This window comes from Fibrella forsythiae (assembly GCF_017353175.1).
Classification (GTDB): Bacteria; Bacteroidota; Bacteroidia; order Cytophagales; family Spirosomataceae; genus Fibrella; species Fibrella forsythiae.
Genome location: NZ_JAFMYW010000006.1, coordinates 1 through 57,671, shown reverse-complemented (window position 1 = coordinate 57,671; position 57,671 = coordinate 1). Strand labels below are relative to the sequence as shown.

Below are 57,671 nucleotides of genomic sequence, written 5' to 3'. Positions count from 1 at the left end.
TCAACAAGATACCTAGTTTTGAGCCTGTTAGTAACGCTCTGTTGCAGGCGAGGCAGCGACAGCAAACCGTATTCGCTAACTTCAAGCCCGACAATGGGATTAAGCTATATGTTAAACTAAGCAACAAATTGCAAGGTGATCTCCGCTTTCAACAAGCTTATGCTGTATTTCAGCGCGATATAGATAGGCTTGAAGACGCGCTTCATGTACACCGTCGCTATTTCAGGCGACATTCCCAGGAGTGACGCTTAGCTCTGCGGGGTCCACTTATCTCGGACAGGAAACTGTCCGGCTAGCCTTAGCGGCACCCAACGAAGCAGAGGGTGTAAAGGTTGTCACGTACCTGCGTTTTGGCTTATTTTGTGTTCACCATCAGCCTTTGCAGGCGTTGGGTGATTCAATCATGCAAGTGGGCTTTTCACGTTTCATTCGATAGGATAACCATTTGATAGTGAGCGTTCCTTGTGGGTTTGCCACGTACCTGTTGACAAGTCAGTCACCGCTGGACGGAACGAATAAAAAGCGTCTTTAGCGACAGGGCAAAGTTGATATTTACGAATAATAGTTTTCTATAACTGATGAATTTAATGACCATTCCTTACCTAAGTTACGAAACTGGATTACCACAATCTGGACAACACATATTAGGGCAACTTCGCGGAGAGAATGTCATTGTTTATCAAGCTTTCAACCCTCAAATTGTTGACTATGCCATTGCTAATCAAGAATTTGGCGGCCCGGCTTACTCTTTTTCGAGGATGTCATGGATAAAGCCAAATTTTCTTTGGATGATGTACAGGGCAGGTTGGGCAAGAAAAGATAATCAACAGAAGATTTTAGCGATTGAGATTAGCTTAGAGAATTTTGTAACCCTGTTGGAAAAAGCTGTTTATTCTTCTTTCCAGCCAGATGTTTACTCCACCAGAGAGAATTGGGAAAATAGTTTAGCAAATTCTGAAGTCAGGTTGCAATGGGACCCAGACCATAGTCCGACAGGAAGTAAGTTAGAAAGACGAGCCATTCAATTAGGCTTAAAAGGCCGGACGTTAAAGTTATTTGCCACTAAATGGATTGTGTCAGTTGAGGATATTACCGACTTCGTCATTGAACAGGGGCGTCTCGTTGAAAATAGAGACATGGATAAGTTGACTGTTATAAAAGAACAAGTGATTCCAATTTCAAACCCCAATTTGATTTCAAAACTAAAGCTTCATATTTAGCTGTACGGGGTCCACTTACCTCGGACAGGGATCACTCGGCGAGTTCAACGCGGCAACCCAACAGGCAGAGGGTGTAAAGGTTGTCACGTACTTGGGTTTTCGCCTATCTCTCATTCACCATCAGCCCTCTGAGGCGTTGGGTGACCCGTCTAAGCCGGTGGGCGTTTTACGTTTCGGGCGACAACATAAACTTGTGAGAGTCAACGTTTTTTTGCTCGTTCTTCACGTTTCGGCTGACAATGTAAGCATGTGTAACAGAACTCTTTTTCGTGGCGTGGGTAGGTCACTTCTGACAAGCCAAACCCTGCCGATGGTAACATTGGTTTAGCGGCTAAATCTGACAGAGCAATTTTTGACAATTTGAGATTATTTAAACTTAGATACACAAGTGGACATTGTTGAGCAAGTAGCTAAAACATTTGCAGAAGAAGCTCCGATAGCATTAGAGGGTTACAATTGGGTGAAAGCTATGTTACATGGCTATTATACGCCAACAGGCTACGGAATGGGGTTAGTATTTATTAATCCTGAAGGCATTAGAGATAGTGCGTGGTATGATGTTGAATTCTGCGGAGAACCCTATAGAGAAACCAAAGAATTAAATTCTAAATCTGAATTAAATAATCTTGTATTTGAATATTTCAAACACTGTAGAAAGGAAGGCAATCACTGGAATGAAGTAACCTTTACTCTTGATCGTCAAGGTTTTGTTGAGCATGAATTTTACATGAATGTTCAAAGAGATTTTGAACGCAAAATTGATTTGGTAAAAACTGCTGTATCAGGTATTGCCGAATTAGTATATGAGCAGTTAGCAGAAAAAAGATATGCTTCTGAAAAGTGGGAAAATGCAACTGCGAAGTTAGTTGTTAAAGATGGCAATGTAACTGTCTCATATACACGAACATCAAATGGCAAAACCAATAAATACAAATTACCCGCGTCCGTATTCTGTAGTCAAAAAATGTGGCTTCGATACCATGAAATGACTAACAACGGAGAATTAAAGGGTCATTTTCCTCCTTGGAATACTATTTTGATGCAATTGCCCTACCAAGAAATAGAGTTTGATGAAGAGGATTGTGCTTGCTATATTGTCGAATAACAGAATATAAATTTTGGCACTGTATAGGCAGGTTACGTCGGACAGGCAGCACTTGGGTACGCGACGTTGAAATGCCCAACGAACCGGGGGGGTAAAGGTGTGGCGGGCTTGTGTGGGTTTGGCTATCTTGCTGCCATCAGCCCCCGGTGGCGTTGGGTGACCCATTCATGCAAGTGGTTGTTTCACGTACCGGGCGACAGGATAACTAGTTGTAAATGAACGTTCTTTTGCTGTTGTTTCGCGTTTCGCGCGACAGGTTAATCTCCGTTCGACAGCGCGTTTTGGCTGGTCTGCCACGTACCTGGCGACAGATCAAAGTTTGTTGATAAAGTAAACGCCTAGCTAGTTGAGTTCTCAATGAGAAATCTGGTCAGCTACATAGCTCTCTTAATGGCCTTGACAAGTTGGTCTTGTACTGCTTTTGATCAAGCTTACTATGAAAAAGCAAGCGGAATTAAACTACCAGTTGAGACAGAGGTAATCGAATCTTTTGACAATGGCGAGTATTTGACGGTTACATCCTTAAAATTCGACAGTCTTTCGTTAGCGGGTTTGATTAAAAAGTACAATTTCGAGAAGGGAAATCAAGCCTCTTTTCCAGCCTTTATTGGACTTAATTACTTGAAAGAGGTTAAACCTGATCTGGCACAAGAGCGGAACTTGTATGTAAAATCTGCTTCAAAAGGAGGTAATTCTTGGCTTTATATTATTGACCTGGAGCAGCATATTCTGTGGGCGCAAATCCAATATCCTGATTGGAGCGGTGCTTGAAAATTGCTCTCCGGGGTCCACTTACCTTGGACAGGGAACTGCCCGGCTAGCCTGACCGGCACCCAACGAAGCAGAGGGTGTAAAGGTTGTCACGTACCTGCGTTTTAGCTTATCTTTCGTTCACCATCAACCCTCTGAGGCGTTTGGTGACCCGTCTATGCAAGTGTGTATTTTGCGTTTCGTGCGACAGGTCAACTAACTGATAGTGAGCGTTTTTTGTAGGTTTGCCACGTGCCTTTTGACAAGTCAAAGCCCATTAGACAGAACGTTCGACAGGTCTATTACGTGTTGGGCGACAGGATAATTACTCGATAAAGTAAACGCCTAACTAGTTGAGTTCTCAATGAGAAATCTGGTCAGCTATATAGCTCTCTTAATGGCCTTGACAAGTTGGTCTTGTACTTCTTTTGATCAAGCGTACTATGAAAAAGCTAGCGGAGTAAAACTACCAGTTGAGACAGAGGTAATCGAGTCTTTCGACAATGGCGAATATTTGACGGTTACATCCTTAAAATCAGACAGTATTTCGTTAGCGGGTTTGATTAAAAAGTACAATTTTGAGAAGAGGAGTCAAGCATCTCTTCCAGCCTTTACCGGACTTAATTACTTGAAAGAGGTTAAGCCCGATCTGATACGGGAGCGGAACTTGTATGTAAAATCTGCGTCAAAAGGAGGTAATTCTTGGCTTTATATTATCGACTTGAAGCAGCACATTCTGTGGGCGCAAATCCAATATCCTGATTGGGGCGGCACTTGAAAATGGCGCTGCGGGGTCCACTCACGTTGGACAGGTATCACTCGGAGCGTGCAACGCGGCAGCCCAACGCAGACAAGGGTGCAAAGGTCAAGGGCACGTCTCTTGCGGTGAGTATAGCAACTCCCATCAGCCCTTGTGGTTGTTGGGTAATGGTCCATAAAGTGTCTACATTTCCGGGTTGCGGGCGACAGGTTGCAGGCCGCAGAGGTTGAGTTTTTTGCTCGTTCGGCGGGTTTCGGTTGACACGAGAAACGCCCCGGTTGGGTAGGTTTGACAAGTGAGGCCGGGTTGCGTGCGACAATTTAAGACGACTGTGTAAATGTTGGTCTTTATTCTTACTTGGATTCGAGTTTTGAACGGTTCAGCTTACGAAGTCATTATAACGAACAAACGCACAATACTTTTTACACAAATTCATTATGACCCGCGTGTTTCCCAAACCTCTGAGGAGCTTCAACAAAAGAATTGACAATATTTTACACGAGATAGATATCTCTTTTACCAATTATGATAATGAAGTCATTGATATAGAAGGTATCGTTTCGCATGAAAGCCAAGCAGGATTTCCAACCCCAGTAAGCCATCATACATTTAAGTTAATTAGCTGGAAAAAAATTGGGACAAATGATGTGGTAGAGAGTAGTCTTTACATCATGCGGCCTATAAATGGTAGCGTTGATTTTAATGAAGTACAACCTTTATCAATTCTCAAACTCAAAGTTTATCTTAATGATTTACAGAATAGAGCTATTTGTCTTTCTGGTGAGATAATTGATCCTGAAATATCTGAATTCAAACATAATGTAGATCTACTGAAACTGCCAAGCCCTGGAATCAAGCCTTTTGACTTTTCTCAAAATGAGTTTTTTCCAGTAGGTTCATCACTTACGGTAGATGAAATAAATAAATTTGAGCAAAAAATTGGCTTCTCGTTGCCAGAAGAGTACGTTAAATTCTTACTAAAATTTAATGGATGCACACTTAAACATTCAACTTTAGTACTAACTATGCCTGACATTCTAACCCCTCATCCTTATGGGTATAAGTCAGACACACTTATAAGTGAATTTTACTCTTTGAGTGCTTTAGAAAGTTCTTTTATAAACAGAGAGGACCTAAAAGGTGCTTTGGACGAATGGATAGAGATATTGGACGACAAAGAATTTATTTTCCCTGATGATGTAATTGATATAGCCGAAGCACATTTTAATATTTTGTATGCGTTCAAAGGCCACAACATGGGACGAACCTACTACTATCATCATGAAAACTTGCTCAAGTTGAGTGATAGTTTAGAAGATTTGTTAGCAATAGTTTCAAAGACTTATTCTATAAATTATGAAGAATATCAAGAGGTGGAAGCAAAATTAAAGTACGCTATCGTGGAAGGTAATTTCGATAATTTCAGAATTATAATGGAAGAGTTTAATGGCTATGAACTACTTTTTTATTCAGGTCACTGGTTGCGAGAACACGTCCGCCGTCTATTAGTAGTAAATGCGGCAGCAGGTGAGGAACCTATCCCAAATTATGATAAGTTCGTCACTTATTTGGAAGAGCGTAATTTAATATCTTTTGAAGCAGCCGAGAAATGGATTAAACAATATGATTAGTTAGTATTTTGCTTCGCGTGGGCGGCATGTCGGGCGACAGGTTGCTTTCCCCCGAAGGCAGGGCATTCAGCCCAACGGGGGCAGGGGTGTAAAGGTACGTTACGCTCCCCATCGACCCCTGCAGGCGTTGGGCGATTCGATCATGTAAGTGGTGTGGGCGGGTTCAGGTCGACAATTTAACAGATTGACAATGAGCGTCCTTTGTGGATTTGCCACGTACCTGCCGACAGGCTAGTGTCCGGCTGACAGCACGTTTTTACTGGCGTATCACGTCTGGTTGGACAGGGCGATCAACTGTAGACAGCACGTCGACAAATGCGTTTTGGCCGATACAGGAACGTACCTGAGCGACACCGTTCGACAGTCTTGGGTTATTGCGTTTTGATTTAATCAACGAATTCGCCTAAGTTGTGGATTATAAAACTAAAACCACCTTACGACAAGATTAGACATGAGTGATCGGCTCCCTAATAACCTATCCGATAAAATCAGGCAGCTTGCTTACTACCAAATTGTTGGTGGTATATGCGGTATAGGGCTAGTGATTTGGTTGGTAGCTCAAACAAAAAGCGTATCTGGCCTTTCTCTTTTAATTTTTATTTTGGCAGTGAGTCTGTACTTGTTCTCTATTCACTGTGGGCGGTTGTTACTGAAGAATAAACTTGATCTTGGGCTCGACTTATCAACTTACAACCAAGCAATACAAGTACTCAATTTTGCCCTATTCGGGTTTGCTTTTAAATATGCCTCAGGTTTATACATCGGAGTCGAAATAGATTACACAGATGATTTTAAATTTGACGTTGGCTTGTCACTATCAGCCTTGCAAATAAATGTCAATGCAGATAAGCAAATTATTCAGATTGGATTTAATGTACTGGCAGTTTATCTGATTTACCACATCGGTAAAATCAGAGAAGAGGTAGCGAAATACAGACGCCTAAAAATTCTTAATCTAACGCATAATGACTGACCGAAGGCCATCAATAAAAAGCGCTGCATGGTCCGCTTACCTCGGACAGGAAACACGCGATTAGGCTAATGCGGCAGCCCAACCAAACAAGGGTGAAAAGGTCAAAGGCGTGTATCTTGCCGTAAGTAAAGCGTCTCCCATCATCCCTTGTGGTTGTTGGATGGCCCGTCCAAGTCAGTGGGCGTTTCACGTTACCGTCGACAGGATAATAGATTGATAGTGAGTGTTATGGTATTGCTGTTAGCTGAATTAATAAAGGTTGTAGAATTGGCATGACACTGTTTACCCTATGAACGACAAGGTTAAAACAAATCTCAGCAACGTGGTGGTGTTTCTGATCATGTCAGGAGCGATGTGGATTTTTTATGAGCTGATGGTTCTGTTGATAGGCAGTGATAGTGATTAGTTCAGCTGTAGGATACCTGTGACAGGTTAATTCCCGTTTGACAGAACGCTTTGGCTGGGGTGTCGCATCTGGTTGGACAGGTCAATCCACCGTGGTCAGAACGCTGACAAGGCGTTTCGGCCGACATGAGAATGTACCTGTGAGTGAACGTTTGTCGACTTCGGCTTGTCTGATGCGGCTCGGCTAACAAAGCAACTAACATGGTATGATCCGTATTTTATAAAGTATATGATTCTCGCTGATAATATGGAGGCTCTTTCTATAGTCCCCTACCTCTTTTGGGCATTTGTAGGGTTGGTGGCAGTTATTTGTGTCGGAAGCTTCATGGCCTTTCGCCGGTCTGAGTATTACAAAAACCAGTTTCCACAAGAGCATCCAGTAGTGAAAGTAATCATCATACTCATGGGGGGCGCTCTAACAATTGGCGGTCCCTGTTTACTTTTTATACGGCTGTTTTTCTCAATCAAATAACAATCAATTGCTTGCGGGGTCCACTCGCGGTTGACAGGACACTACCCGTCGCGCCCCGGCATCACCCAACAAGGGCAAGGTTGTAAAGGTGTAACGTACCTGAGTATGCTCTATCTTGTGGTGCACCATCAGCCCTTGTTGGCGTTGGGTGATCCGTCCAAGTCAGTGGGCATTTCACGTAATAGGCGACAGGATAGCGAATTGATAGTGAATTTATCGGTGTACGTGTCCTTGCCGACAGACTAATCACTTTTATACAGAACGCGGTGGAGGCACTTCGGCCAACAGTGACCTTACCACAACGCTTACACATTGTACATGGAAACTGAGGAGCCGCTGGATTACCTTTTTTATGAGGGAGAGATCCTATTCGCTCCCCTGCAAAAAGAAGTAGTTATTTCCATTGGTCTAGTCGAGGAGCTTGCTTCTGAACATATTGCTTTCTTTAGTTCGGTTGAAGAGCGATACGACTCCTGGAAGCCAGAGGCTAAGCGGCTTTTTGTCGAGTACCGCCAAGTATGGGAGCCAGAATACGAAGTGCCGGATTTTGATGAGGAGTTCGAGCTTGAAGCTCTAGTGATTCCACCCACTGCTGATCCAACTGAAGAATGGTCAATGACTTTTACTTGCTAGTCAGATGCAGATCATGGGTATGTACTAGAGATGCAAAACTGGCAACCGGTATGCGCTTACGTTGATGGGTAACGTACTGGATACTTCTCTTTTGCGGGTTCCACTCGCGGTGGACGGGAAACTGTCCGTCGTGCGACGTTTTCACCCAACAAAGGCAAAGTTGAAAAGGTCGAACGTACCTGATTTTGCTCTATCTTGTGGTGCACCATCAGCCCTTTGGGGCGTTGGGTGAACCGTCCATGCAAATGGATATTCCACGTCACCGGTGACAAGCTAACGAATTGATAGTGATCATTTTTTGTAGGTTAGTCACGTAACTGTTGACAAGTTGATATCTAGTGGGCAGGGTTTTGGTCGACACGTATATCAATTATGATCTCTACAATTACCGGGGACAGATACAGCTATTTTTCTCTTTGTAAATCATGCGGTCAGATCGATACTACTACCTCAATATTTACCACGACGAACAACTTAGCGTTGATTTCGATACTCAGCAACTGACTGATTTTATTAAGTCTTTGTCTCAATTCGAGCAAAAGGAAAAGTTTTCTTTTACGAATAGTAAGCAGTTCACGGTATTTACTAACATTACCCTTTTGTTTGCTAACCAGATTCATAGTTGGTCATCGCTTGACAGCGGTACGCGTACGAACTTAGTCTCAATCGTCTGTGCTAAAGATCCTACTGTAGATTTTCAGATTGTTCAAAACGTCCTGGTACAAATTGCAACGTACCTGAACTGGCAATGGGTTGATGAACAAACTGATGACGAAATTGAGAATTTCGTTCTATGGAAGCCTAGAGATAGGGCTTAGCGTTGCTGTGGCGTGTTACCTCTGACAGGGGACTCTTGGAACGTTTAACGCGGCAGCCCAACGCAGGCAAGGTTGTAAAGGTATAACGTACCTGATTGTGGCTTATCTTGTAGTGCACCATCAGCCTTTGCATGCGTTGATTGATTCAGCCCACAAATTAGCTTGCAAGGCGGGGTCGTGGGCAACAGGTTGCAGGCCGCAGAGGGTAAATCTTTGCTCGTTCGGCGGGTTGCGGCTGATAAGTCATGTCGCCTTGAGTTATAACTTTTGGAACTTAATAACTATGCAAATACTCATTCGCACCCTGTTCTTATTAACACTATTATTGAATTCATTTAGGCTGTTTGCTCAGAACGGCCCGCCAACTGTCGAGCAGGTGCGCGGTTATATGGATGAAGATTATCGACAAACGAAAGTTCCGTTGAGCGAGGTGTATAAAACCGAAGCCCGCAAAATAGCCGTCGGTGCTGATTCTGTAACAATTCAGATCTATTACCCTACCGGCAGACGCAACTTACCCATTCTGTATAATGTGCATGGAGGTGCTTTTATCTGGTCGCCAGGGCCGGATATGAACATCTCACGCATTTTATGCAATCGTACACAATCTATTGTTGTCTCTGTTGATTACCGGCTGGCCCCTGAACATCCATTTCCAACATCCATCAACGACGCCTATGCGGTTTGGAACTGGATCACGGCAAATGCCCAACGGCTAGGGGGCGACCCAAATCGTGTAAGTCTGGTTGGCGACAGTGCGGGTGGCTTATTTATTGCTGCCTTACAGGTTAAACGACAGCAGGAGGGGAAACCGGCGCGTCCGCTGGCGATGGTATTCGTCAATCCGGGCATTGATTTACGAGAGGGGGCACCTGGCGGTGGGGAGTATCGTTTAGTTAGTAACATGTATTTAGGCGGGGCCGCCCCCAATAGCCCATTAGCGTCGCCTATTTTGGCTGATAACTTTGGTGACTATCCGCCTAGTTTAGTCATTATCTCAGAGAAGGATGCCATCCGCCAACACGGTATTTTACTGGCCGACAAGCTCAAAGCGGCTGGTAGGGCATGTCAATTGGTTGATCTGCCAGGTCTGGATCACTTGGGACCTATTTGGACAGCCGCCAATCCTAAGGCCCAATCCGCCATTGACGCGACGGTGAATTTTCTCAATACGGCTAATACTAAAAGGGGTAAATAGAAACTTGATTTCAGCGGATTTCTGCATTTTGTGCGCTCTGTGTGGGTAGGTTTCCGGCGATAAGCAGCACGTCCTATGTCAAAGCGAACAGCCCAACTGTACATCTGTGTAAATGTCGCGCTACGCGCTCATCACCACATGGGATCGTTGGGTGAACCTTTCATATGAGTGTGCGTTTTACGTCACCGGCGACAGGGTAACGGATTGATAGTGACCGTATTTTTGGTTTGCCACGTACTTGGCGACAGGCTAAAGTCTTATGGCCAGAACGTTGACAAGGGCGTTTTCTCGTATGATAGGCTATTCAACTTAAGATTGCCACATCTAGCCAGACCATGACAACAAAGTACTTTATAGATGATTGGATTGGCACACAAGATCGAGCCAATGACCTGTATGAGATAAGTATCAAATTTGACGAAAACGGTTTTTTTACTATGCAGGTTGGTAGTATTGAAGCTAAGGGCAACTGGCGTTATGACTCAATTGATAAAATTCTCACCCTATTTCCGCCTGATCAGAAGTTTACCATCACGCCGGTTAACAACAATCATTTTGTCATGTCAAGCTTTAATAGGGGCCCTTCCTGCTTTTTTATTCGCAAAACCCCAAAAGCAGATTGAGCCGATACGAAAGATGATCTATTGCCATAGATTTGACGTGTTTCAGCCTATTTCGGCTTCAGTGGATTGTAGGTTTGTGATTAGCGTTGCGGGGTCCACTTATCTGGGACAGGGATCACTTGGAGTCTACAACGCCGCAACCCAACAAAGGTAAGGGTGAAAAGGTCGAGGGAGCGTATCTTGCTGTGAGTAAAGCGACTCCCATGAGCCCTTCGTGGCATTGGGTGACCCGTTCATGCGAGTGGCGTGGGCACGTACCGGTCGACAGGTCAATGTCCATTGAAGATCGCGCTTTTTCTGACGTTTCCTCTGTCCTGTGACAGGTCAAAGTCTGCTAGATCGCACGTGGGCAAATGCGTTTGGGTAGACAAGTCATACCTTTTTATGCATAAACCCTATCAACAACTAAGAGGCCACTCTGAAGACTTTAAAGTACGTTATCGTTTTTACAGTCAGGAAGAAGGCGGTCGTTACAGCTTACCTCATCAAGGCATTCGTACCGATTTCTGGTACGAGTGTGCTGACCACGAGATGACGGGCGTTTTCATGATTTGTCCTGAATTTGAGGATGAGTACGGCGATTTACTTCTAGAAGGGGAAGTATTGCCAGAGGGCATTGCTCGGATGTGGATTTCAAATCCTAGAATGCGAGCTTACCATCGTTCGCGAATTCAACTGGGTACAATTGGTTATTTCAAAGAGGCTACTCGTAGTACAGGCGTTTGTGAAGTAATCGAGCTAGTTGGACTGATGCAAAATCCGATAAAGTAGGTGAGTGCCTTTATAAACATGGCAGTATAACATATTTGGCTCGCGTCGTGTAACTGCCTCGGCTTGACCTGCGTCGGCCTCTCTCGGCTTATTCGGTAGTGTGCGTTGTTGGTCAGTGCTGCGGGGTCCACTTACCTGGGACAGGAAACTGGTCGATAGTTCAAGGCGGCACCCAACACGAACGAAGGTGTAAAGGTTGTCACGTACCTGCGTTCTAGCTTATCTTTCGTTCACCATCAGCCCTTTGTGGCGTTGGGTGTTTCGTTCATGCAAGTGGGCATTCCACGTTACCGGCAACAGAATAACGAATCTTTCGTTGGTGTTTCACGGCCCAGTCGACAGGTCAGTGTCTGTTCGACAATACGTTTTGGTTGGTGTGCAACGTACCTAGCGACTTGATCCTATGGTTACTTAGCTGTCAGCAGCCCCGTATGGGAAGGTCATCGTTGTTCGTTAGCGCTCATCAACCCGTCAACTACCCGATGTGGCTATTTGTCAGCGACAGCGTATCAGTTGCTGCCTTTAATGAGTTTGCCGCAACCGTGTACATCCCCGGCAGAACGGAACGGCTTCTCTCATCTAGTAAGGGCCCTGTTTACAACAACCGAAGAGTCAGAAAACTAGACCCCGGTCGGGGGCGGCTTTGTCGTTGAGGTATACGTCATCGAGTGCGGGAACAGTCGAGTGTGATGCTGATGCCCCGTGCGGTGCCTTGCGTGGTATCTTGCCTCAAGTTGCCGTCGAGTTGCCGGGTGAGGAGAGTCACTAACTGCGTGCCGAAGCCAGTCCCCGGCGACGTGATGTTGGTTTTGCCCACACCGTTATCGGCCACGACGAGCCGGAGGTGGTCTGCGCTGAAGTCAGTTAATTCGATACGTACCCAGCCCGACTGCTGATTGGGAAAGGCGTATTTGAGTGCATTGCTCACCTACTCGTTGACGATTAACCCTAACGACAGTGCTATATCGACATCGATAGCCAATTCAGGCATGCTGATGCAAAATGCCCATGCTCTGCACCCGGTTTTGGCTGGCGCGTAGCATATCCTGCAGGTGGATGCTTTTGAGTTGAGGCGTTGCCGTTTGCTGAGCCTGCGCAGAGGCCGACAGGCCGAGGCTAACCAGTATCCAACGTGCAGACAGCGAAATCAGGAGATGTTTCATGAGTTTGACTGGTTGGTTTGACTGTTTTAAGAGCGATTCCCCGGCAGTATGGACTAGGCTTAGAAGCCGATTCTGAGCCGCGAGCCGGTTGGGTACGTTAGAAGGCCGCGAGGCCGTAACGTACCTGTTTCAGGACGTGATACCCAAATGGATTGATCACAAATAGCTTAGCCACCACTGCTCTTTGTGCGATGTCTTGTAGGCATCAAACCAGCGACACAGAGGGTACAACGACGCGACAACGGCTATCCAGATGAGGTAAACCACCAAGATTGTAGCCTCCCTCGCCGGGTAGCACAAATCGCACCGGTATGGTTTGCAGCACTTTATCGGCCTCTGTCATGGTGTGGCCAGCGGCAAAAAAGACTAGCATGCGCAGGGTATGCAAGACAAACCAATGGATTGTGTAATAAAAAAAGGCCGTTCGTCCGTAGTACGCCATTAGCGCGGTTGTTTACATTCTCCAGTAACGCCAGTCCCAGTAGTCCCGGCCCCACCGTAATACACATATATAGAAGCGATGGCGGGTATTTATGTACTTTCAGGAACGAGAACAACGTGGTGAGGCCGTCTTTCTGGACGCTTCAGGGGAAGGGATCGCCGTATGTATTCAGCCAACGCAGGCCCACGAATAGCCCAATGGCTCCGACACCGAGATAAACCAGCCACTGTTGACGCTTCCTGGCCGAAACCGCTGGCTCAAACAACCGGCCCAGGCAGTAGCCCAGCATCATGAGCCCCAGCCAGGGAAGAAACGGGTACAGTACCACAATGACCCGACCAGGCGCGTAATCAAACACACGGTGACTGCTACCATGACACAGCGCCCACCAAAAAACCGATGTAAATCCCGGCGCCTGTTCCACCGCATCCAGCAGATTATGGCCTAAAACGATCGCTAGACCAATGCTGAGTATGGTCCGGAACGGCAGCTACGTCAGCCCGGCCATGAACACCATGCTGATGCCCATCGACCAGAAAACGGCCAGTGTGATGGGATTAAACAGGGTAAACGTGTCCGCCGGCGCAATCAGGAGGACCTCGGCTACAATGAGCCATAGGCCCCGTTTCAGCAGGAACAGACTCAACTCCCTGTGCGATTTTCGTAAACTTTGAAGGTAGATGGACGTACCCGATAGAAAGGCAAACGTAGGGGCGCAGAAGTGGGTAATTCAGCGGCGTAGCAATTTTTTATTTGCTGTCCCAGATCACCTTTGGCAGTCAGGTTTCCTTTCTCGTCCATACTGACCGCACCCGATATTTTCAGTTCATTTCATCCTCCACGACGAGCAGTCTTACGGGCGACTCATCGGGGATGGATAGCTGAAACGGCATGGCTTGGTATATAGGGAACGAATGAGTTCGTCAATATAGCTTCATCTGCACAACTATACTCGTACCCACTTCTGCGTCAACGTAAGTAGCATTGGCGCTTAAATCAGAGGCAATCTGCTCATCTCACTCTAGCACCGCTATCCCTTTTGCGGTTATGGGCTTAGAATTGAACCAATCTTCCAGTATACCGAACTCCACCAAGCAGCCCTCCCTAGGGCCTACTTGACGCGGCTTCTTCAACATGAGATTTGATCGGAACACCTTGCTTAAGGAAGTGTCATGGTAGGGAAACCGAAAACCGTCTGGGTGCTAACCCTCCGTTGGGAATGTCACGGCATTTTATTACTGGCTGTTTCGGTTTATTGAAACCCAATCGTCGAATGCGTATGGCTGGAAACTCGTTGCTGATCCATGCCGACCAAATTTGCTGATGGCTGGTGTAAAGTTGGGTGTTCACAGCTTGTACCGGCTGCGTTCGGAGAGGTTGCTGGCAGCAACAGGCAAGTTTCTTGCTTGTTCACCGGGGTTTCGTTTGCCTCGTGTTCTCCATTAGCGCTCAAACATGTGCTACGAGAGTTGGAGTTGGATCTCGCCGCTTAGAGTTTCGCCGGGGCTTAGAATGGTCAATCCTTCCCCATTATTGAACGCATTTACGTTGGCGGTTTGCGGTTCAATGGCAATACTGTCGCGGCGGGAGGGAGTATAAACAACGATGTACCCCAGCGAGTCGCTCTGGGTAATGGCTAACGAGACACCTTCCGATGGCCATTGAAGCACTGTTTTGGCTTGCTTCTGCCCATCAACTTCGCTGAACGCTGCTACCCATGGCGTATCCAGTTCAACGTTGTTCAGACTAAACGTACCCAGCCGGTCGTCGCCAACCGGTTGCCTGCCATTGGCAATCATATGCTCGTCAAGCGTAATCACGGATTTAATCGGCATTGTAAGCGTCAGGTCGTCGGTGGGCGCGTTGTTAAGCGTGAAATAAGGGTGCCAGCCAAAAGCAGCCGGGCTGCGCGTGGTTCCCGTATTCAGGGCTTCGAACGCCAACGTGAGCCCCTGAGCCGAGAGAACATAAGTGACGGTGAGCGAAAACGGGAACGGATAGCCAGGTACGTCGCCGGCGTAATCATAAACGATAGCCAACAGCGCATGACTGGGGGTAGTTTCCTGCCGGACCACCCGAAATGGTTTCCCATGAACAAAGCCATGAAGGGCATTATTGCGCATTGTTTCATTCATAGGCAGGGCATATGCTAACCCTTCGAACCGATAAATACCCTGAAACACCCGGCTGGGGAAGGGGTATAGCAATGCGCTGGCATAGGTTTCATCGGCAAGCAACGCCTGAGCCGATCCGGGACTGTTGATCAGCGTGTATCGGATGTCGCCTTTACGGAGTACCAATTGTCGCAGAATTCCGCCAAACTCAGGTAAGATGGTGGCCCATTCGCCGGTTTCTTTATTGATAAGGACGTAATCAGTTAATGGTTTAGTGCCTTCAATAGGGCCAAGTGGGCGGGTATCAATTGTGAACATGCTGGTGATTTTTGAGCAAAAGCTGCTTACAAAAGCCGTAAAGTAAGTAGGTTGTTTACAAAACTTACCGCAGCCGCATCGGTAATGACCCGCTTCAGGCGGGTTTTAACGCTTCTGTACAAAAGAAAATTAGATAGGCCATAACCTGCAGAACATCGGCTTCGGCTAAAATGCAATGTGGCAACCAGCCTGCTGGTTGCCACATTGTTGGTTGGTTATCCCATACGTTGTTTACTCGATCCACTTCAGCACTATGCCCCCAAGTGGTGGTAGTGTGACCGGTAGCGTATAGGACTGACCATGCATGGGCGTCTCTTCTGTCTGGACCGGTGCCGGGTTGAGCAGGCCACTGCCGTAAAAATCAGCCTTGTCGGAGTTGAATATTTCGCCGTAGAAACCGTTCAACGGAACGCCCATCCGATAGCCCGGACGCGGAACGGGCGTCATATTCAGGGCAACGATTAGGGTTTCCTCCGGTTTTTCGCCGCGCCGCAGGTACGTCACCACACTGTTTTCGTGGTCGGTCGTGTCAATCCATTGAAAACCGTCGGGGCTGAAGCTACGCTCATACATGGCGGGTTCGGTGCGGTAGAGCTGGTTCAGGGCTTTTACGCATTCCGCCATGCCTTTGTGAGGGGCATGTTCGAGCAGGTGCCAGTCGAGGCTCTGTTCGAAATTCCACTCCGACGTTTGACCGAATTCGCCACCCATGAACAGTAGTTTTGTACCGAAGTGGGTGAACATGTAAGTGTATAACAAACGTAGATTGGCGAACCGTTGCCACTCATCGCCCGGCATTTTGCTCACGAGCGAGTGTTTGCCATACACAACCTCATCATGCGACAGAGGCAGCACGTAATTTTCTGAAAAGCCGTAAATCGTACTGAAGGTCAGTTCGTTCTGATGGTATTTCCGGTTGATCGGCTCCCGCTCGAAATAACGGAGGGTATCGTTCATCCAGCCCATCATCCACTTCATGCCAAAACCCAGGCCACCCGTGTAGATAGGTCGTGAGACACCCGGAAAAGCCGTTGATTCTTCGGCCACCATCTGAATGTCCGGGAATTCCCGATACACGGCTTCGTTTATCTCTTTGAAGAGCGAAATCGCATCCAGGTTCTCGCGGCCGCCAAATACGTTGGGCTCCCATTCGCCCGCATTCCTCGAGTAATCGAGATAGAGCATTGAGGCTACGGCATCGACCCGCAAACCGTCGGCGTGGCAGCGATCCAGCCAGAACATGGCGTTACTCAATAAGAATGAACGTACCTCAGGGCGGCCATAGTTGAAGATATACGATTTCCAGTCGGGGTGATAGCCTTTACGTGGGTCCGGATGCTCATACAGGTGGGTGCCGTCGAACTCATACAGACCATGGGCGTCGCCAGGAAAGTGAGCCGGCACCCAGTCGAGGATAACGCCAATGCCTGCCTGGTGCAGCCGCTCAACCAGGCGCATGAAATCCTGCGGATGACCAAACCGGCTACTGGGTGCGTAATATCCCGTCACCTGATAGCCCCACGAAGGCGCGTAGGGATATTGCATCACAGGCATGAACTCCACGTGGGTGAAGCCCATCTCCTGAATATAAGGAACCAGCGTATCGGCAATCTCACCGTAGGTCAGTTCCCGCTCGGGGTTCGATGGGTCGCGTTTCCAGGAGGCCATGTGTACCTCATACGTAGAAACTGGCTTGTTAAGGCCATTTTTCTCGGCTCTGGTCGACATCCACTCGTGGTCGTTCCATTCGTAATAGGTGTCCCACACGCGCGAAGCCGTAAGGGGTGGCACTTCCCAGAGGTGCGCGTATGGATCGCCTTTCTCCAGTTCGCGGCCACCTTCGTGTACAATAAAGTACTTGTACGTTTCGCCGTTGCCAATGTTTGGAATGAAGGTTTCCCAAATACCTGACGAATCCCAGCGAACGTTCATGGCGGCGCTTCCCTTATCCCAGCCGTTGAAGTTGCCGATTACCGACACATACTTGGCAGAAGGTGCCCAAACGGCAAAGTACGTACCCACTACACCGTTGTGTGTCACTACGTGCGAGCCGAATTTTTCGTACAGACGGGCGTGTTTGCCTTCCCGGAACAGGTGAATATCGAGGTCAGTAAATCGTGAATAAGGGCCAGCCGGTGTGTCAATAGCTTGTTCAACCGGGGGCAATTCAGGAAGGGTAGGGGTACTGTCCGCCACTGCGGTAGTTTTGCGCTTGGCCATAGGTTGATTAATGTGCTTAGAAAAGGAACTGTAAAGGGGCTTGAAAGTTAGTAAAAACCAACGCAAAAGGCTCATTACCTAATTCGCTGTGTGGAGCAAACTACGTAATGAGCCTTTCAGACTCAAGTGGTCAGGTACTTAAGCCTGCGCTTTTTTCATGCAGCACGATGGCCCACCTGATCCTTTCTCACACTTTTTCTCGCAATTCTCTGCTTTAGCTTTCTTCGCTTTCTTTTCATTGGTAACGCCGCCGGCAAAAGCAGCTGATGAAAGTGTAGCAGCCAGGGCCAGGCCCATCAGTATGTTTTTCATGGTAGTAACTAGGTTTGTTTCAGCCAACAGGCTACAAATTCTGGACCAAACTGAATGCGTGCCATTGGCAAAAGGTTGCCTGTTTGTCGTGTGTTACTGACCTGGCTGAGTACGAGTCTGCAACGCGTTGGTAGGTATCAATTAGCTTTCCAGTACCAATGACCACGTAATGTCGGCAGTGGGGCGTAGCTGCGCGGTAGCCGAGCAGTATTTATCCATCGACAGATCGATGGCGCGCCGAACTTTGGCTTCATCGAGCGGACCTTTCAGTTGATATTCGATGTGAATCGCTTTGAACGGAGCCGGTGTAGCCCCCGCTTCCCGCTGACCACGTACCTGGATCCTGAAATCATCGATGACCTGTTTTTGTTTGTTCAAGATCACAATCACATCAATGGCGCTACAACCAGCCAAACCCATTAAAAGCATTTCCATGGGCCGTGCGCCCGCATTGTGCCCGCCAATATCGGCAGAGCCGTCAATATCAAGGGTGACATTGGAAACGCCGGTTGCGGCAAAATGAAAAGCATCATCAACCCGTACTAAATCGACGGTCATTGTGTTATAAGTGGGGGCCACTGGTGTAGCGTCTGGTGTGTTCATAGTTGACGGTTTTGACACAATCGTGAAAAGAACGTATCTTCAATCTGTTAAACAGACAAAGCGCATGTCCGAAAAAGTTTCAAACGACTTATTCGACCTAAAAAATGACCCTCGGCTCAGTGTCTATCTGTACCGGGCGGGCTTTGGTTGCTGGCTGCTATATATCATGGCCGGAGCGCCCATCTTAGCCTCACTCCGTTTTTACAGGACTGATCTGGGGATGTTGTCTTTCTGTATGATGATCGCCGGCCTGACCGCATCGATGGTGTATGATTACCACCATAACGTTGCCTTGTTCACGCAAAAGAAAAAATGGCTGGCCATTGGTTACGGCATACTTGCCGCCCTGGTTTATTTCGTCATACTGGGCCACAAGTCACCTGGATTACCCAATTGGCTTCACTTTTGATGGAGTGCTTTTGGCATACAAACAAGGCGCGTTTACATACCACATATACTCAGTAGCCTACAACAACGACAGTTACAGTAGTTTTCAGTTGAAGATCGCTATAGATTTGACACATCTATTTAACCAACTCAAGGTACTGATAACTAATTATGGCAACTGCTACTTCCTCTGCCCATGTTTCTAGTCGGATCGGCTTTGACGAATGGCCCTCATTACGGCTCTATCAACGCGAATGCGGACAACAGTCTTTCTCGGTAGCCAATCTTATTTACCTGCAGTCTGAGACAAACTACACCTGGCTGAACTGGAAAGACGGGAAACGGATGTTAATGCCCCGTACGCTTAAGTTTTACGAGCCAAAACTCCCCACACAATTCTTTTTACGCCTGCACCGTAATTGCCTGGTCAATGCCCGCTACGTTGTTGGGGTTGAACGCGACCAGACTGGAGCCTATGTTCTGCTCACCACGGGCGAACGACTATCTATATCACGCCGCCGATGGACAACCATCAAGAAAATGGTTGATGCGTATACGAATTAGAAAATGTCATGAAACTATTAATTGGTAGTCGGTCGTCGTACAAACAATGATGGACTACTACCAATGACCACTTCATGCTAATCTTTTATTTCAACACCTTCGTAATCTCATTAAGGCGATCCATTTTGGCCTGAAAATCGCCCGTTAGCTGTTTACGAATGGCAGTGAGGTTATCGAGTGTCTCCTGCAGTGAATCGGGAAGCATCTCTTCCAGAACCTCCCGAAAGCGTTTGGCAAACGTAGGCGACTTACCATTAGTCGAAATGGCGATCTTGAGGTCGCCTTTTTTTACGACCGAACTTAAATAGAAATCGCAGAGCGGTGGTGTATCTGCCACATTGACCAGAATCTTACGCGCTTTACAATCTGCCTGCACCTGTCTGTTTACGGCCTTATCGTTGGTGCCAACAATTACAATGTCTTTGTCATTCAGGAAATCGGGCTGGTAGCTGTCTACCACAAGTGTCACGGCCGGGTGATGACCGGCTAATTCGTAAATCTCGGCGCGAATCTCGGGCGCCACCAGCGTGACGGGTGCAGCGGGCGAGTTGGCCAACACCGCCGTTAGTTTTTCCAGACCAACGTACCCACCACCCACAATCAAGGTTTGAAGCTGGTCTAGTTTTACGAAGATGGGGAAGAGTGTATTCATACAAAACGGGGGTTAACAGGCCGATTCGCTCTGATAACCCCCGTTTTGTATGAATTGGTTTGGTTTTCTACCGAACCAATGGCTGATTGGGCCAGTTAAGCCGACCCAATTAAAATTTGAATCCCAGGTTTACTCCCAGAATGCGGCGTTGCGAGTTCGATGTGTTGTCGCGTAAGACATTCTGGAAACCGTGATGATATACGAAGTCGAGGAAAAGCGGACCCGCATCGAAACCAATATTGGCCAGACCATTCAGCGTGGCATCATTGAAATCGCTGCGCTGTAGGTTCAAGACGCTGTTATTACCGCCCAGTGGCGTAGCAAATTCGGCACCCACCTGCAGGCGAATACCCGATACGCCCCGCTCAGACTGCGCCAGCTTAACGCCAACGTAGGCAGGTACGTGCAGGTACTTCTGGTCAACATTGGAGGTAATGTCTTTAACCGTGCTTCCGTCGCCCGCCCGGTAAAACTCGGAGCTTGACGTTAAGTATTCCGCACCGATCTGGCCATAGAACCGGCCGCCACCCCGTACGAAGAAACCAAGCTGATAGCCCAGGCGGCCAGCCAAACCAGTTGCATTGCCGTTGGCGTCGATCGTCTCTCCCTGAAAGCGAGTCGAGTTTGCCCCACCATAAATACCGAGTGTGAAGTTCTTGTAGTTTTCGCGATGTTCTTGCTTTGCCTGCTTTTCTGATGACTTCTGGCCATCGTCGAACCCTTCATCATACGCTTTGCTCAGGTCTTCAATTCCGTATTGCCGACCCGAGTTTCTGTCCCGGTAGTCATTGTCGTACCGTGGGTCTGACAACTGACGACTCCGGAAATCGCGACGGCTGTCGAGGCGGGCATCAACGTCATCGCCGCGGCGGTCGTCGCGCCGGTCATCACGGCGTAGCTCTCTTTCACGGTCCCGCAACTGACGCTCCCGATCGCGTAACTCGCGCTCACGGTCGCTCAGGCGGTCATCGCGTCGATCATCGCGACGGTCATATTGGTCATCTACCCGCCGACGATCGTCGACGCGGTTGTCATCGTAGCGCTGTGCTATCGCGGTGTTGGCGCAAAGCAGGCTGGCCCCCATCGAGAAGGCTACCAGCGTAATGGCCCGTACTTGCTTTTTCATAACGTTGTTGAGTTGGTAAGCCTAATTCACTTTTACAACCGGCCATTTTGCCAGATTGTTTGTAGAATTATCTACTGAATCTATAGAAATAGAAAGGGCCACCCTTGGCAAGGTGGCCCTTTTTGCCGATACATAATGTACCTGCTGCACTAACCTAGACTGCGTTCTAGAACTTAAACCCTACGCTGGCGCTCAGGATACGGCGCGATGAGCCCTGGAAGGTGTTGATCTGTACGGCATCGCTCAATCCGTGGTGGTAGGTCAGATCGATCAGGAATGGACCGATGTCAAAACCCAGTTGACCCAGTGCGTTGAACGAACCACTTTTGATTTCTGAATTGCTCAGGTTGAACTGTCCGCTCGATGAGCTAATGCGGTTGGCATATTCAGCACCCACTTGCAACCGAATGGCCGAAATACCACGGTCTGATTCCGTTAGCTTGAAACCGATGTATACCGGAATCTGGATATACTGGATATTGATCTGGTCGCGGATGGCAGCGGCTGACTGACCATCGCCTGGACGGAAATAATTCGAGCTCGATGCAAAATATTCTGCACCAATCTGACCGTATAGACGACCGCCACCCCGTACGAAGAAACCAGCCTGATAACCAATACGGCCTGATGGATTGTCGGTGTTAATGCTTTCGCCGCGGAAACGTGTTGAGTTCAAACCGGCGTAAATACCGTAGGCGAAGTTCTTGTAATCTTTCGTCCGGGCCGGGCTTGTTGTTTCGGTTGAATAGGTGCTGTTCGTTGTTACCGACGTACCTGTTGTGTTGTAATCGCTGGTCGTTGGTGTAGTGGCCGACGTACCTGTGCCTACGCTGTTGGTGTTATAGCTACCAGTAGTTGATGGCGTCGTTGTCGACGAATTATCCATGCTATTCGTGTTATAGCTACCGTTTGTCGATGGTGTAGTGGTTGATGTACCATAACCCGACGTGCTATTGTTGTACGTACCCGGTGTGGTCGTGCTGCTGTATGAGCCCGTAGACATACCGGTGTTCATGCCACTATTGTTGTAGCTGTTGCTGCCCGTTGTTGATGAGTTGCTGTATGAACCCGTTGACGAGCCCGTTCTGCCCATACCTGAGGTTGAGCCGTTGCTGTTGTACGAACTACCCGTTGTCGAGTAGGGCCGGTCTGTGCTACTGTTTGTTCCCATCGTAGCATTCCGGCTGTTCTCGTTGTTCGTATTCGACGTGTTGTAATTCGACGTGCTGGTTGTTGTCGACGTTGACTTCGTCGTCTGACTCTGGCCTACTGCCATGCCTGCCGACAGTAAGCCGACAGCTAAAAGTACCTTGTTCATCTTCATAACGTTTTTATGTTGGACACTAAAAAAGGCGTGATCGAAACCACGCCTCTTTAACCTATAGAATTATTAGATTGTTTTCTGCCTACCGCATTTGCTTATACATGTTAATCAGGCCATTTGTAGAACTGTCGTGGCTGCTAACGGGTGTATCAGACGCCAACTCAGGTAGAATTTTGTTGGCCAGTTGCTTGCCCAGCTCTACGCCCCACTGATCAAAACTGAAGATGTTCCAGATCACGCCCTGGGTAAAAATCTTATGCTCATACATCGCAATCAGACTACCCAATGCCCTGGGTGTGATCTGCTTAAGCAAAAACGAATTGGTTGGCCGATTTCCCGAAAATGCCTTAAACGGAGCAATTTGAGCGATTTCTTCCGCCGATTTGCCTGCTTTTTTCAGCTCATCAGCCGCTTCTTCCTCCGTTTTTCCATTCATCAGGGCTTCGGTTTGCGCAAAGAAATTCGACAGCAACATCATGTGATGGCTGCCCATCGGGTGCTGGCTAACAGCCGGTGCAATGAAATCGCAGGGAATTAACTTGGTTCCCTGATGGATCAGCTGGTAGAAGGCATGCTGCCCGTTTGTGCCAGGTTCGCCCCAGATAATTGGCCCGGTTTGATAGTCAGTTGGCACACCGTCGCGGTCAACGGATTTGCCGTTACTCTCCATATCGCCTTGCTGAAAATAAGCGGCGAACCGGTGCATATATTGATCGTACGGTAAAATAGCCTGCGACTGAGCGCCGAAGAAATTGTTGTACCAGATGCCAAGCAGGGCCAGCGTAACCGGAATATTTTGCTCGAGCGGCGTATCGCGAAAATGCTCGTCCATGGCGTGACCACCCGCCAGCAGGTCGGCGAAGTTGTTGAACCCGATATAACAGGCAATGGATAACCCAATGGCCGACCAGAGCGAGTAACGACCACCCACCCAGTCCCAGAAACCAAACATGTTGGCGGCGTCGATGCCAAACTCAGTCACCGCTTTTTCGTTGGTCGAGATGGCAACAAAATGACGGGCTATGCCTTCTGTGGTGCCTCCGTTATCGAGGAACCATTGCCGGGCCGAGCCAGCGTTGGTCATTGTCTCCTGCGTGGTGAATGTCTTTGAGGCAATCATGAACAGGGTTGTTTCAGGACGTACCTGCTGCAGCGTTTCGTAGATATGAACGCCATCTACGTTCGACACAAAGTGCACCCGCAGATTTGGCCGGGCGTAGGGCTTCAGGGCTTCGGTTACCATCACCGGACCCAGGTCTGACCCGCCAATACCAATGTTTACGATGTCGGTGATCGCCTCGCCCGTGTACCCTTTCCACGTACCTGCGCCCAGTTGCTCGGAGAAGTCACGCATATGATCGAGCACGGCATTAACATCGGGCATAACATCCTCACCATTGACCAGTATTGGCGTATTCGAGCGGTTACGAAGCGCAACGTGCAACACCGCCCGGCCCTCAGTTCCGTTGATCGTATCACCAGTAAACATTTTGTTAATCGCCTCTGACAGGCCAGCCTGCTCGGCCAGCTGACGAAGCAGCGACATGGTGTCGGTAGTGACTCGGTTCTTCGAGAAATCGACCAGCATATCCTCGAAGCGGAGCGAAAACTGGTTGAAGCGGTCGGGGTTTTCGGCGAACAGATCGCGCAAATGCGTCGACTCGGTGGCGTCGAAATGAGCCTTCAGTTGGGTGTAGGCAGGTAAGTTAAGGAAGGAGTGATTGGTCAACATGGTTGTAGTCAATTAAAAAGCAATGCGAATATCGGCGATTATTCTACGTCATCAAGTATCAGTACGTGCCCAGTGAGTGGGTATTGTCGACGTTTCTCATCAGAAACGCCATCGGCGGCCGAGGTTACGTACAACGTCGTACCGGCCGAGGCAACCTTCGTGACGTTCAAGGCTGGTAACTCAATGGTACGCAGTAACTGGCCACCCGTAGTGAACTGCCGGATATGATTCCCGCCATACGTACCTACCCACAACGTACCTGACTCACCGGTTGATACACCATCGGGCGAACCTTCGTACGGCCATTCGATAAGTAGTGATTCGATGGGTGTAGTGCCTTGTAAATCAATACGATATACGCCTTTTTGGCGGCCTTCGTGCCCCTCTGATTCTGCTACATAGACAGCCTGTTTACCAGCCGAAACAGCCGGACCGTTGCTGATAATGAAATTGGTTGATAGTTCCGTGGCGTGCCCCCGCTGGTCGTAGCATAACAATCGCCCAAGCGGCCGCTCAACGTCCATATCCATCGTGGTAACGTAGAGTGATTGTCCATCGGCAGACAGGCTGCCGTCGTTGACCCGAATCGTCGCCGAGTCGGCATCAACGGTTGCCAGGCGTTCCAGTTCAACTGGTCGCTGCTCGATGAGACGGGCAGCGTGCGGTCCCGATTTTAACCCCAGCCAATACCGCTCTCCATCCGGATGCGGCAGCACAAAGCCCACTAGTTCAGGCGTTTGCCAAACATGAAGCTCGTTACCGGCAAGGTTAGAACGGTAAATGCGGCGTTCGGTGATATCGACCCACCAGACGTGGTTATGCCGTTCATCGACGTAAATTCCTTCACCCAATTGCAGATTTCCTGCGAAAAAAGAGTTGATCTGCATACTTTCTGCCAGTTAATCAATACACAATTCGGTTATCCGGTCAGGGTCCATCACAAAGGTGTTCAGGTCTACAAAGCCGCGAATCCCTTTCACCCAACCGCTCTTATTATGCTGCCAGATATATAGCTTATCCGGATCGTAGCGGTTCAAATTTGTTTTGGAATAATCGGCGATCCAAAGCGGATACACGTCGAAATTGTCTTTGATAAACCGTTTATACAGGCTGGGGTTTGTATAAATGATGGGACGGACGTTGTACGCTGCTTCCAGCGCATCAAGAAAGAGGTGAAGGTCGGCAATGATTTTATCGTCGGCCACACCATTAGTAACTTCAAAATCAAGCACCGGATGCAGATCGCCCGACTGGAGCGACACCCGTTTTATAAAGTTTGCTGCTTGTTTGAGCGGGTCGCGGGTGGGATGATAAAAATGGTAGGCTCCCCGGCGCAATCCAACGCGCTTCGCTTCTTTCCAGTTCTTGGCAAACGTGGGATCCCCCAGTGTAGCACCTTCGGTAGCTTTGATGAAAACGAACTGCATGCGTACTTCGCCCTCGTTCATTGCCGCCACCTTATCCCAGTTGATCCGGTTGTTATGCCGCGATACATCGAGGCCATGAACGGTGTATCGGGTCGGAAATTTGACGCCGTATCCATCGATAAACCGCCAGTGCATTACGTCGGCTGGCCTGGTAAGTCGCCAGATAAGTGTGCCTATTACCAGAACGCCCGCTCCCAGCCAGATCAACCGCTTGTATTGGTGATAGATGAACCGGAGCAGAACGAATGGCTTCATAGGCGGTGAGTGAATTGGAGTGCAAACATACAAAAAGCGGTTGTTCCGGATAGAACAACCGCTTTTGATCGGCAATAAAGGCCGTATTGTCTAGTTTGACCCTTCCAGTTTAACGAGCTTGTTATACAAGCCGAGAATCAGAATGGGAGCCGCCCACTGACCTACCAGCAGCGCTTCGTGCCGTTTGCCAGTGCTGAAAAAAGCCGCGGCCGTTGCCAGCGCCCCAATGCCTCCCCACAGGAAGATATCAGATGGGAGCTTGGCGGTCTGTTGTTCGATGGCCTCTGCTACCGGGCCTTCATCGTGTTGAGGATTCAAATTCTTTGGCATGACGCTGAGTTGATTGTGATACCAATCTCTAACAAGCCAATATGCCAAAGGGTTGAAAAAAAGGTAGGCAGCGGTCAACGGGTTGGCCGTAGCGGACAACGGGTTGGGTCAGGTAACGTACCTGCGCGAAGCCTGCCAACCACACCAGCTGATCCGTTACTTATTTGGCTGCGGAGTTTTGCGAAGGTATGGTTTCACAAACGTGACGCCTTTCGGGAATTTAGCGTCCAGTTGATCGTTCGGAACGGCAGGGGTAACTATTACGTCTTCACCTTCCTGCCAGTCGGCGGGGGTAGCAACCGAGTAGTTGGCCGTTAGTTGCAGCGAATCGATGACACGTAGAATCTCGAAAAAGTTACGGCCGGTTGATGCTGGGTACGTCAGGGTCAGTTTGACTTTTTTGTCGGGCCCAATAATGAACACCGAACGTACCGTTGCCTTTTCGCTGGCGTTCGGATGAATCATATCATATAGGGTAGCTACTTCGCGGTTCTCGTCGGCAATCAGCGGAAAGTTCACCGTGGTGTTGTTTACCTCGTTAATGTCTTTCACCCATTCGTGGTGCTGATCGATCGGGTCAACGCTTACGGCAATCACCTTCACGCCGCGCTTGGCAAACTCATCGCTGAGCTGAGCCGTACGGCCCAATTCGGTCGTACAAACGGGAGTGAAATCGGCGGGGTGTGAGAAGATCATACCCCATGAATTGCCCAGCCATTCGTGGAAATGAATTGGACCTTCGGTGGTATTGGCTGTGAAATCGGGGGCGATATCGCCTAAACGGAGTGACATGGCTTAGAAATTAATAGTGTTGTTATTCGATTGACTAAATAGAGTAATAATTAAACTGAAAAACCGGCATGGCGGCCGGCTTTGAAGTAGTCTGTTAACAGAAAGAATACGGGAAAGGGTTCCGAAGCTGGTTAGCCGGGTACGTTGTTGTAGCAACGGAGGAGGGCATTGCTACTGTTTAGCTGATGCCGTAGAGTCTTTTATCATGCCTTTTGGTGCCGGAGGGCGGATTCCGCCAATCTCGCGTTGCATTTCCGGTTTCAGGGTCTGGTAACGTACCCATTGCTCAGGGGTAAGTACAGTCTTGTATTTATCCTCCTTCTCCTCATTATACATAATCATGGCATCATGTATCTGGTCTTTTGCCTGAGGGTTCGATTTGCCGCCATCTGAGCCAACAATCTCCTTGATGGCCTCCTGCTGAAGTTTGGCGTAATCGTTATTCAATGATTTAATCGTCTTTGCCTGGTCTTTGTCCAGATCAAGTTTTTCTTTCATCCACTTCGTTTCCCGGGCGGCCATTTCGCCGGCAATGTTGGGCATTGATGGCTTAAAATTGGCGCCTCCGCCCATATTCCCCCCCATGCCGCCACGTCCCATTCCGCCATAACCGCCGCCGCCATATCCACCCCCGTATCCGCCGCCATATTGACCATAGCTGAGAGTGGAGAAGAGGAGAAAACCGGCTGTAAGGGTAACTGGTATGAGAGACAGGGAGATGCGCATAACTGTAATCAAAATAGATGAAGCCCTAAAGTTCGGCAATGTTCGCATTAAACGCCAACATTGCCGGGCTTCAGGGCTTCAGTTTAATCAAGAATTTACGCTAAATAAGTCTGAGCTGGCTTAAGCTCGCGGACTATCAAGATCCAGTAAGTTGTAGGTAGCTTACTTAAACGAGTTTCTCTTCAACGGCCATCCGTACCAGTTCGGCGGCGTTACGTACCTGCAAGCGGCGCATCATGTTGGCCCGGTGGTTATCAACAGTACGTACGCTCAGTTGTAGTTTCTCCGCAATCAGGCGGCTGCTTAGTCCTTCGATCAGGTGACTCAGAATCTCTTTCTCCTTCTTCGAGAGTTTTGACCGGCGCGCTTTTCCACCGCCGGCTGTGCTGGCGGGGTCTTTGCGCATTTGTTGCATGTAGCCGTTCAGGATGATGGTAGCCACTGGCGAGCTGAAATATTTTTCGCCCGTCGCCACTGTCTTGATGGCCTTAATCATTTCATCGCTCGACGAATCTTTCAGGATATAACCCGTGGCCCCAGCTTCAACAGCCCGAAGGATGTAGTCTTCGTTGTTGTGCATCGAGAGCATCAGCACCCGAACATTTTTATTCAGCCGGGTAATTTGTTGCGCTGCCTGAATACCAGACATACCCGGGAGCGAAATATCGAGCAAGACCACGTCGGGCAATGTGTTGTTGGCCTGGTGTGCTTTCAGTTTTTCCAGGGCTTCTTCACCATCGTTGGCTTCGTCGATGATGGATAATCCATCGTTTTGTTCGAGCAGTAGTCGTACACCGTCGCGCACAATGGCGTGATCGTCAACCAGCATTAGTTTGATCATAATCGTGAGATATCAATTGGGAGTGATAGGGAATACTGACTTTCAGTTTAGTGCCTTTCCCAGGCGTTGAGGTTAATTTAAAGATACCATTGAGCAGTTTTATTCGCTCATGGATATTGTGTACCCCCTGTCCATGTGGTTCTTTTACTAACCGTTGGGTTTTAAATCCCGCCCCATTATCGGTAATGGTCAAGTGTAGGTATTGGTCCTTTTCAAACAGCTGAATATCGATCTTGGACGCTTTGCCATGCCTGATTGCATTAGTAACCGCCTCCTGACTAACACGATACAGCGTGATTTCTATTGTTTTATCCAGCCGGTGTGCACTATCAGACAACCATTCGTCGGCCTGAAGCGTAATGCGTAAGGGGCTGCCTCCTTCATGTTCCGCACGGTTGTGACTTTCCACCAGCATCCGTAATCCCGGGATCAGACCAAAATCGCTAAGCACACTGGGCATCAGGTTGTTCGAGATTGACCGTGTCTCCTGAATCGTCTGCGTTATTAACGTTTTCAGGGCTGATAAGTTTGAATTGGTTACTCCTTCATTCGTCAGCCGGGCCTCCAGTCCCTCCACCTGTAATTTAATGGCAGTCAGCATTTGCCCCAGGCCATCGTGTAACTCACGCGACAGGCGCTTGCGTTCTTCTTCCTGCCCTGCCATCAAATAGGCCGTTCGCGATTTTTGCTCATTAATCTGCTGCTGAAACTGAAGTTTGGTGGCATCGAAGAGCTGCTGACGGGCCTTCTTCAGCGATTTATTGGCCGATGTCAGCTTACGGTTTACATCAGTGGTGCGTTTCTCCGCGTCGACAAGGCGGTCGATCGTTTGACGAAGCCGACGGGCTGCAGGCCGGTAAATGAAGTAGGCGATGCCAATCAGGGTACACAGAGTGAGCAGGTGCAGCCAAAGCTCCACGCGCTGTAATCGGGTCAGGTTTTGCCGAAGTTCAGCCGTGTATTGCCGAACCACCAGATCAATTTTCTCCAGGAATGGGTTTTCATTGGCCAATAGCAGCTTCAGACTGGCCTGTCCGCTCACACTTTTTATCTGTTCGGGCTCTTTTAAAGCGATCAGTTGGCGAATACTTGTCTGTAACGCCTCGAAGTGGGGTTTCACATTTTGGTAGCGCTGCTTAACTTCCGGGCTGTTTTCAATCATTCGGGTCGACCGCCGCCCGATGGAATCGCGAACGAGCCCCTGACGGCCTTCCAGATGCGACCGCTCAATGGCGCTGAACAAAGTGCCAAGTTCAGATTGAATGGCCCGGAAGGTAGTGGAGTCGCGCGTATCGGCTAACTGTAGCGCTTTTTTTGCAATTTGCTGGCTCTGATGCCGTTGTGTAGCCGTATATCTGATTAGCCACAATTCGTCCTGGAACTTATCAATTTGCCACTGTGTAATCACTTCGGCAATGGTCAGGAGTAGGGCCAGGCCAAGCAGCGTAGCTGTATACAGGCGGGTAAGCCGGATAGGCTCCTCCTGTGAATGACGGCTTGCAGGCGAAAAATCGGGATGTTCGTTGAGTATAACGGGCACTGGCTTGTGGCTGGTCGCGTTGTTACAAGTAAAACTAATAAACTTTACACATTTACCTTTCAGTTCCTCAAAAAACCTACTTAAGTATGCCACGCTTCATCGCTGCTGTTTTATTTCTGAGTATTGGGTTAGTGAGTTTTCGCCCTGTAGCCGTATCATCACTGGCACCGGCGTTGACCGCCCCGAAGGCTGCTGACCCGGTAAAACTATCCTGGGAATCGCTCCGGGATGTAACGTTCAAGAAGAAGTGGTATGCCGAAGAGTCGGTTTACATGCTTTATCCTACGTTTGGGCCCGCGATTCAGAAGATGAGTGGCAAGCCCGTTGAACTGACCGGGTACGTTCTTCCCGTCGATCTGGAATCGAATGTATATGTGTTATCTGCCTTTCCGTACTCGGCCTGCTTCTTCTGTGGTGGTGCCGGCCCGGAGTCGGTTGTTTCGCTGAAGTTCAAGAAGCCAGGTCGTAAGTTCAAGACCGACGAACGCCGCACGTTTCGGGGAACGTTGAAACTGAACGCCGATAATATTTACGAACTGAATTACATCATCGCTGATGCTGAGATGATTGAGTCGTAAGCACCGACGAAATTGATATTTTTCATCCGCGAGGCTTGACAGGATAGCGTAAAAGCTCTAGTTTTGCACTCGCAATGGGGGATTAGCTCAGCTGGCTAGAGCGCTTCCATGGCATGGAAGAGGTCATCGGTTCGACTCCGATATTCTCCACCTCAATTGAAAAGCCCTGAAAACTACTCGTTTTCAGGGCTTTTTCGTTATGGCAACGTGTAGTAGCTGCGTGCAATCGATCAGACTCAAAAGGGTCGTAATGCCTTAACAAACCGTCCTTTAAAATAATTGGAATAGAGGTTGTCTTCGCGGACGCCGCGCGATGAGGAGGCGTGGATAAACCGGATGTCGTTTTCGCTACGCACTTCGGTCACGATGGCCGCGTGAGAAACGTACCCAGCCTTACCGTGATCAGGAACGAAGAAAATCAGATCGCCGGGTTTGATTTCAGCTACCTCAACTTCATATCCCACTTCTGACTGCTGCCAGGAAATACGCGGCATCTTCAGGCCGACCGCCGAAAAAGCGGAGCAGATCAGCCCGGAACAATCGATGCCGTCGTAGGTGTTTCCCCCTGATCGATAAGGCGTTCCGGTGTAGGTACGTGCCTGACTGATCACCTCACGCGCGTAGCGGCTCACGTATGTTTTCGAATCAACAGTTTTTAACGGGCTGGTCGGTTTAGCTGTTTTCGACGAGGCTGTACGAGACGTTGTGGTCTTTTTGGTCGTGGCTGACCGGTTAGATGATGACGAGAGAAGGGGCCCTGTTGAGGCGCAGGAAGCGAACAGAAACAGGCTGGTGGTTAGCCCAACAAGTACGGCAGAAAGGCGGGGAAACGTCTGCTGCATAAGGGTAGCGGGTAGGTTTACGTAGGTGTTCGGCACACGTTGAGGGCACGAACACCTACTGCAAGCTATTAGATTTTCATGGATAACGCAATTCGTTTGCGTGTGGTATCTACCTCCAGCACCTTCACTGTTACCTGCTGATGCACCTTTACGACCTGGTTCGGATCCGTGATATACCGGTTGGCCATCTGGGATACGTGCACGAGCCCGTCCTGCTTCACGCCAATGTCGACAAAGGCACCGAAGGCGGTAATGTTGGTCACCACGCCCGGAAGCATCATGCCTTCGTGTAGGTCAGCCACTGTTTTTACACGGTCGTCGTAGGTGAATACCGTCAGCGCCTCGCGCGGATCGCGGCCGGGTTTATCCAGTTCGGCCAGAATGTCGGTGAGCGTTGGTAAGCCGACCGTTGCCGACACGTACCTGGCCGGATTGATCTGTTTGCGGAGATCCGGTTTTTTTAGCAACTCAGCCACGGTGCAGCCCACATCGGCGGCCATACGGCCAACCAGTTCATACCGCTCAGGGTGAACGGCCGAATTATCGAGCGGATTCATACCCGAATCTGCCATAGCATCAGAAATGCGCAGGAAACCGGCGGCCTGTTCAAAGGCTTTGGGGCCTAGACGGGGTACTTTTTTCAATTGCTCTCGGGTTTTGAACGCCCCTTGCTGCGCCCGGTAGGCAACTATATTCTGCGCCAGTTGCGGACCCAGCCCCGACACGTACTGCAACAGATACGCGCTGGCCGTGTTGAGCGAAACTCCGACTGAGTTTACGCAGCTCTCGACCACGTCGTCGAGGCTCCTTTTCAGGCCATTCTGATCCACATCGTGCTGATACTGGCCTACGCCAATTGATTTAGGGTCAATTTTTACCAGTTCGGCCAGCGGGTCCATCAGACGCCGGCCAATGCTGACGGCTCCGCGAACGGTGACGTCTTTATCGGGAAATTCCTGGCGGGCAACCTCTGAGGCCGAGTAGATCGAAGCACCCTGTTCGCTCACCATGACAATCGGTTTACCCAAGTCCAGACTCTGAATAAACGTTTCGGTTTCGCGGCCTGCGGTGCCGTTACCAATAGCAATTGCATCGATCTTGTGCTTCTCCATCAGACTACGAACAGTCTGGGCCGCGCGTTGTCTCTCGCTGTCGGAGGCAAACAGGTTCAGTACCGTATCGGCCAGCAGGTTTCCCTGCGCGTCGAGGCAAACGGTTTTACAACCGGTTCGGTAACCAGGGTCAATGGCCAAAACGCGTTGCTGACCCAGTGGCGGGCTGAGAAGTAGCTGACGCAGATTACCCGCAAAAATGCGAATCGCCTCCTGATCGGCTTTCTCTTTCGACAGGTTATCAAACTCGTTCTCCAGCGCGGGGCGCAACAGCCGTTTGTAGCTGTCTTTAATGGCCAGTTCCATCTGTTCCTGACTGGCTCGTGTGGCCCCGGCGTAGGTACGTCCCGCAAACTGCCGGTCCAGACGGTCAATGGCTACTTCTTCGTCGGGGGCAATGCTTACGTTCAGAATGCCCTCCGTTTCGCCACGCCGCAGGGCCAGGAGGCGGTGCGAAGGTACTTTCCGAAGCGCTTCGGCAAAATCGAAGTAGTCTTTGTACTTCGCACCTTCTTCCTGTTTGCCTTTCTTTACCGTTGACCGGATGATAGCCTCGCGTTCAAACAACATCCGAATGCGTTGGCGGGCATCGGCGTCATCGCTGATCCGTTCGGCAATGATATCGCGGGCACCCTGCAGCGCGTCGGCAATGCTGGGAACGTTGTCAGACAGGTAACGGCTGGCCGTTTGCTCCGGATTTGGATCGCGGAGACTGAAAATACGGTCGGCCAGGGGTTCAAGCCCACGCTCTATGGCCATCATGGCCCTGGTTTTGCGTTTCTGTTTGTAGGGTAAATACAGGTCTTCCAACTCGGTCATAGAGTCGGCGAGTTCCAGCTTTTTGCGAAGCTCGGGCGTCAGTTTACCCTGTTCGGTAATGCTGGTAATGATGGCCTCGCGGCGTTTGTCAAGATCGGTCAGTTTCTGGGCCAGATCGCGGATGGCAGCGATCTGCACTTCATCGAGGCCACCGGTCATTTCTTTCCGGTAGCGGGCAATGAAGGGTACGGTGGCGCCGCCAGTCAGGAGGTCAAGCGTACTGGCAACCGATTTGGCCGATAGAGTCAGCCGACTGGCAATGATGGATTCGTGAGGATGAGGCATTGGTTGAGGACTCAGCAACGAATTGCTTTAGCAGGTACGTTGCCCCAAAAATAGCGCAGAAATTGCCCTCTCTTAGTCTAGTTGGCTCGGTTTAGGCCGTTCTATCCGGCAGTTCCGTCCAGTATGCTGGCTAAGGAAATGACGGTCAGGCCATCAACCGCTGAAAAGTTGATTACATTATTTGTGATAACTGGCAAACCGTGAATCAGCGCAGTTGCAGCGATAATAGCGTCACCGAGCGATCGCTTGCGGAGACGAATCGACTGGCCAATTAGTTCAGCAGTGATTGCAAGACTTGCAATTGTGCTAAAGAATTCCTCAAAATAAGCCTTATCGTTCTCGTCTAAACGATGGAAGCCGATGACTTCAAGTTTTGTGATATCAGAGGCGTACAAGCTTTTTACGTTATCAAGCAGGGCTTTCTTATAAAACAGCAATTTTGTGCAGAAAGGCTACTAAACAACTATCCTACATGATTCAATAAGCGTGAATACCTAACACCAAGGTAACAACTTTACGCTCAAATCAATCCAGCAACGATGCCAGGCGGATACTGACGGCGCGCTTGTGGGCATCGAGCGATTCGGCTTCGGCCATCGCCTCCACAACGGGCCCCACGTTCTTTATTCCTTCGGGGGTGATGTGCTGCACGGTGATTTTCTTCACGAAACTATCCAGCGAGACGCCACTGTAAGCACGGGCAAAACCGTTGGTTGGCAAGGTGTGGTTAGTGCCCGACGCGTAATCCCCGGCGGATTCGGGCGTGTAGTTGCCCAGGAAGATAGACCCGGCATTGGTGATCTGCTCGGCTACAGCTTCGGCGTTTTCCACGCTCAGGATCAAGTGTTCAGCGGCGTACTGATTCAGCAACTCAATGGCGTCGGCATGGGTATCGACCAGGATGGCCTTGCTATTATCAATAGCTTTGGCGGCCAAATCTCTACGTGGTAATTTATTCATCTGAGTGCTCAGTACCAGATTCACCGATGATAACAGCTTCTTGCTTGTTGATACCAGCAGTACCTGACTATCGGCGCCGTGTTCGGCCTGCGAGAGTAAGTCGGCGGCTACGAAAGCGGGAACGGCGGTGTCATCGGCATAAACGGCCACTTCGCTTGGTCCGGCGGGCATATCGATAGCAGTGCCTTCCTTGGCCACCAGCATCTTGGCCGAGGTAACGTACTGATTGCCCGGGCCAAAAATCTTGTATACCTGTGGAATGCTCTCCGTACCGTAGGCCATGGCAGCAATGGCCTGTGCGCCACCAATGCGGAATACTTTCGTAACGCCTACCAGTTTGGCGGCGAAATAGATAGCCGGGTGGTTGCTTGGTGAGCAAAGCACCACCTCCCGACAACCCGCCAGTTGAGCTGGAACCCCCAACATCAGCACTGTGCTGAACAGCGGTGCCGTACCGCCAGGAATGTAAATGCCTACTTTATCGATACCTACACTCCGCCGCCAGCAGGTGACGCCGGGCATGGTCTCGACTTTCTGAACAGGCTGCTTCTGCGCTTCGTGAAATAGGCGAATGTTGCTGTAGGCCTGCCGGATGGCTGCTTTCAATTCGGTGCTCAATTGAGCTTCTGCGGCATCCAACTCATCTTGAGGAACATGCAATCCCGTCGCCGACAAATCGATGTTGTCGAACCGGTTGGCCAGCTCGATCAGCGCAGCATCGCCTCGGGTACGTACCTGCGCCAGAATTGGTGCAACAATTGACTCGATTTGCGCCGACGATTGCATGGGCCGCGCTAATAACCGGGGCCATTCAGCACGGTCGGGGAAGGGGATAATTTGCATGTCACAAGGGCGGGAATCAGGAGGTAAGAAGTAAGAATAGCTCCGCTGCAAAGCGTATATGATCAGAACCATTCTTGACCCTTATTGCCCGGTTTCCTTTAGTTAATCATTTTCTCAATCGGAACAACCAGAATACCTTCGGCACCGGCGGCGCGGATGGCTTCGATGTTTTCCCAGAATGCATTTTCGTTGATCACTGAATGGACTGAACTCCAACCTTCGGTAGCCAGTGGCGTCACGGTTGGGGCTTTCATGCCGGGAAGCAGCGCCGCAATGGCGGGAATGGCGTCATTAGGCGCATTCAGTACAATGTATTTGTTGTTCTTGGCTGCCTGTACCGCGTTGATACGAAACAGTAACTGGTCAAGCAATGTCTGCTTCTCGGCTACTAAACCAGGATAGGCAATCATGATGGCTTCCGAACGGAAGATCGTCTCTACTTCTTTCAGCCCGTTGCTAAGCAGCGTACTGCCCGACGATACGATGTCGCACACGGCTTCGGCCAGCCCGATACTCGGGGCAATCTCCACGGAACCACTGATCTCGTGAATTTCTGCCTTAATGCCCTGTCCGGCCAGGTACGTACCCAACAGGTTGGGGTAAGAGGTAGCGATGTTTTTGCCTTCCAAGTCGCTTAACCCGTTGTAGGCGTCACCGCGGGGAATGGCAATCGAGAGGCGGCATTTCGAGAAGCCCAGCCGATGTACCGTCGACACGTTGCGACCGGTTTCAACGGCTACGTTCTCGCCAACGATGCCAAGATCGGCCACGCCGTCTTCAACGTACCCGGGAATGTCATCGTCGCGAAGGAAAAGAAATTCGGCGGGGAAGTTGGAAGAGACTGACTTTAGTTTGCCTGTGCCGTAATCGAAGCGGATGCCGCAGGCTTTGAACAACTGGTATGAATCTTCGCTGAGTCTGCCCGATTTCTGAAGGGCAATGCGAATGGGAGCGGTCATTGGGTACGTGTAGGTCGATTTTGAGGGTGCAAAGATAGGGAGTTATGGGGAAAGGAATGGATAGCGGGCTGGCTGGCCTTGCTGCCCTTTACTAATTGTGGTCGCTGAGCGTTCGGCGCTTAGTAAATTTTTGCTCAAACCGGAAGAAATGCGGCAGGCCTTACTTTGGGATAGTAGCCCAATTTGTATACTTGTAAATTAGTCAATACACACATTCTCTTTTTTGTAGGCACACCCAATCCATCACCCAATGCGCCACAGGTACTGGCTTCTCTATCTGTTTTTAGTTGTCTGCACGGCAAGCAAAGGACAGTCAATCACGCTGGAGTCAAACCAGGCGTCGTCTCGTTGCAGTAGTAGCGCGGTAAGCCTGTCGTTCACGACCAGTGGAAATTTTAGTGCTGATAATACATTCAGGGTGCAATTGACCACAGATAGCGGGCAGACATTTATTGACTTACCAGGCTCGTCGGTCAGTAGCCCTGCCTCCACTACCTTGCCGGTAGGACTGGTCCCAAAATCGAGTTATGGATTCAGAATTGTGGCTAGTAAACCGCAGGTTGTCAGTAACTGGGGAGCGAGTTTCTCCATTGTGAGCCTACCCACGGCCAACCTTACGGGTGTCTCTACGTTTCCGGCAGAACCACGAAACCCCTATGCATCCGGTCTGTTGCGGATGAAACTGACTGGCGGTGCTTCCTACACCCTGACCTTGCAGGATAGCGCCCGGTATGTTCAGCAAACAGGTTTTGGCGATGACTATCTCTATGATATCAACGTTTCCCCCGAACGCACGACCACGTATCAGATTGCCAGCGTTCGTAATGCCTGCGGCTATGGAACCGTTGGTTCAACGTCGGTAACCGTTCGGGTCAATCCGGTTGGGATTCAGTTCCTGGCTGCTCAAGATGTATTTTGTACGGGGACAACACTTCTGGCATATTACTCAACCAGCGGGCCGCTGCCACTGACCCATTCTTTTGGCGCTGAACTGATCTATCGGTCAGATGGTAACCGGTCGGTATCTTTGCCTGTCAGTGGCACAGCGAGTCCGTTGCAAATCCAGATTCCAGACGAACTGCCAATCGGATCAGACGTGCGTTTGCGGATTTTCGATACCAAAAACGGTATTTCTCAGTATTACGGAGAAGGTCAGTTTCTTCGTGTGCTTCGTAAACCGCGTTTCCAGTTCGACCGGACACGTGTACAAATAGCATTTGGCGAAACTGTTTCGCTGCCCTTTAGCTACACCTCCGACGGTTATGGTACGTTGACCAGCAACGATGGCCGGGCGTTTACAATCAACGGCTGGGGGCGGCAGGAAATTAACGTCAGACCCACCGAGACTACTTCGTATAGCCTGGCATCATTTTCGGGGCAGTGCGATTACGGGGCGAGTTTCTCGAATCGGCAGGTAACGGTAGAGGTAGTGCCCGGTGTGCGAATCGATTCGCTGTCGGCTGGTGAGATTTGCGTCGGAACCCCAGTTAGCCTGTATTATACAACCTCTCCGGGATACACGTTGCCCGCTGATTTGCTTGTACGGCTGGGGTCGGGCGTGCAGACACAGGCAACGGTTGTGCGGCCGGGGCAGGCTGTATTTACACTGCCCGAATCTACCCCGTCGGTCAGAAGTGAGCAGATAAGCCTTATTAACAGGTCAACCGGGAATCCTATCACTACGGCACCCCTTTCGCTGGTCGTAAAAACAACCCCTCGCGTAACGTTTGATCTAACCGGGTACGTTACCGATCACGTTGGGAGCTGGACGCCCACCGTAAACTGGCTTGGTGGTGGGCGTACCGAAGTTCGTTTGAGTAGTGGCGAGGTGTTCCTGTTGGGTAATGCAAACACTGGTTTGGCTAACCGGTACAGCCTAGGCGAGGTATACGTGACGCAGAGTCTGGCCTATTCCATTGTGTCGGCCCGAAATGAATGTGGCACTAATGAAGCCGTCAGTAGTGTATCTGTCAACCTGAATACGACTGGTACGCAACCAACGGGGGTTTATTTAGCCGTCGACAATGCCAATTATACCGGATGTGCTGGTGCCCGCAGGGGGTTCAACCTATCGCCGATAGGGGCTTTTTCCACTGATAACCAGTTTCAGGTGCAACTGTCAGACCGTGACGGGCAGTTTTCTGCACCCACGATCCTAACGGTTGTGAGCCGGGCAGGTAGTTTTTCTATCTCCTTGCCAACTGCAACTGGTAATTACCGCATCCGGGTGGTCACTACCAATCCCGTAACGCGCAGTAATGAACTGCCGGCACCGGTGTTTACCGCTACTAGTGATGGGAACGTGATTTTACGACTGAACTCAACGCTGGGAAGCACCTACAGTGTAAATGGGTCGCTTACGGTAGCTGCCGGGCAGGCCATATTTGCCAATTACTCATTAAGTGGCCAAGGAGGCGTGACGTACTACGAATTGTCGGATGGGACGAAGGGCGGGGGCGGGTATAGTGATTACGAGCGCCTGAATCCGGTCTATACACCCGCTGTCACTACCGACTATTTCATTCGAAAACTGGTCGACGGCTGCGGTAAAGTGCTGACTCCAACCACAAAGGCAACGGCTGTGGTGATGCCTTACGTGTTCAAAATCAATGCCGCCTCGCTGTCTCCTTGTACCAACCTACCCGCAACAATTGGCTATACACTCAACGGAGCCTTACCAGCCGGAGGTAACTTTGTGGCCCAACTGTCTGAAGACGGAACGACGTTTCAGGACGTTCCTACCAGCGGAACCAGCTCGCCACTGAGTATTACCTTGTCGAAAGGGCTGGCTGGTAAGAAATGGTATTACCGGATAGCGTACCGACTCAATGGAACTGACATTACGACAAACATAACCCAGCAACCGACGTTGCTTTCAGACGTGCCCGGCGTTACCTTATCGGGGCAGTCGGGCGAACAGTCGCTTTCAATACGAGCAGGGTCATCGGTGTTGTTGCGCGTGCGGGAAGAAGGTGGGTCGGGTGCCCTCGTTTTCCTGAGCGACGCGCAAAGCCAGTTGATTTCTACAGTGTCGAAGCAGGCAGATTTTACCATTTCGAAACCAGGTACGTACAGCATCGGCGCGGTCTATAACCAATGTGGGTACGGAAACGGCATTGGTCGTGTCCAGGTTGTTGAGGGACCGTCACTGAGTCGGCTTACACCGTCGAAAACGACTTACTGCGAAGACGAACCCATATCGTTGAGCTACGTGGTGGGGGGCCAGTTCACTGCGCCTAATTCATTTACCATTTACGTGGTCAACCAGATTACCAGCCAGCAACAGCGGGTGGCAGAAACGGCCAACGCGAACGGTACTTTTTCGGTGCCAAATGGGCTGAAAGCGGCGTCATATGCCGTGCGCGTTGTGTCGTCTTCCCCATCCACCACACTCACATCGGGTACCGTCTTCCTGGTGCAAAAGCCCGTTCAGGTATCGCTTGTCGCTGGTGCGCGAGCCGTGTATGCCAATGAACTGATTGGCCTTTCGGTGCGGGCCACGGGTGGCTTGCCCTGCTCAGTTACCTTTTCGACCGGCGAAACGGCTGTCATTCGTTTTAGTGAGGACGTAGTCACTGTTTATCCCACCCAGTCGACGAGCTATTCAATTACGGGGGTACAGAATGGGTGCGGCACTCAACCAACAGCAACGGGAGTCTATTCCGTCTCTGTTTTGCCAACGTCCAGCGTGACCATACGATGGCTGTCGCTCTACGGTACTTACTGCACCAGTCAGGTTGTTGAAGCAGACTATATGCCAACTGGTACATTTGGGGACGATAACAGATTTACGCTGCTGCTATCAGATTCAACCGGCCGTGCGTTTCAACCCATTGGCACGGTAACGGCTCCCCAACGCCTGACGGCCACAATTCCGCCGGGTACGCCGCCGGGATCCGGCTATTTGTTTCGCGTAGCATCCAGCAGCCCGGCGCATAGTGGCTCAACGTCGTTTCCGGTTACGCTTGGTACGGCTCCCATGGGTACGTTGACGGGTACGACATCCATTTCTAAAGGAGATTCCGCACGTATTAGTGTGATGCTCACCGGAAGGCCGCCCTGGCGTTTTGTGCTGACTGATTTCTTCGGACCGCGCACGTTTACCACTTTCACCACACCTTATACCCTGACGGTGAAGCCTGATACTACCGCTGGTTTTCGACTGACGGAGGTCAGCAATAGCCAGTGTGGGGTAGGTACAGCAACCGGCACAGCCCTGATTACGGTGACTAAATTACTGGCTACCGAACCGGCTTTGCCCTTGCAGGTACGTGCCTGGCCTAATCCTACGACTGGCTGGCTCCTGATCGAGGGGGACGTACCTGGCCAGAGCGATGTACGGATACGGGTATATGACGCCGCAGGTACGTTGGTGCAGCCATCAATAGGTACTGTTTGGCAGGGGCAGCTTCAGCATCGTATCGACCTGAGCATTCAACCGGCTGGCGTCTACATCCTGACCGCTGAGCAGGAGGGACGACGTAGCCAGTTCAAGGTGTTGAAACAATAAATAGGCAACCCATCAATCTGTATACAGGTTTTGGCTAATCGATATGCCCTAAATTCAGTATAATAAAAAAGTAGGCCATAGCCTGTGGAATAGGAAACGGTTTCGCATCTACTTAACTAATCGATTCCGACACTCTCCATGAACACGTTTCGGCTCACTCTGATCATCGTCCTGTTTTTTAGCGTTGCTGTCCGCGCGCAAGTGAAGGTTATTGTATTGTCCGATACGGCGAAATACGGGCTCAGCTTAGCAAAACTGGATGCAGCGTACCTGCCATTGAGAAAGCTGAGTGAGGGGATGAGCGCCGAACAACGCACGGCCATGTTCAAGGTGCGAAGCGATTTCGACCGAAGCCGCTTTGCGTTCGTTGAAAAGCAGGGGCCATTTCCGGCCTATGGGTTCTCCTATATGGCAACCGAATATGTTAGCGCAATCGGGGCAGTGGAGTGGGTGCTGATCAGGCCAAGCGGAGTTGTGCCTGATAAATTACTCCAGGAATTGCTCGCCCGTCTGACGGGGTTCTATGCCGAAACTTCTTTTCCAATTACCGTATCAAAACCGTTTCAGTCAACCTTCGGAACGTCGTACGGCCGTCCATTGTACAGTGAAACGCGGCGGGTACGTACGGGCGACAGCACCGTCAGCACGATCGAGGCAGCTCGTGCAACAACCCGGCCCGATACCGTCAAGTATCTGCATTTTAACCAGTTAGGGCTAGCCACCGTTCCTGAAGTCGTCTACCGGTTCCCGAATCTGGAAGAGCTTGATCTGTCGAAGAATAAACTTACGCAACTGCCTCTCCGGCTCACGACTGATATGCCAAGTCTGCGTCGGTTAAGTGTTCTCTATAATGCAATTGGCGACGACAGCGTGTTTATCGCGAAGAAATCCACCTTGCGGGCACTGACGCTCCAGGGGAATAGGCTGACCCGAATTCCGGTTTCCGTGCGAAATGCGAAGCAACTGGAAAGCCTATGGATGGGGAACAATAACCTGGTCGAATTGAACGTCAGACCATTGCGCGGTCTTCGTAAACTGAATGACCTGAACCTGTACAATGCAGGATTAACAACGTTGCCCCGGCAGATCCGAAAGCTGAAACATGTAGTGGTACTCGATCTGTATTATAACCAGTTGGCAGAACTACCCCGGCAAATTGGCCGTATGAAACGGCTCGAACAACTGGCGGTTGCCAACAATAAACTTGCCTCCCTTACGCCTTCGCTTTCCCGGTTAAAGCGGCTTACCACACTGTTTGCTCATCACAATAAGCTGAGTCAGTTGCCCGATTCATTTGCCAAACTGGAATCCTTGCAGATTCTCGATATTGGTTATAATCAGTTCAGTAACGTACCTGCCGTACTGTTGGGGCTGGGAATGTTGGAATCGGTTGATATTAGTAATAACAACCTGCAAACCTTGCCAACCACGCTGATCGGCCTGAAGAGCCTGAAAAAGTTCTATATCCGCAGTAACCCGCTTACCAGCAACGATGCTAAATCCGGGCCTTACGCCCAACTGATCGAAGCGCTGGAGACCAACAAAACAGAGGTGTTTTATTAGGCTTAGGGTAAAGGGCCTGGGGCGAGTTTTTATCTCCCTGCTCCAGGCCCCAGGCTTCTTCCTAGAAGTTGGGCTTCATCAGGTATTTGTCGTAAAAATCGTCGATGACTTTTACGGCTTCGGTTGGTGTGTCTACCACACTAATCAGCTTCATATCTTCGGGATTGATGTTGTGCTCCTGATTCAGCATCGTTTCCACAATCCAGTCGATCAGGCCTTTCCAGTAATCTTTACCAACCAGCACAATCGGGAAACGGGCAATTTTCTTGGTCTGAATAAGCGTCAGGGCCTCAAATAGTTCGTCGAGCGTACCCATCCCGCCGGGCATCACCACAAAGCCCTGCGCATATTTGACGAACATCACCTTGCGTACGAAGAAGAAATCGAAGTTGATGTTTTTATCCTGATCGATGTAGATATTGCTATGCTGCTCGAAGGGGAGTTTGATGTTCAGGCCAACCGATTTACCGCCTTGTTCAAAGGCACCTTTGTTGCCCGCTTCCATAATGCCTGGTCCGCCTCCCGTGATCACGCCGTAGCCGTGGCGCACCAGTTTGGCCGCAATCTCTTCGGTCATCTTGTAATACGGATTTTCCGGTTTTGTCCGGGCCGAGCCGAAGATCGACACGCAGGGGCCAATCTGGGCCAGCTTATCAAATCCTTCAACGAACTCGGCCAACACCTTGAATATTACCCACGAATCGGAGGTTTTGATCTCGTTCCAGTTGCGATCCTGAAAGGCTTCTTTGATGCGAAGCTCCTCGGGGGTTAGCAGCGATTCGTCGCGTTTTGGTAAGTCTTTTTTGAGTTCACTTGTACTCTGACTATCAGTGCGGTGTGTGGCCTCTTTTGAGCCGGGACCGGTATTTACTTGCTGCGGAGTGGTGGCAGTTGAGGGGGAATTCGTTGTTTCCATGTGATTTGCGATGAACAGCAGGTACGTTATTACAGGTGCCGCTGTACGAAATACAGTCGAAAGGTGAAGTGTTTAAAAACAGGTTCTCCGGACGAGTACGAACAGGTCCGGAGAACAATAACGCATTTTTGGGGGGAAGCTGTTCAAACGGGTCAATGAATTTTCCATTAACCTTGCGTGGTGGCGGTCACTTCTATCGAACTCGCTTATAAATGCCGGTCGTTTCCGTGGGTTTGTAGAGCGCGGCCAGGGCAGGCACACGCTGAAAGAGCTTGGGTATGACCTGCTGCCGGTCTACTACATACTCAGGTGGATCTTGCCGGAAATTGTCGTAAATATTAATGACGGCTTCGTAGCTATCGAGGTTCCGAAGGTCATATTTGGCAAGGTCCCAATTCAGGTACGGAGTGGCCGGCCGGTTGAAGCGGTATCCGCTCAGATCCTCGTCGATGATCAGGACTTTACGGTTCCGGATGTAGTCGGGGAGCGATGACGCCTTCACCTGAAGATTGCTGAGGCGCCCAACTTCCACACCCGGTAATAAGCGCATGGCTCCCTGATACAGTACCCCGGCTATGGCCAGCACAACACCAAGAAAAGCCAGTTCGCGCAACCAGACTTTGCGGACATTACTGAAGTACAGCACCGCGAAAAAAGCCATAGGCGGCACAAATGTCAGAAACAGCATTGGAGCCAGAAAAGGCATCAGCGGAATGGTCAGAACGGCCGTAATCGCCCACATGAGCATAATCTGCTGGCAGCGCTGCTGGAAGTTAACGTACCTGTTAACACTGTTAAACAGGCTTAAAAAACCAAAGACCCCTACCGTGAGTGGTACGATCAGGCAGACAAGCAATGTTTTGAAATCACTGAGATCGTATTGACGTACCCGGAACACGGATGTCAGAAGATTACGGTTGAAATCGTCGAGCGAATCGGTGAAATAGTAGTAGAAAACGACCAGAAGAATGGGAAAGGCAAAGCCGAAAATCGTAAGTGAGTGCTGCCGGAATGTAGCGCCCGTAAAGAAGAGTAATGACAGTGATACCCAGATGATGAACAACCCGGATGGCAAGTAAAACAGGGCTGCAATGCCTACGTAAATGCCCACTTCAAACACTTCATCGGTGGCCCCCTGCCGACCCAGCTGCTTGATTAGCGAACCGAACGCCAGCAACAGAAACGTCAGCGACATGAGTACCGGCGAGAGGGTAGCGCAATCGAACGACAGATTCAGGAACAGGGTGTAGAACAAACCGGGCCAGAATGACCGCTCCGGAAAAACCTCGCGCGCGTTCATCATGTAGTTGAAATACACCAGCTGAAAGATCGAGAGGCCGGTGGCGACGATCCAGTACGCTAGTTGCGAACGCCCCACTGCCAGATCGATAAACCAGTATACCCCCGCCGAAAGTGGGCTAACACTGTCCCAGATACCACTATATAGCGTGTGTCCAAACCGCATTTGCTCGCCAACCAGCATCCAGTTGAGTTCGGGAATCAGCAGGGGGAGAGGCGAAACCAGCAGGGGCAGCCGAATCAGCATCAGTACGGCCAACAGGCTAAAATACTGGTAGGGTGCGAATGTGCGAAAAAAACTGAGCAACTTACGAGAGCGAATATGGGTTAGTACACTAAGCCAACCGGCGAAATTACGGATATTTGCCCTATGGAATCGAAACGACAGCAAAAGGTAGCCCGGCAATTACAGAAAGACCTCGGCGAGATTTTTCAACGTGAGCTGCCCCACGCATTCAATGGCGCGTTTATAACTGTCACAAACGTGCGGGTGTCGCCCGATCTGGGTATCGCCCGGGTGTACCTCAGTTTTTTGGCTGCGAAAAACAAAGCCCTCCTGATGGAAACCATCGAGGAGAAAAACAAAACAATTCGGCAACTGTTGGGCGAACGCGTCCGGCATCAGCTTCGGATTGTGCCACATCTCCAGTTCTTCCTGGATGATACCGCCGAGTACGCCGAAAAAATGGACAAGCTCTTCGCTGGTATCGTTATTCCGCCCGCTCCGGCAGAAGACGAAGAGTAGAGAAGAAGGTTAGCCTCATATCGGCGTAGCCCCCCGCCTGAACGGGAGCCTACGCCGATCATATGTTTACGCCCAGGTAATCGAAACGGCCTGCTCCAGATCGGGGTGAAGGCTGATGGCAACGGGGCATGTATGCGCAATGCGTTCCAGCTTCGTCTTCTGCGCCTCAGTAACGGGGCTGCCATCGGCAGTATTGGCCCGCAAAGTCATCTCAATCTCAATTTTAACGATTCGGCGGGGTGCATCCTGCGACATCACTTTGGTAATGCTCGCGTCGCTGCCTTCCAGTTCGATACCATCGCGGCGGGCAAAAATGGCCATCGTCGTTAGAATGCACGTACCCAGTGCATTGGCTACTAAATCGGTGGGAGAGAAGGCCTCGCCCCGGCCCTGATTATCGGTGGGGGCATCGGTATGAATGCGGGTTCCCGACTGAAGGTGAAGGTCTTCGGTGCGTAAATCACCGAGGTATTTAATCTGAATGGTAGGCATTGCTTCCTGAAATTGACTCGTGAACGAATTGTCAAAAATAGGCAAAGACCCGCATCCTGTCGGCCTGAGGGCGAATAGTGTGCAAAATTGTGGTTAGTTTTGTTCACAGGCGGTCTTATTTAGATGCGTCGATTCCCTACTTCTGTCTCCTAACTAACTTTTGCGCATGGTAAACGAACCCGTTACCTCTTCGGGCCAACCCCTCACGCAGCAAACCGAGAATCGCTCGGCCCTGTACACCCTCGTGACCGTCTGGTTCTTCTGGAGCTTCGTGGCGGCCTCCAATGGTATCCTGATTCCGCTCTTCAAAGACAAGTTTCAGTTGACCCAAACCCAGGCACAATTAGTCGATTTCGCCTTTTACGCGGCTTATTTCGTAGGCTCAATTATGTACCTGCTGGTGTCCGCTTCGATCAAGACCGACATTCTGAACCGGATCGGCTACAAGAACGGAATCATCTACGGCCTGCTCATCTCGGCGCTGGGTACGTTGCTATTCTACCCGGCCGCCGAAATGAAATCGTATGCGCTGCTGCTGTCGGGTCTGTTTATCGTGGGCCTGGGTTTTTCCCTGCAACAAACCGCCACGCAACCATTTATGATTGCGCTGGGACCACCGGAAACTGGCGCGCAACGGATCAACCTGGGTGGAGCTGTCAACAACCTGGGTGGTACAATCGGGCCCGTTATCATCTCATTTGCCATTTTCGGCTCTATATCGGCCGACGCGGCTGCCAACGCTACAATCGAATCTGTAAAAGTGCCATACTTGATCCTGGGTGCACTTTTCCTGGCCCTGGCTGGCTTTTTTAAGTTATCGAAGCTACCGCATATCACCAACGATGAAGAAGTTGAGGTTGGAACCGGTGTGTTGAAATATCCACAACTGGTACTGGGCATGACAGCCATTTTTGTTTACGTGGGTGTGGAAGTAACCATCGGCAGTAACCTGGGTGAATACCTCAAACAAACCGAGAAACTGGATGCTTCGCAGGTATCTAAATACGTATCGCTGTTCTGGGGTAGCATGATGATCGGCCGCTGGACCGCCTCAATCGCCAATTTTAATCCGTCAGCTGCATTAAAGCGCATTCTGATAATTGTTGTGCCGTTAGTGGCCTTTGCAATTGTGTTGAGCGTCAATGCGCTGTATAGTGGCGACGTTAGCGACTTATATCCGTACATCGTTTGTATTTTCGTTATGATAGCAACGTACCTGGCCAGTCGTGAAAAGCCAGTGACGATTCTGCTATATTTTACCGCCGTTGGCGCTATCCTAAGCATCATCGGTGTGTTTGCTACGGGTAAAATAGCGCTCTTCTCGCTGATCAGCGGTGGGTTGTTCTGCTCTATTCTATGGCCAAGTATTTTCTCGCTTGGAACGGCCGGCTTAGGTAAGTACACCAATCAGGGCGCTGCTTTCCTGATCATGATGATTCTTGGCGGGGCAATTATCCCACTTATTCAGGGGAAAATTGCCGACTCAGTAGGTATTCAATTGTCATATCTGACGGCGGTTGTCTGTTTTGCTTACCTTTTCTTCTTCGGGCTGCGTGTACAGGCGATCCTGCGCAAGCAGGGAATTGATTTCGATAAAGCGGTTGTCAGCAAAGGCGGTCATTGATCGTCTTCTAACCGCATTGACTATGGGCCAGATTAGGTAGCTATCCGTGGATAGGCCGAATCTGGCCTCATTTTTTATGCGATCGACTACTGTTCAACTTACCGGTGCCAAGAAAAAGTGTCGGTGGAACAAAAGCCGTGAAACATCCGGTTGAGCCTGAACGTTTTTAGCTAAAAGTAGTATCTTTCGTGTTCTGACATTACGCTGATGAAATCTATATATACGCTGGTTTTCGGTACGCTAACGGGTTTTCTCCTGCTGGCTATGCCTGCATGGGCTCAATCGCCTGATGGGTCTGACGAAGACAACTTTCATACCGTCACCACGTTCGGTATCACAACCAACACAAACGCCGGGCTATTGGGTGGGTTTGTATTCCGCCAGTCGAAACGGCTTGACGATGAGCTATTCGGTAAAACGCAGTATCGGTATATCAGTGTCGAAGTGGTGAACGTCAAACACCCGCGCGAATACGCCGCTGGCAGCAATAATTTCGGTGGGTCTTTCCTGCTTGGTAAAGAGAACTATTTATTCGTTATACGTCCGCAGTATGGCCGCGAGATTTCCCTGTTTCGCCGCAATACAGATGAGGGTATTTCGGTAAATGCCATTTTCGCTGCCGGGCCATCCCTTGGCATCATTAAGCCCTATTATGTCGAAGTCTCGTCGGGGAATACAACCAGGCAGATTCCGTATTCACAAGCTATTGCCTCGCCTGCTACGGGTGGCCGGGCAGAGTTCATCGTTGGTTCGGGCGGCTTTTTTCAGGGCCTGGGCGAATCGAAGTTGACGGTGGGTCTGCATGCCAAAGCGGCTCTGAGCTTCGAATTGAGTGCTTTTCGCAGCAACACAACGGGTCTTGAAATCGGATTTCTTTCGGAAATTTACCCGAGCAGGATCGTGATCGTGCCAAACACAAACACTGCCCTCGGCGACCGTTCGCTTGGTAACCGTAATTTCTTCACATCCGGGTACGTTACCCTCTTCTTCGGAACGAAAAAATAAGTGGCAGTTGACGATAGCAGAAAGCAGTCACCGCTAGGCAAGTAAAGAGCTGATTAGCAGCGCCTGCTTTCTGCCACCGTCAACTGCCACTAATCTGCCGAACTTTACCCCGCCCAAACGCATTTTCAAAGAAATAAGCGGCTTTACCATCATGATCGAATTACCTGTGATCGCCTCTACCGAACAGCGGAAGAAGAGACCAGACTGGCTACGGGTGAAATTGCCCATCGGGCCAGCCTACGCAAACGTTCGGAAGCTTGTCGATACCCATAAACTGCACACGATCTGCGAAAGCGGCAATTGCCCGAACATGGGCGAGTGCTGGGGAGCTGGCACGGCTACCTTCATGATCCTGGGCAATGTTTGTACCCGTAGCTGTACCTTCTGCGCCGTAGCTACCGGCCGGCCAAACGAATACGATACCGACGAGCCCCGCCGGGTGGCCGAAGCCATTACGCTGATGAAGGTGAAACACGCTGTCATCACCTCCGTGAACCGCGATGAACTAAAAGATAGGGGTGCCGAAATCTGGTATCAAACCGTTCGGGCGGTGAAAGAAGCGTCGCCAACCACTACGATAGAGACGCTGATTCCTGACACGAAAGGAAACTGGGATGCTCTGATCCGAATGATTGAAGGCGGGCAGGAAGTGGTCTCCCATAACATGGAAACAGTTGAGCGGCTCTATCGCCGGGTACGTCCCCAAGCACGTTACGAGCGTAGTCTGGAGCAGATTCGTCGCACCAAAGAGTATGGTCAGCGCACCAAAACGGGTATTATGCTCGGGTTAGGCGAAACTACCGACGAGGTGCTAAAAGCGATGGATGACCTGGTTGAGCACGGCTGCGACATACTGACACTAGGGCAGTACCTGCAACCGACCAAAATGCACCACGAAGTGATTGAATGGATTCACCCCGATACCTTTGCCATGTATAAAGAGCAGGGCGAATTACGGGGTATCAAGTACGTTGAGTCGGGCCCGCTGGTGCGGTCTAGCTACCATGCTGAAAAGCATGTGAACGTATAACCAACTTGCCTTTAATTCGGTTATAATACCAAAGCCTTGTCTGTACGGCAGGGCTTTTTTATGGGTTAAGGATGAAAAAGTATGATTATGTCATTGCGGGAGGAGGCATGTCTGGACTAAGTTTAGCCTATTACCTGACATTATCCCCACTACGTGACCGGTCGGTGCTGATCATTGACAAAGAGGCAAAGGATACAAACGATCGTACCTGGTGTTTCTGGGAGCGCGGCGAAGGCCCCTTTGAGCCGATCCTGTTCCGCAAATGGAATACCGTTGATTTCTATGGTACAACCTTGTCGGGGCCGCTCAACATCGGTGATTACCAGTACAAAATGCTTCGGGGCATCGATTTTTATGATCATGTCCGGGCACATCTGGCCAATTTTCCCAATATCGAATTCAGGCAGGGGACGATCAACCGGCTCATAAATACGGCAGACGGTGGCTTTCTGATCGTGGATGATGAGCCCATCGTGGCCGACTTTATCTTCGATAGCACTTACCCGCTTAATCTGAAGAACCCGGATCATCATAATCTGCTTCAGCATTTCAAAGGGTGGGTTATCACGACTGAGAAGCCCTGCTTTGATGTTAACCGGCCGCGGATGATGGACTTCCGGGTGGCGCAGCAAGGTGACTGTCGGTTCCTCTACGTATTGCCCTTCAACGAGAAGACGGCCATGGTAGAATACACGATCTTTAACGAAAAACTACTCGCACCGGAAGAATACGAGACCTCCCTACGTACCTATATTGATCAGTTTCTGGACACAGGCACGTATCAGATCAGTGAAACGGAATTTGGCGTCATACCGATGTCTGACGAACCCGCTCCTGAAAACCCCGCTGATCATATTGTGCGCATTGGCACGTCGGGTGGATACACTAAGCCGTCAACGGGTTATACCTTTCAACGTACCCAGCATTACCTGCGCGAACTGGTGAACATGCTGGCCGCAACAGGCCGGCCTGAACGGCGAAAATCATGGTTTACAAAACCATTTAAAGGGCTGTTAGACAGTGTCTTACTGAACGTGCTGCAAAATAAACGGCACCCCGCCGACGATATTTTTACGCGTCTGTATGAGCGAAACCCACCCGCCCGCATCTTTCGTTTTTTAGATGAAGACACTAGTCTGTGGGAGGACCTGCTCATTATGAGTAGCGTTCCGCTTGGTCCTTTTACGATAGGTGCGTTTGATGTATTTCGTAAACGATTGTTCTGATCACCTGTTCGTTCAGTAATAGAGACCGTAGGTTCTGAACTGACCCTTCGAATTGAGTTCGATGGCCGGGAAGGGAAGTTTCAGCATGAACATGCTCTTGAACAGCCTATTTAAGAACCTGCTTCGGGTTTTTATCTTCGTCCAGTCTACATCCAGCGAGAGAAGAAATTGTCGGTACCGCTGTGTTTCCGGAATGCTGGCCCCAGCGTAGTAACTCAGATTTTTGAATTCGCCGAACATGCCGTTGGCGCTATACCCGACAGAGACACACAGCCAGGCAGGTATCTTAGGCGACTGAATGATCCGGTTCAGACTCATACTTAGCCAATACGTATGTCCATTATAATCGTTGAAGACCTGCCCAAGCGAGGTAGTGCCTAAATAGCCATTGGCCTGCCGGGCATAGGGAGAGGCGGCAAAGCTAAACTTGTACTTGATCCGCTGCTCATCGAACAGATGTTCCTGTACCAGAAATAAAGACGTTCCGAACGCATTAGCTCCTATATCGCCCCAGGAGAATCCCCAGCCTTCATAGAGCCCGTCCCAAATTTCGATTGGAGCCTGAAGCACAAAACCCAGCGTGGCACCGTAGAGCAGCGCTTTTCCTTTAGAGACACCGGCCCATCGCAGTGCATGATAGCCCAGGTAACTTTCCAGATAGGCTCCGTAGGCATGCCCGAACTTATCCACCTGGAGGTAACCACCCGTGTCATTATAAAACTCGAAGGGTACTCGTTTGTCGCCATTATACCAGACAAATTGTAAATAGGCCATACTGCCCAGATACAACGCCGATTCTGTGGCTATGACCGTTGCCAAGCGCCCTTTACGAATGGCCGATCTGGGCGGCAGGGTATCAGTTGTTACTGTAACTGAATCTGACTGAGTGATTTCAGGTTGACCGTAAGCAGATACCAGGGTTAGGCAGCTCAAAAAGATGATGCAAATGGGTTTCATGGGGTGGAGTTAACGCATCAAAGTAAGCTGCTGTTTCGTATGGTTATCCCTCTTCCAGCCGGATATTACTATAAGGCAAATACCTACAAGTATTTGTTGGATATATTATCAATCAATCATGTCTCTGAATCAGTTTAAAGCATAACGACACCAGGCCATTATATTTGCCCGGAAAGCTTTAGTTTTGCGACTTCAACCAAGTTATAACGGAGTCGCAATGCCTTATCTTTTTACGTCCGAGTCAGTTTCTGAAGGACACCCCGACAAAGTCGCCGATCAGATCTCCGACGCCCTCATCGATAACTTCTTAGCTTTTGATCCCAGCAGTAAAGTCGCCTGTGAAACCCTGGTAACCACGGGGCAGGTCGTACTGGCTGGCGAAATCAAGACAGAAACGTACCTGGACGTTCAGAAAATTACCCGTGAGGTGATTCGTAAGATCGGCTATACGAAGAGTGAATACATGTTTGAAGCCAACTCGTGCGGGATATTCTCGGCCCTACATGACCAATCGGCCGACATTAACCAGGGGGTGGATCGGAAAGTTGAGACTAACGATTTTGAAACGAAAGCCAACGCACAGGGTGCTGGTGATCAGGGCATGATGTTCGGTTACGCTACAAACGAAACCGACAATTTCATGCCATTACCGCTGGATCTGGCCCACGCCATCCTGCGCGAAATGTCGTTGATCCGTAACACCGAGCCTGACCTCATCGGCTACCTTCGGCCTGATGCCAAGTCGCAGGTGACGATCGAGTATTCAGATGATGATAAGCCTATTCGTATTGATACCATTGTCGTGTCTACGCAGCACGATGATTTCGACACGGATGAAGTTATGCTGGCGAAGATTCGTGAAGATATCATCAATCTGGTCATTCCCCGCGTGAAAGCGAAATTGAAGCCGGAACTTCAGGGTCTTTTCAATAATGATATTACCTATTACATTAACCCAACGGGTAAATTCGTAATTGGTGGCCCACACGGTGATACGGGCCTTACTGGCCGTAAGATCATCGTTGACACGTACGGGGGGAAAGGTGCCCACGGTGGCGGTGCTTTCTCGGGCAAAGATCCCTCGAAAGTAGACCGGTCGGCAGCTTATGCTACGCGGCATATTGCCAAGAATATGGTGGCGGCTGGCCTCTGCGATCAGGTGCTGGTGCAGGTGTCATATGCCATCGGTGTAGCCAAGCCCTGTGGTTTGTATGTAAACACTTACGGCACAGCGAAAACCGACCTGCATGATGGTGTTATCGCCGAGAAAATCGCCCAACTGTTTGACATGCGTCCATACGCGATTGAGCAACGGTTGAAACTCCGTAACCCGATCTATTCCGAAACGGCGGCTTATGGGCACATGGGCCGTAAGAACGAGATCGTTACCAAAACATTTGGTGGTAATGGACAAACAAAGGAAATGGAAGTTGAACTGTTTACCTGGGAGAAGCTCGACTTCGTTGATCAGGTAAAAGAAGCGTTTGGGCTGTAACCGTCAGTCATAAGTAAGAAAAGTCGTAAGGCGCGCCGCTACGTCACGAGAGTGAGTTCAGCGGCGCGCCTTACGACTTTTCTTACTTATGACTGACGTTAATACTCGTCTTGTTCAACGGCTTCTTCTTCCTGTTGGGATTTGGCTTTAGTAATGGCCGGGCTTGAAAAATCGGTTCGTTTTTCTTTAGAGCGAACCAGTTTATCTTTCATCACATCCATCAAGTGTTCGATGGCTGCTTCGAACGACTTATTACGTTCAGTGACGAAAAGTTCCTTCCCGGGAATATTGAGCCGCACCTCGACGATCTTGTCTTTCACTTTGGCGGTTTCGGCTCCGTCTAATTTAAGATACACCTCTGCGCTCACGATCCGATCGTGAAAGGTGTCGAGCTTGTTAAGTTTCTTCTGAATGAAGTCCAGAAGTGTCTGGTCGGCCGTGAAGTGCACGGCGTGAGTCTGTACTCGCATACTATCCAAGCGGTTATCAAGTGAAACATATACCTATGGACTACCTAAGTTTGTGATTTAGGCTATATGAGTCAAGGCATACGAAGAAATATGCAAATGTGTTTCACGGACAAACCGATGAAAGCGCCCGTAAGGGCCTTACTGACACCGATACCTACCTATCCGTGGAACATCGAGTAAATGAAGATTCTTCCAATTGTATAAATCAGCATCCTGTTTTCAGGCGCCGGGAAGCATAAGAGCCCGGTCGATTACATGATCAACCGGGCTCTCTTATAAACAATGCTAACTATAAGTCGGCAACGGATTTACGTATTTCGTCTTTGGTTTTCCCTGTCTTTTCCTGTACCCGGCCCCACATTTCGTCTTCCTTGCCTTCGGCATAGGTCAGATCATCATCGGTTAGGTCAGCGTAAGCTTGTTTAATTTTACCTTTCATTTGGTCCCACAGACCGCTGGCTGTTGTCTCGTTCATGACGTTAAGATTTAGTTGGGTTAATACCCATTGTGTATAATGTAGACCCTCCTTGAGTCTGCACATAGAACCTGTTCAAGAAAAAATTGTTTGCGAAAGTTAACGTACTAGTCTGGTCTACTCCCAGATGATTACTTCATCGTTTTCGTACCAGGGCTGTAGGTTAGCATTGTATCGGGCTTCAATAATGTTGCGTTTGATCTTCATCGTGGGCGTCATCAGGTTGTTATCTACCGTCCAGGTGTCACGTACAATCACGAGTTTACGAACCCGCTCGTAGGTATGTAGCTTGGGGTTGAGGGCTGTCAGCGTGTCTTCGAGACTGCGTTCCACCACAATTCGGTCGGCGTGGCGACCTATCTCTGATAAGACGATCAACGCCAGTGGTTGTGGCAATTGCTGGCCAGCCACGCAAATCTGTTCTATATACGCGTTGTCGGCGAAGCCAAACTCGATTTGAGCCGGAGCTACATACTCTCCTTTAGCCGTCTTATACATTTCCTTGACTCGTCCGGTAATGGTCAGATAACCATCGGCGTCTAACGTACCTACATCACCTGTAGCCAGCCAGCCATTCTGTAAAACGTTGGCTGTCAGTGCTGGTTCTTTAAAATAACCACGCATCAGCCAGCCTGATTTTGTCGCTATTTCGCCAGTTTGTGAATCAATCCGAACCTCCATGCCCGGATATAGCTGTCCAACGGTTCCGTCGCGCATGTCGTATCGGGGCATCAATGTTACAGCGCCCAGATTCTCGGTCATGCCGTATGCTTCCTGAATGTGAATGCCAAGGAGACGGAACCACTTAATTAGCGATTGGGGCATAGGTGCCGCACCAGTTATGATTAACTGAGCGTTGTTGAGCCCCAGCCCCTGCCTGATTTTCCGCTTCACCAGGCTGGATACTACCGGAATGCGCAACAGCGTATCGAGTTTCTTCTGCGGAATTTTGGCCAGAATCCCGAGCTGAAACTTGGTCCAGATGCGAGGCACGGCCAGAAAATGAGTAGGCTTAGCGACGGCCAGATTCTTCGCAAAGGTGTCGAGCGATTCGGCGAAGTAAATAGTGCCGCCAGTTGCGAGGCACACGGCCTCAACAATATTCCGTTCAGCAATATGGCAAAGGGGCAGATAGGAAAAAAAACGCGCCTCAGGCGTATCGTGAAGCATTTGCTCCCGAGTGTCATTCATGGCTTGGGCAACGGCCTTGTAGTCGATCATCACCCCTTTGGGGTTGCCGGTGGTGCCGGAAGTGTAAATAATTGTGAACAGATCGTCGGGTTTTGGGTGGAATACGTCCCGTATGGGCTCATATTGAGCCATAATCGATTCCCAACTCATTAAATCAGGATCTGTTGGACCGGAAGGGCCGTAGCCAGGAAAGCCGATCAGCATTACCCCATCCGGAACACCGGATTTCATAGCAGCCCAGTTGTCTAACTTTCCAGCAAAGAGAACCGGACATTCACTATGGACAAGTACCTGCTGAAGCTGGTCGGCTGTTAGGGTAGGGTAGAAAGGCACCGACACATGACCACTCAGAAGAATGGCCAGATCGGCTATGAGCCAGTGTGCACAATTTTTCGATACCAGTCCGATATGGCTACCGAGTGGTAATCCCAATGAGTTCAGGTATGTTGCCATCCGACGCGCCTGCTGACCAACGTTGGCCCAGGTAAAGTCGATAAACGCATCGCCTACCGGTTGCCGCAGGTACGTTGCCTGTGGCTTTACCTGCTCCCATTTAAGAAATAGCTCAGGTATGACTAATAACTGCGAAGCGGGGTCTGTTGATGCGGTGTCTGCTGCCATACTCATAACTGAATTGAGGTTCTGAGTACAATTTAATAGTCAAAAAACCATAATATCGGTAGGTGAACAAAAATAAAGTGAGCTGGTTATGGTCTGATCTAAAAGAAGTTTTACGCCGAGTCTGTAGCGACTCGCATCCAACGCAACGGTATGGCAGCAATTACAAAAAAGGATTCGACTGATGAATCAAAATCCAGGAAGAAAACGACACCGACGAAACCTAAAAAAACGGCCGCTAAAGCTGATAACTATACGGATCCGGATTTACGTGAACGGCTGAAAGAGAAAATTAAAGCCGACGACAAAGGCGGGAAAGCAGGTCAGTGGAGTGCACGAAAAGCCCAATTGCTCACACACGAGTATGAAAAAGAGGGCGGAGGTTATAAAGAAGATAAGAAAACCGAGTCGCAGAAGCACCTGAGTGAGTGGACCGATCAGGACTGGAAAACGTCGGATGGTAAACCCGCTGAACGAGAGGGGGGGACAACACGCTACCTGCCGAAAGACGCCTGGGATAAACTCTCAGACAGCGAGAAGAAGGCAACCAATGCCAAGAAAGTAGCCGGTTCGAAAGCCGGCAAACAAAACGTACCCAATACTGAGAAAGCGAAGAAGGCGAAAAAGGAGTAGCCGCTGATTTAGAAACAGATAAATATCATAAACCGGCCCATACACACCCGTATGGCCGGTTTATGATATTTATGGTAGCTCCGCCGGAGCTACCATAAATACGGCGTATACAATTGAAAATCTATTAGTTATGATTTTGGAAGCTAAGGCGTGTTCGGGGATTGTTATTCAATTCCACCCCTAACGATTTCTATTATCTTCCATACAGAGTGGACATCCTCACGCTTTACGTGGACATAACCAGATTGCTCGCTGTCAGCTTACAATGTCAGATACCCTTTTGTTAGTAAATCGTTTTCCTTGACACGGCGAATTACGAGTACGTTCCTATAGTTAACTGCAACGAGAACTGAATTCAGATAGTCCCAATCTGCAACCGGCACTGCGCGCGCTAACAGCACTGTGTCAGGCCGAATACTAGGCGACATTGAACTATCGGTAACTCTAACGACAACACAATCGGTCAGATTATCCTTAGTGTTTTCACGTAGTAAGACAGGGTAAGTTTCATTATTCATACTAGCAGCATTAGGTGGTACAATAACCGGCAAGTATATGTAAATCAGCCCAGTACCTAAAATTTCAGCACCAATATTGTGCAAAACGGGTAGTTTTCCATTGAGCAGATAGTTACTGTTGACCCGAGGGTAGTGCTTCATTAATCGCTGAATAGTAACAAATGACGGTTGAGCCTTGCCATTCAAAATGTTGTAGAATTTAGCATTGCTTTCACCCGTTTTCAAGGCAACTTCATTCGCATTGACTCCAAGCGCCGCAAACGTTTCTTTGAATCTGTC

57 protein-coding genes and 1 tRNA gene (1 of these 58 running past the window's edge) are annotated in these 57,671 nt (G+C 49.7%); 25 read left to right on the top strand and 33 right to left on the bottom strand.

All coding sequences use genetic code 11. From position 1 onward, the window contains the following. The 12 genes from J2I46_RS18970 to J2I46_RS18915 form a co-directional block, all read left to right on the top strand. Positions 1-245: the 3' end of a hypothetical protein gene (locus J2I46_RS18970; RefSeq protein WP_207330638.1), read on the top strand. Its footprint begins 376 nt before the window's first position; only the last 245 of its 621 coding nucleotides appear in the window; the start codon falls outside the window, past its left edge; its stop codon occupies positions 243-245. 342 nt (positions 246-587) lie between these two features. Continuing rightward, entirely contained in the window at positions 588-1,220 is a 633-nt protein-coding gene (locus J2I46_RS18965; protein ID WP_229379848.1) for a DUF4291 domain-containing protein, read from the top strand. A gap of 388 nt (positions 1,221-1,608) precedes the next feature. Further along, on the top strand, positions 1,609-2,325 hold the full coding sequence (locus J2I46_RS18960; RefSeq protein WP_207330636.1) for a hypothetical protein: 717 nt from the start codon (positions 1,609-1,611) through the stop codon (positions 2,323-2,325). Positions 2,326-2,682: 357 nt separating this feature from the next. Continuing rightward, the gene (locus J2I46_RS18955) at positions 2,683-3,096 is read left to right on the top strand and encodes a hypothetical protein (protein WP_207330635.1); all 414 of its coding nucleotides are present in this window, start codon (positions 2,683-2,685) and stop codon (positions 3,094-3,096) included. A gap of 343 nt (positions 3,097-3,439) precedes the next feature. Beyond that, complete coding sequence (locus tag J2I46_RS18950) at positions 3,440-3,853, top strand: hypothetical protein (protein ID WP_207330634.1); 414 nt, start codon at positions 3,440-3,442, stop codon at positions 3,851-3,853. A gap of 419 nt (positions 3,854-4,272) precedes the next feature. Further along, positions 4,273-5,466: an SMI1/KNR4 family protein gene (locus J2I46_RS18945; protein WP_207330633.1), complete on the top strand. Its 1,194-nt coding sequence runs from the start codon at positions 4,273-4,275 to the stop codon at positions 5,464-5,466. Between the two features lie 451 nt (positions 5,467-5,917). Beyond that, positions 5,918-6,439, top strand: a complete 522-nt coding sequence (locus tag J2I46_RS18940) for a hypothetical protein (RefSeq protein ID WP_207330632.1) — start codon at positions 5,918-5,920, stop codon at positions 6,437-6,439. A 1,195-nt stretch (positions 6,440-7,634) separates the two neighbouring features. Beyond that, positions 7,635-7,949, top strand: coding sequence for a hypothetical protein (locus tag J2I46_RS18935; protein WP_207330631.1), 315 nt, complete (start codon positions 7,635-7,637; stop codon positions 7,947-7,949). A 425-nt stretch (positions 7,950-8,374) separates the two neighbouring features. After that, entirely contained in the window at positions 8,375-8,767 is a 393-nt protein-coding gene (locus J2I46_RS18930) for a hypothetical protein (RefSeq protein ID WP_207330630.1), read from the top strand. A gap of 283 nt (positions 8,768-9,050) precedes the next feature. After that, on the top strand, positions 9,051-9,965 hold the full coding sequence (locus J2I46_RS18925) for an alpha/beta hydrolase (RefSeq protein WP_207330629.1): 915 nt from the start codon (positions 9,051-9,053) through the stop codon (positions 9,963-9,965). 335 nt (positions 9,966-10,300) lie between these two features. After that, positions 10,301-10,588, top strand: a complete 288-nt coding sequence (locus J2I46_RS18920; RefSeq protein WP_207330628.1) for a hypothetical protein — start codon at positions 10,301-10,303, stop codon at positions 10,586-10,588. A 384-nt stretch (positions 10,589-10,972) separates the two neighbouring features. After that, complete coding sequence (locus J2I46_RS18915) at positions 10,973-11,359, top strand: hypothetical protein (RefSeq protein ID WP_207330627.1); 387 nt, start codon at positions 10,973-10,975, stop codon at positions 11,357-11,359. 661 nt (positions 11,360-12,020) lie between these two features. Here the strand turns inward: J2I46_RS18915 and J2I46_RS18910 are convergent. From J2I46_RS18910 to J2I46_RS18880, 9 genes are all read right to left on the bottom strand, one after another. Further along, positions 12,021-12,287 (bottom strand): ATP-binding protein, encoded by a 267-nt coding sequence (locus J2I46_RS18910; RefSeq protein WP_207330626.1) that lies wholly within the window; start codon positions 12,285-12,287, stop codon positions 12,021-12,023. Positions 12,288-12,342: 55 nt separating this feature from the next. After that, positions 12,343-12,522 carry a hypothetical protein gene (locus J2I46_RS18905; RefSeq protein ID WP_207331022.1) on the bottom strand — a complete coding sequence of 60 codons (180 nt, stop codon included), beginning with the start codon at positions 12,520-12,522 and terminating at the stop codon, positions 12,343-12,345. Between the two features lie 205 nt (positions 12,523-12,727). Beyond that, the gene (locus tag J2I46_RS32895; protein ID WP_229379847.1) at positions 12,728-12,964 is read right to left on the bottom strand and encodes a hypothetical protein; all 237 of its coding nucleotides are present in this window, start codon (positions 12,962-12,964) and stop codon (positions 12,728-12,730) included. A gap of 142 nt (positions 12,965-13,106) precedes the next feature. Continuing rightward, a complete protein-coding gene (locus tag J2I46_RS32890; protein WP_310589053.1) occupies positions 13,107-13,322 on the bottom strand; it encodes a heparan-alpha-glucosaminide N-acetyltransferase domain-containing protein in 216 nt (71 codons plus the stop codon). 132 nt (positions 13,323-13,454) lie between these two features. After that, the gene (locus tag J2I46_RS32885; RefSeq protein ID WP_229379846.1) at positions 13,455-13,610 is read right to left on the bottom strand and encodes a hypothetical protein; all 156 of its coding nucleotides are present in this window, start codon (positions 13,608-13,610) and stop codon (positions 13,455-13,457) included. A gap of 814 nt (positions 13,611-14,424) precedes the next feature. Beyond that, the gene (locus J2I46_RS18895) at positions 14,425-15,396 is read right to left on the bottom strand and encodes an aldose 1-epimerase (RefSeq protein WP_207330625.1); all 972 of its coding nucleotides are present in this window, start codon (positions 15,394-15,396) and stop codon (positions 14,425-14,427) included. Between the two features lie 231 nt (positions 15,397-15,627). Next, on the bottom strand, positions 15,628-17,616 hold the full coding sequence (gene glgB / locus J2I46_RS18890) for a 1,4-alpha-glucan branching protein GlgB (protein ID WP_207330624.1): 1,989 nt from the start codon (positions 17,614-17,616) through the stop codon (positions 15,628-15,630). 138 nt (positions 17,617-17,754) lie between these two features. Further along, entirely contained in the window at positions 17,755-17,928 is a 174-nt protein-coding gene (locus J2I46_RS18885) for a hypothetical protein (protein WP_207330623.1), read from the bottom strand. A 141-nt stretch (positions 17,929-18,069) separates the two neighbouring features. Continuing rightward, positions 18,070-18,531 (bottom strand): OsmC family protein, encoded by a 462-nt coding sequence (locus J2I46_RS18880; protein ID WP_229379845.1) that lies wholly within the window; start codon positions 18,529-18,531, stop codon positions 18,070-18,072. 64 nt (positions 18,532-18,595) lie between these two features. Here J2I46_RS18880 and J2I46_RS18875 point away from each other — a divergent pair, with 64 nt between their 5' ends. Together J2I46_RS18875 and J2I46_RS18870 are read left to right on the top strand one after the other, a co-directional pair. Continuing rightward, the gene (locus J2I46_RS18875) at positions 18,596-18,940 is read left to right on the top strand and encodes a hypothetical protein (protein WP_207330622.1); all 345 of its coding nucleotides are present in this window, start codon (positions 18,596-18,598) and stop codon (positions 18,938-18,940) included. Between the two features lie 149 nt (positions 18,941-19,089). Beyond that, positions 19,090-19,482: a LytR/AlgR family response regulator transcription factor gene (locus J2I46_RS18870; RefSeq protein WP_207330621.1), complete on the top strand. Its 393-nt coding sequence runs from the start codon at positions 19,090-19,092 to the stop codon at positions 19,480-19,482. A gap of 85 nt (positions 19,483-19,567) precedes the next feature. Here the strand turns inward: J2I46_RS18870 and J2I46_RS18865 are convergent, their stop codons facing one another. From J2I46_RS18865 to J2I46_RS33350, 11 genes are all read right to left on the bottom strand, one after another. Continuing rightward, a complete protein-coding gene (locus tag J2I46_RS18865; RefSeq protein ID WP_207330620.1) occupies positions 19,568-20,134 on the bottom strand; it encodes a precorrin-2 dehydrogenase/sirohydrochlorin ferrochelatase family protein in 567 nt (188 codons plus the stop codon). Between the two features lie 109 nt (positions 20,135-20,243). Continuing rightward, positions 20,244-21,260 (bottom strand): hypothetical protein, encoded by a 1,017-nt coding sequence (locus tag J2I46_RS18860; RefSeq protein WP_207330619.1) that lies wholly within the window; start codon positions 21,258-21,260, stop codon positions 20,244-20,246. 166 nt (positions 21,261-21,426) lie between these two features. Beyond that, positions 21,427-22,578, bottom strand: a complete 1,152-nt coding sequence (locus J2I46_RS18855) for a porin family protein (protein WP_229379844.1) — start codon at positions 22,576-22,578, stop codon at positions 21,427-21,429. Between the two features lie 88 nt (positions 22,579-22,666). Continuing rightward, positions 22,667-24,316 carry a glucose-6-phosphate isomerase gene (gene pgi / locus J2I46_RS18850; RefSeq protein WP_207330617.1) on the bottom strand — a complete coding sequence of 550 codons (1,650 nt, stop codon included), beginning with the start codon at positions 24,314-24,316 and terminating at the stop codon, positions 22,667-22,669. Between the two features lie 38 nt (positions 24,317-24,354). Beyond that, positions 24,355-25,203 carry an SMP-30/gluconolactonase/LRE family protein gene (locus J2I46_RS18845; RefSeq protein ID WP_207330616.1) on the bottom strand — a complete coding sequence of 283 codons (849 nt, stop codon included), beginning with the start codon at positions 25,201-25,203 and terminating at the stop codon, positions 24,355-24,357. Between the two features lie 12 nt (positions 25,204-25,215). Then, positions 25,216-25,998 carry a glycoside hydrolase family 25 protein gene (locus tag J2I46_RS18840; protein WP_207330615.1) on the bottom strand — a complete coding sequence of 261 codons (783 nt, stop codon included), beginning with the start codon at positions 25,996-25,998 and terminating at the stop codon, positions 25,216-25,218. A 90-nt stretch (positions 25,999-26,088) separates the two neighbouring features. Then, the gene (locus J2I46_RS18835; protein ID WP_207330614.1) at positions 26,089-26,328 is read right to left on the bottom strand and encodes a hypothetical protein; all 240 of its coding nucleotides are present in this window, start codon (positions 26,326-26,328) and stop codon (positions 26,089-26,091) included. 156 nt (positions 26,329-26,484) lie between these two features. Continuing rightward, complete coding sequence (locus tag J2I46_RS18830; RefSeq protein WP_207330613.1) at positions 26,485-27,120, bottom strand: peroxiredoxin; 636 nt, start codon at positions 27,118-27,120, stop codon at positions 26,485-26,487. Between the two features lie 171 nt (positions 27,121-27,291). Continuing rightward, positions 27,292-27,846, bottom strand: coding sequence for a DUF4890 domain-containing protein (locus J2I46_RS18825; protein ID WP_207330612.1), 555 nt, complete (start codon positions 27,844-27,846; stop codon positions 27,292-27,294). 166 nt (positions 27,847-28,012) lie between these two features. Further along, the gene (locus J2I46_RS18820; RefSeq protein WP_510186070.1) at positions 28,013-28,687 is read right to left on the bottom strand and encodes a response regulator transcription factor; all 675 of its coding nucleotides are present in this window, start codon (positions 28,685-28,687) and stop codon (positions 28,013-28,015) included. Continuing rightward, positions 28,665-30,227: a sensor histidine kinase gene (locus J2I46_RS33350; RefSeq protein ID WP_310589052.1), complete on the bottom strand. Its 1,563-nt coding sequence runs from the start codon at positions 30,225-30,227 to the stop codon at positions 28,665-28,667. The genes J2I46_RS18820 and J2I46_RS33350 overlap by 23 nt, the downstream gene beginning before the upstream one ends. Positions 30,228-30,313: 86 nt before the next feature. Here J2I46_RS33350 and J2I46_RS18810 point away from each other — a divergent pair, with 86 nt between their 5' ends. Continuing rightward, the gene (locus J2I46_RS18810; protein WP_207330611.1) at positions 30,314-30,805 is read left to right on the top strand and encodes a DUF3299 domain-containing protein; all 492 of its coding nucleotides are present in this window, start codon (positions 30,314-30,316) and stop codon (positions 30,803-30,805) included. A 76-nt stretch (positions 30,806-30,881) separates the two neighbouring features. Then, positions 30,882-30,955 (top strand) — tRNA-Ala (locus tag J2I46_RS18805). Positions 30,956-31,041: 86 nt separating this feature from the next. Here J2I46_RS18805 and J2I46_RS18800 read toward each other — a convergent pair. The 5 genes from J2I46_RS18800 to hisG all read right to left on the bottom strand — a co-directional run bounded on the left by J2I46_RS18800 (position 31,042) and on the right by hisG (position 36,625). Further along, complete coding sequence (locus tag J2I46_RS18800; RefSeq protein WP_207330610.1) at positions 31,042-31,647, bottom strand: C40 family peptidase; 606 nt, start codon at positions 31,645-31,647, stop codon at positions 31,042-31,044. A gap of 68 nt (positions 31,648-31,715) precedes the next feature. Next, positions 31,716-33,863: a Tex family protein gene (locus J2I46_RS18795; RefSeq protein WP_207330609.1), complete on the bottom strand. Its 2,148-nt coding sequence runs from the start codon at positions 33,861-33,863 to the stop codon at positions 31,716-31,718. A gap of 101 nt (positions 33,864-33,964) precedes the next feature. Beyond that, positions 33,965-34,300, bottom strand: coding sequence for a PIN domain-containing protein (locus tag J2I46_RS18790; RefSeq protein ID WP_207330608.1), 336 nt, complete (start codon positions 34,298-34,300; stop codon positions 33,965-33,967). An 88-nt stretch (positions 34,301-34,388) separates the two neighbouring features. Continuing rightward, positions 34,389-35,666 (bottom strand): histidinol dehydrogenase, encoded by a 1,278-nt coding sequence (gene hisD / locus J2I46_RS18785; protein WP_207330607.1) that lies wholly within the window; start codon positions 35,664-35,666, stop codon positions 34,389-34,391. A 98-nt stretch (positions 35,667-35,764) separates the two neighbouring features. After that, positions 35,765-36,625, bottom strand: a complete 861-nt coding sequence (hisG, locus tag J2I46_RS18780) for an ATP phosphoribosyltransferase (RefSeq protein WP_207330606.1) — start codon at positions 36,623-36,625, stop codon at positions 35,765-35,767. Between the two features lie 250 nt (positions 36,626-36,875). On the opposite strand from hisG, the gene J2I46_RS18775 reads away from it, so the two are divergent. Continuing rightward, positions 36,876-41,135, top strand: coding sequence for a T9SS type A sorting domain-containing protein (locus J2I46_RS18775; RefSeq protein ID WP_207330605.1), 4,260 nt, complete (start codon positions 36,876-36,878; stop codon positions 41,133-41,135). A 138-nt stretch (positions 41,136-41,273) separates the two neighbouring features. Further along, entirely contained in the window at positions 41,274-42,698 is a 1,425-nt protein-coding gene (locus tag J2I46_RS18770) for a leucine-rich repeat domain-containing protein (protein ID WP_207330604.1), read from the top strand. A 61-nt stretch (positions 42,699-42,759) separates the two neighbouring features. Here J2I46_RS18770 and J2I46_RS18765 read toward each other — a convergent pair whose 3' ends face one another. After that, positions 42,760-43,614 carry an LOG family protein gene (locus J2I46_RS18765; protein ID WP_207330603.1) on the bottom strand — a complete coding sequence of 285 codons (855 nt, stop codon included), beginning with the start codon at positions 43,612-43,614 and terminating at the stop codon, positions 42,760-42,762. A gap of 193 nt (positions 43,615-43,807) precedes the next feature. Continuing rightward, a complete protein-coding gene (locus J2I46_RS18760; RefSeq protein ID WP_207330602.1) occupies positions 43,808-45,220 on the bottom strand; it encodes a hypothetical protein in 1,413 nt (470 codons plus the stop codon). A 63-nt stretch (positions 45,221-45,283) separates the two neighbouring features. Here J2I46_RS18760 and rbfA point away from each other — a divergent pair, with 63 nt between their 5' ends. After that, complete coding sequence (rbfA, locus tag J2I46_RS18755; RefSeq protein WP_207330601.1) at positions 45,284-45,658, top strand: 30S ribosome-binding factor RbfA; 375 nt, start codon at positions 45,284-45,286, stop codon at positions 45,656-45,658. A 66-nt stretch (positions 45,659-45,724) separates the two neighbouring features. On the opposite strand, the gene J2I46_RS18750 is transcribed toward rbfA, so the two are convergent. Further along, positions 45,725-46,150, bottom strand: coding sequence for an OsmC family protein (locus tag J2I46_RS18750; protein WP_207330600.1), 426 nt, complete (start codon positions 46,148-46,150; stop codon positions 45,725-45,727). Positions 46,151-46,316: 166 nt separating this feature from the next. Between J2I46_RS18750 and J2I46_RS18745 the strand changes: the two genes are divergently transcribed. The 4 genes from J2I46_RS18745 (at position 46,317) to J2I46_RS18730 (ending at position 51,035) form a co-directional block, all read left to right on the top strand. Next, positions 46,317-47,774, top strand: a complete 1,458-nt coding sequence (locus J2I46_RS18745) for an MFS transporter (protein WP_207330599.1) — start codon at positions 46,317-46,319, stop codon at positions 47,772-47,774. A gap of 207 nt (positions 47,775-47,981) precedes the next feature. Continuing rightward, positions 47,982-48,779, top strand: coding sequence for a hypothetical protein (locus J2I46_RS18740; protein WP_207330598.1), 798 nt, complete (start codon positions 47,982-47,984; stop codon positions 48,777-48,779). 151 nt (positions 48,780-48,930) lie between these two features. Continuing rightward, entirely contained in the window at positions 48,931-49,809 is an 879-nt protein-coding gene (gene lipA, locus J2I46_RS18735; RefSeq protein ID WP_207330597.1) for a lipoyl synthase, read from the top strand. A gap of 71 nt (positions 49,810-49,880) precedes the next feature. Further along, on the top strand, positions 49,881-51,035 hold the full coding sequence (locus J2I46_RS18730) for a lycopene cyclase family protein (RefSeq protein ID WP_207330596.1): 1,155 nt from the start codon (positions 49,881-49,883) through the stop codon (positions 51,033-51,035). Between the two features lie 12 nt (positions 51,036-51,047). On the opposite strand, the gene J2I46_RS18725 is transcribed toward J2I46_RS18730, so the two are convergent. Then, positions 51,048-51,992 (bottom strand): DUF2279 domain-containing protein, encoded by a 945-nt coding sequence (locus J2I46_RS18725; protein ID WP_207330595.1) that lies wholly within the window; start codon positions 51,990-51,992, stop codon positions 51,048-51,050. 217 nt (positions 51,993-52,209) lie between these two features. On the opposite strand from J2I46_RS18725, the gene metK reads away from it, so the two are divergent. Next, positions 52,210-53,487, top strand: a complete 1,278-nt coding sequence (metK, locus tag J2I46_RS18720) for a methionine adenosyltransferase (protein ID WP_207330594.1) — start codon at positions 52,210-52,212, stop codon at positions 53,485-53,487. A 98-nt stretch (positions 53,488-53,585) separates the two neighbouring features. Here metK and J2I46_RS18715 read toward each other — a convergent pair whose 3' ends face one another. The 3 genes from J2I46_RS18715 to J2I46_RS18705 all read right to left on the bottom strand — a co-directional run bounded on the left by J2I46_RS18715 (position 53,586) and on the right by J2I46_RS18705 (position 56,244). Continuing rightward, entirely contained in the window at positions 53,586-53,957 is a 372-nt protein-coding gene (locus J2I46_RS18715) for an HPF/RaiA family ribosome-associated protein (RefSeq protein ID WP_207330593.1), read from the bottom strand. Between the two features lie 289 nt (positions 53,958-54,246). Next, positions 54,247-54,432 (bottom strand): CsbD family protein, encoded by a 186-nt coding sequence (locus tag J2I46_RS18710; RefSeq protein WP_207330592.1) that lies wholly within the window; start codon positions 54,430-54,432, stop codon positions 54,247-54,249. A gap of 117 nt (positions 54,433-54,549) precedes the next feature. Further along, the gene (locus J2I46_RS18705; RefSeq protein WP_207330591.1) at positions 54,550-56,244 is read right to left on the bottom strand and encodes an AMP-binding protein; all 1,695 of its coding nucleotides are present in this window, start codon (positions 56,242-56,244) and stop codon (positions 54,550-54,552) included. A gap of 150 nt (positions 56,245-56,394) precedes the next feature. Here J2I46_RS18705 and J2I46_RS18700 point away from each other — a divergent pair, with 150 nt between their 5' ends. Continuing rightward, the gene (locus J2I46_RS18700) at positions 56,395-56,874 is read left to right on the top strand and encodes a hypothetical protein (protein WP_207330590.1); all 480 of its coding nucleotides are present in this window, start codon (positions 56,395-56,397) and stop codon (positions 56,872-56,874) included. A 260-nt stretch (positions 56,875-57,134) separates the two neighbouring features. On the opposite strand, the gene J2I46_RS18695 is transcribed toward J2I46_RS18700, so the two are convergent. Beyond that, the coding region (locus J2I46_RS18695) for a helix-turn-helix domain-containing protein (protein WP_207330589.1) at positions 57,135-57,671 on the bottom strand (537 nt) is incomplete at its 5' end.

What these genes read in the sequence shown, in the direction of transcription:
- J2I46_RS18965 (WP_229379848.1), top strand. Translation starts at nt 588, where the DNA reads ATGACCATTCCTTACCTAAGTTACGAAACTGGATTACCACAATCTGGA.
- J2I46_RS18955 (WP_207330635.1), top strand. Translation starts at nt 2,683, where the DNA reads ATGAGAAATCTGGTCAGCTACATAGCTCTCTTAATGGCCTTGACAAGT.
- J2I46_RS18950 (WP_207330634.1), top strand. Translation starts at nt 3,440, where the DNA reads ATGAGAAATCTGGTCAGCTATATAGCTCTCTTAATGGCCTTGACAAGT.
- J2I46_RS18945 (WP_207330633.1), top strand. Translation starts at nt 4,273, where the DNA reads ATGACCCGCGTGTTTCCCAAACCTCTGAGGAGCTTCAACAAAAGAATT.
- J2I46_RS18940 (WP_207330632.1), top strand. Translation starts at nt 5,918, where the DNA reads ATGAGTGATCGGCTCCCTAATAACCTATCCGATAAAATCAGGCAGCTT.
- J2I46_RS18935 (WP_207330631.1), top strand. Translation starts at nt 7,635, where the DNA reads ATGGAAACTGAGGAGCCGCTGGATTACCTTTTTTATGAGGGAGAGATC.
- J2I46_RS18930 (WP_207330630.1), top strand. Translation starts at nt 8,375, where the DNA reads ATGCGGTCAGATCGATACTACTACCTCAATATTTACCACGACGAACAA.
- J2I46_RS18925 (WP_207330629.1), top strand. Translation starts at nt 9,051, where the DNA reads ATGCAAATACTCATTCGCACCCTGTTCTTATTAACACTATTATTGAAT.
- J2I46_RS18920 (WP_207330628.1), top strand. Translation starts at nt 10,301, where the DNA reads ATGACAACAAAGTACTTTATAGATGATTGGATTGGCACACAAGATCGA.
- J2I46_RS18915 (WP_207330627.1), top strand. Translation starts at nt 10,973, where the DNA reads ATGCATAAACCCTATCAACAACTAAGAGGCCACTCTGAAGACTTTAAA.
- J2I46_RS18905 (WP_207331022.1), bottom strand. Translation starts at nt 12,522, where the DNA reads ATGAAACATCTCCTGATTTCGCTGTCTGCACGTTGGATACTGGTTAGC.
- J2I46_RS32895 (WP_229379847.1), bottom strand. Translation starts at nt 12,964, where the DNA reads ATGGCGTACTACGGACGAACGGCCTTTTTTTATTACACAATCCATTGG.
- J2I46_RS18895 (WP_207330625.1), bottom strand. Translation starts at nt 15,396, where the DNA reads ATGTTCACAATTGATACCCGCCCACTTGGCCCTATTGAAGGCACTAAA.
- glgB (WP_207330624.1), bottom strand. Translation starts at nt 17,616, where the DNA reads ATGGCCAAGCGCAAAACTACCGCAGTGGCGGACAGTACCCCTACCCTT.
- J2I46_RS18885 (WP_207330623.1), bottom strand. Translation starts at nt 17,928, where the DNA reads ATGAAAAACATACTGATGGGCCTGGCCCTGGCTGCTACACTTTCATCA.
- J2I46_RS18880 (WP_229379845.1), bottom strand. Translation starts at nt 18,531, where the DNA reads ATGAACACACCAGACGCTACACCAGTGGCCCCCACTTATAACACAATG.
- J2I46_RS18875 (WP_207330622.1), top strand. Translation starts at nt 18,596, where the DNA reads ATGTCCGAAAAAGTTTCAAACGACTTATTCGACCTAAAAAATGACCCT.
- J2I46_RS18870 (WP_207330621.1), top strand. Translation starts at nt 19,090, where the DNA reads ATGGCAACTGCTACTTCCTCTGCCCATGTTTCTAGTCGGATCGGCTTT.
- J2I46_RS18865 (WP_207330620.1), bottom strand. Translation starts at nt 20,134, where the DNA reads ATGAATACACTCTTCCCCATCTTCGTAAAACTAGACCAGCTTCAAACC.
- J2I46_RS18860 (WP_207330619.1), bottom strand. Translation starts at nt 21,260, where the DNA reads ATGAAAAAGCAAGTACGGGCCATTACGCTGGTAGCCTTCTCGATGGGG.
- J2I46_RS18855 (WP_229379844.1), bottom strand. Translation starts at nt 22,578, where the DNA reads ATGAACAAGGTACTTTTAGCTGTCGGCTTACTGTCGGCAGGCATGGCA.
- pgi (WP_207330617.1), bottom strand. Translation starts at nt 24,316, where the DNA reads ATGTTGACCAATCACTCCTTCCTTAACTTACCTGCCTACACCCAACTG.
- J2I46_RS18845 (WP_207330616.1), bottom strand. Translation starts at nt 25,203, where the DNA reads ATGCAGATCAACTCTTTTTTCGCAGGAAATCTGCAATTGGGTGAAGGA.
- J2I46_RS18840 (WP_207330615.1), bottom strand. Translation starts at nt 25,998, where the DNA reads ATGAAGCCATTCGTTCTGCTCCGGTTCATCTATCACCAATACAAGCGG.
- J2I46_RS18835 (WP_207330614.1), bottom strand. Translation starts at nt 26,328, where the DNA reads ATGCCAAAGAATTTGAATCCTCAACACGATGAAGGCCCGGTAGCAGAG.
- J2I46_RS18830 (WP_207330613.1), bottom strand. Translation starts at nt 27,120, where the DNA reads ATGTCACTCCGTTTAGGCGATATCGCCCCCGATTTCACAGCCAATACC.
- J2I46_RS18825 (WP_207330612.1), bottom strand. Translation starts at nt 27,846, where the DNA reads ATGCGCATCTCCCTGTCTCTCATACCAGTTACCCTTACAGCCGGTTTT.
- J2I46_RS18820 (WP_510186070.1), bottom strand. Translation starts at nt 28,687, where the DNA reads ATGATCAAACTAATGCTGGTTGACGATCACGCCATTGTGCGCGACGGT.
- J2I46_RS18810 (WP_207330611.1), top strand. Translation starts at nt 30,314, where the DNA reads ATGCCACGCTTCATCGCTGCTGTTTTATTTCTGAGTATTGGGTTAGTG.
- J2I46_RS18800 (WP_207330610.1), bottom strand. Translation starts at nt 31,647, where the DNA reads ATGCAGCAGACGTTTCCCCGCCTTTCTGCCGTACTTGTTGGGCTAACC.
- J2I46_RS18795 (WP_207330609.1), bottom strand. Translation starts at nt 33,863, where the DNA reads ATGCCTCATCCTCACGAATCCATCATTGCCAGTCGGCTGACTCTATCG.
- hisD (WP_207330607.1), bottom strand. Translation starts at nt 35,666, where the DNA reads ATGCAAATTATCCCCTTCCCCGACCGTGCTGAATGGCCCCGGTTATTA.
- hisG (WP_207330606.1), bottom strand. Translation starts at nt 36,625, where the DNA reads ATGACCGCTCCCATTCGCATTGCCCTTCAGAAATCGGGCAGACTCAGC.
- J2I46_RS18775 (WP_207330605.1), top strand. Translation starts at nt 36,876, where the DNA reads ATGCGCCACAGGTACTGGCTTCTCTATCTGTTTTTAGTTGTCTGCACG.
- J2I46_RS18770 (WP_207330604.1), top strand. Translation starts at nt 41,274, where the DNA reads ATGAACACGTTTCGGCTCACTCTGATCATCGTCCTGTTTTTTAGCGTT.
- J2I46_RS18765 (WP_207330603.1), bottom strand. Translation starts at nt 43,614, where the DNA reads ATGGAAACAACGAATTCCCCCTCAACTGCCACCACTCCGCAGCAAGTA.
- rbfA (WP_207330601.1), top strand. Translation starts at nt 45,284, where the DNA reads ATGGAATCGAAACGACAGCAAAAGGTAGCCCGGCAATTACAGAAAGAC.
- J2I46_RS18750 (WP_207330600.1), bottom strand. Translation starts at nt 46,150, where the DNA reads ATGCCTACCATTCAGATTAAATACCTCGGTGATTTACGCACCGAAGAC.
- J2I46_RS18745 (WP_207330599.1), top strand. Translation starts at nt 46,317, where the DNA reads ATGGTAAACGAACCCGTTACCTCTTCGGGCCAACCCCTCACGCAGCAA.
- J2I46_RS18740 (WP_207330598.1), top strand. Translation starts at nt 47,982, where the DNA reads ATGAAATCTATATATACGCTGGTTTTCGGTACGCTAACGGGTTTTCTC.
- lipA (WP_207330597.1), top strand. Translation starts at nt 48,931, where the DNA reads ATGATCGAATTACCTGTGATCGCCTCTACCGAACAGCGGAAGAAGAGA.
- J2I46_RS18730 (WP_207330596.1), top strand. Translation starts at nt 49,881, where the DNA reads ATGAAAAAGTATGATTATGTCATTGCGGGAGGAGGCATGTCTGGACTA.
- J2I46_RS18725 (WP_207330595.1), bottom strand. Translation starts at nt 51,992, where the DNA reads ATGAAACCCATTTGCATCATCTTTTTGAGCTGCCTAACCCTGGTATCT.
- metK (WP_207330594.1), top strand. Translation starts at nt 52,210, where the DNA reads ATGCCTTATCTTTTTACGTCCGAGTCAGTTTCTGAAGGACACCCCGAC.
- J2I46_RS18715 (WP_207330593.1), bottom strand. Translation starts at nt 53,957, where the DNA reads ATGCGAGTACAGACTCACGCCGTGCACTTCACGGCCGACCAGACACTT.
- J2I46_RS18710 (WP_207330592.1), bottom strand. Translation starts at nt 54,432, where the DNA reads ATGAACGAGACAACAGCCAGCGGTCTGTGGGACCAAATGAAAGGTAAA.
- J2I46_RS18705 (WP_207330591.1), bottom strand. Translation starts at nt 56,244, where the DNA reads ATGGCAGCAGACACCGCATCAACAGACCCCGCTTCGCAGTTATTAGTC.
- J2I46_RS18700 (WP_207330590.1), top strand. Translation starts at nt 56,395, where the DNA reads ATGGCAGCAATTACAAAAAAGGATTCGACTGATGAATCAAAATCCAGG.